Raw genomic sequence first — 44,397 nt, forward strand, 5'->3', positions numbered from 1 at the left:
CCAACGCCGGTCTTGATCGAATACCTGATTCCGTGATGATCATCCTCGGGAAGGTGCGCCCACTTTCACGCCACCTCGCCGAGCCTCATCCACAGGTATTGATCATTGCTCCTGACAGGGCGGGTTCTCATCATCCTCACACCAACGCGTAACAGCAATTGACGCAGCGGTAGATCGCCGACGGGGTCGGGTGCGTGATCCCGGAGGGGCGCTCTTCGCCCTCCGGTTGTCCCGGTTCACACTGTGTGTATGTCGAAGCGCGACCAGATCGCCGGCATCCTGCTGGCGGCCGGCGCGGGAACGCGGTACGGGATGCCGAAAGTTCTTGCTGCTCAGGGATTATGGCTGCATTCAGCGGTGGCGTCTTTGTCTGACGGTGGTTGTGGCGACGTGGTGGTGGTACTCGGCGCGGCGGTCGTCGACGTTCCCACGCCGGCCCGTGCGGTGATCGCCGAAGATTGGCGACAGGGGATGGGTGCCTCACTGCGGACCGGCTTGGCGGCAGCGGCCGGCGCGGACTACGCCGTAGTGCTCACCATCGACACCCCCGACATCGGCGCCGACGTGGTCGCTCGCGTGCTCCACGGGGCCCGCACATCGCAGTCCGGCGTCGCAAGGGCCACCTATGACGGCCGGCCCGGCCACCCCGTGGTCGTCGCCGGCCGGCACTGGCCGGCGTTGCTGGAAACCCTGCGCGGCGACGAGGGCGCCCGTCGCTTTCTGGCCGGCCGATCCGACGTTCTGGAGGTCGACTGCGCCGATCTGGCTACCGGCGTCGACGTCGATACGCCTACACCGTCAGATTGAGGGCCGCGGCGGCGAACCGGCGTACCGCGGTGGCGGCCATGGCTGCGGCCTCGTCGTGGCCGGGCCTGGCTCGCGTCGCCAGGGTCGCGCGGTCCGGGTCGACCGTGACCTCGGCCAGTAGTTCGCCGGTTGTGGGCTCGCAGACCGCCCAGGAATAGCCGGATTCGGCTGCCCACTGTGCCGTGCGCTTGGTCACGTAGTCCGGGTCGGTCTCGCCGAGCTCAGCCAGGGCGGGACGGTCGTCGATGCGGTCGTCGGCCCGTAATGCGCGCAGATACCAAGTGCCAGCGTTGATTTCGACGGGATCCATCTCAGCGACGGCCATAGAGCAGCATGCCGAGCACCGGCAGAGCCAGCCAGGCCAGCCAGCCGTGCGGCACCAGGATGGTGAACGCCAACGCCACCAGGGGGATGAGCGCCATCACGATGGCCCGCCAGTCGCGGGCGCGTTCGAACCCAGGGGCCGAGGCCCCGCCGGGTTTGGTCGGCAGGTCGGCGAAGACCGGCTCGAGGTCGGCGCGGGTCACCGCTGCGGCGATCGCGGCACTGCGCTCGGAGAATTCGTCGGGGGTCAGCCGGCCCTCGGAGAACTGCCGGCTGAGCAAGTCCATGGCCTGCTCGCGTTCGGCGGTGCCGATCCGAAAGAGCTCTGGGTTATCGCTCACCCATCCATCATGCTGGACGGTGTGCGCCTAGCAGTCTTCGGTGCCAGTGGGCAGATTGGTGCGCAGGTTGTGGACCTGCTGACCGCGGAGGGGCATGACGTGGTGGGTGCGTCGCGCCGAACCGGGGTGGATGTGCTGACCGGGGAGGGCGTGGCCGACGCGCTGTCGGATGCCCATGTGCTGGTCGACGTTCTCAACTCACCCTCCTACGAGGACGAACCGGTGCTGGAGTTCTTCGGCACCGCCACCCGCGTCCTCGTCACGGCCGCCCAGGCTGCCGGGGTGGCGCACTACGTCGCGCTGTCGATCGTCGGGGTGACCCGACTACGGATGAGCGGGTACATGCGCGCCAAGGTGGCGCAGGAAACGTTGATCGAGGCCTCCGGGCTGCCCTACACGATCGTGCGGGCCACCCAGTTCGACGAGTTCGCCGACATGATCGTGACCAGCCTGACCGATGGAGACGTGGTGCGGGTGCCTGACGCGCGGATCCAGCCGATCGCGGCTGCCGAAGTCGCCGCCCACGTGGCGCGGGCGGCCGTCGGATCACCCGCCGGTGTCGTCGAACTCGGCGGACCCGACAAGATCACCTTCGCCGAGCTGGCTCGAGTGGTGCTGGCTCGCCGAGGCGAGCACCGTACCGTCGTCGTCGACCCCGAGGCGACCTATTTCGGCGCCCGGGTGGATGCCGACAGTCTCGTCACCGGTACCGGTGCGGTGTTGGGCTCGAAGCCTTTCGCGCCTTGATCGCCGTTACTTGATCTCGGCCAGGACGGTGCCCTGGGTGATCGCGGCACCGGCCACCACGGCCAACCCGGTGATGACACCATCCTTGTGGGCGGTCACCGGGTTCTCCATCTTCATGGCCTCGAGGACCACTACGAGCTCGCCGACAGCCACCGTCTGCCCTTCTTCGACGGCGACCTTCACCACGGTGCCCTGCATCGGTGCGGTCACGGCGTCACCCGAAGCGGCCGCACCGGCGTGAGCGCCACGCTTGCGCGCCTTCGGCTTCTTGCGGATCGCTCCGGACTCGGCCGGGCCGGAGCCGTTACCCAGCGCCAGGTCACCGGGCAGCGATACCTCGACCCGACGGCCTCCGACCTCGACGACGACCTTCTGGCGCGGCTGGGCTTCTTCCTCGTCGACCGGGCCACCGCCGGTGAACGGCTCGATGGTGTTATTCCATTCGGTCTCGATCCAGCGGGTGTGCACCGTGAATCCGTCACCATCGCCGATGAAGGCCGGGTCGCTGACCACCGCGCGATGGAACGGGATGACGGTGGCCAGACCCTCGACGGTGAACTCATCAAGAGCCCTGCGGGCGCGCTCGAGGGCCTGCTGGCGATTGGCGCCGGTGACGATGAGCTTGGCCAGCATGGAGTCAAACTGGCCGCCGATCACCGAACCGCTCTCCACGCCGGAATCCAGGCGCACGCCCGGGCCGGTCGGCGGCTCGAACTTGTTGACCGGGCCGGGCGCGGGCAGGAAGCCGCGACCGGCGTCCTCGCCGTTGATGCGGAACTCGATCGAGTGACCACGCGGGGCGGGATCCTCGGTGATGTCCAACTTCTCACCGTTGGCGATGCGGAACTGCTCCAGGACCAGGTCGATGCCGGAGGTCTCTTCGGTGACCGGGTGCTCCACCTGCAGACGGGTGTTCACCTCGAGGAACGAGATCAAGCCGTCCTGGCCCACCAGATACTCGACGGTGCCCGCGCCGTGGTAGTGCGCCTCCTTGCAGATGCGCTTGGCCGACTCGTGGATCTCCTTGCGCTGCGCGTCGGTGAGGAACGGTGCCGGCGCCTCCTCGACGAGCTTCTGGAAGCGGCGCTGCAGGGAGCAGTCACGGGTGCCGGCCACCACCACGTTGCCGTGCTGGTCGGCGATCACCTGCGCCTCGACGTGCCGCGGCTTGTCCAGGTAGCGCTCGACGAAGCACTCGCCGCGTCCGAACGCGGCAACCGCCTCACGTGTCGCCGACTCGAACAGCTCAGGGATCTCCTCGATGGTGCGGGCCACCTTCATACCGCGGCCGCCGCCACCGAATGCCGCCTTGATCGCGACCGGCACTCCGTACTCCTTGGCGAACGCCACCACCTCGTCGGCGTCCTTGACCGGGTCGGGGGTGCCGGGGACGAGCGGTGCCTGCGCGCGGGCGGCGATGTGCCGGGCGGTGACCTTGTCACCCAGGTCGCGGATGGACTGCGGGCTCGGTCCGATCCAGATCAGGCCGGCGTCGAGGACGGCCTGGGCGAAGTCGGCGTTCTCCGACAGAAAGCCATAGCCGGGGTGGATGGCGTTGGCCCCGGACTTGGCCGCGGCATCCAGGATCTTGGTGAAGTCCAGGTACGACTCCGCGGACGTCTGCCCGCCCAGCGCGAACGCCTCGTCGGCGAGCCGAACGTGCGGCGCGTCGGCGTCGGGCTCGGCGTAGACCGCCACGCTGGCCAGTCCCGCATCCCGGGCCGCCCGGATCACCCGAACCGCGATTTCACCGCGGTTGGCGACGAGGACCTTGGAGATGGTCTGACTGGGCGTCTGAATGGGCACCGCGCCTCCTGCATAGCGTGACTCTAAGAACGATCTTTAAAAATAGGTTCGCACGGCAGTGTAGGCGGCGCTCGTTCGACACGAACCAGCTGGTGCCCCTACTAATGAGTAAGTTCAGGTTCCGTCGCGCAGGCGGCGCTTGATCCGGGCCAGCATCGCGGACATGCCGCGCAGCCGAAGTGGACTGATCAGCGCCGCCAAACCCAACTCGGAGTAGAAGTCGTCGGGCACGGCCAGGATCTGCGCTTTCGACTGGCCGTCCAACCCGGTCGCCAGGATCGACGCGAAGCCGCGGGTAGTCGGCGCCTCGGCGGGTGCGCTGAAGAACAGCCGGACGTGGTCGGAGTCGGCGGCATCCACATGTAGGAAGAGCGGCGACTGGCACTCCGGCACCGGTTCCATGGCCGCCTCCTCGAGGTCGGCGGGCAGCGCTGGTAGTTCGTCGGCGAACTCCAACAGCAGTTTGAGCTTGTCCTGGCCCTGCACCTCGCCGAAGTCGGAGACGACCTCGGCCAGTGGCGCCGGCATGCTCATACCGAACCTGGCACTGATCCCGGTTCGGCACCGGCGACGATCGGGACGCGGACGGTATTGCCCCACTCCGTCCACGAGCCGTCGTAATTACGTACGCCGGGGATACCCAGCAGATAGGTCAGGACGAACCAGGTGTGGCTGGACCGCTCGCCGATGCGGCAGTAGGCGATGATCGGAGTGTCCGGATCCGCCGTGACGAACGAGTAAACCTGCTCCAGTTCCGTGCGGTTTCGGAACCGGCCGCTGTCGTCGGCGGCCTTGGCCCATGGCACCGACACCGCGGTGGGGATGTGGCCGCCACGCAGCGCTCCCTCTTCGGGGTAGTCGGGCATATGGGTGCGCTCACCGGTGTACTCCTGCGGTGAGCGCACATCGATCAGTGTCGAATGGCCAAGGGAGGCAAGGACATCGTCCTTGTACGCCCGAATTGCGGTGTCGTTGCGCTCGACGACCGGATATCCGGACCCGGTCTTGGTCGGCACGTCGAGCGTGGTGTCGCGGCCGTCGGAGATCCACAGGTCTCGTCCGCCGTTGAGGAGTCGGACATCCTGGTGGCCGAAGAGGGTGAAGACCCACAGCGCGTAGGCGGCCCACCAGTTGCTCTTGTCGCCGTAGATGACGACGGTGTCGTCACGGGCGATACCTTTGCGGTTCATCAGCTCGGCGAACTGGGCGCCGCTGATGTAATCGCGCACGTGGGGATCGTTGAGGTCGGTGTGCCAGTCGATCTTGACCGCACCGGGGATGTGGCCGATGTCGTAGAGCAACACGTCTTCGTCGGACTCGACGATGGCGAGTCCGGGGGTGCCCAGATGCCCAGACAGCCAATCGGCGGTGACCAGGCGTTCCGGGTGGGCGTAGGCCTTCAGGGCGGGACTGGGATCTGCGGGAAGTGGCACGATGATGAGCCTACCGCCGATCAGCGGACCGGATTGGCCGCCCACAGGTCGCCGATCGCCAGCCCGACGTCGCCGAACAGTCGATGCGTGACGGATAGGCCCAGGCCGATCACATTGGACGGATCGCCGTCGATGCCGTCGACGAACCAGCCGCCGAGCCCGTCGAGGGTGAACGCGCCGGCGACCTGTAGCGGCTCGCCGCTGGCCAGATAGGCCGCCAGGTCGACGGGTGTCGGGGTGGAGAAGCGTACCCGGGTGACCGCTGCCGCGCTTGCGGTGTGCACCGCCGCGCCGTGCAGGACTCGGATCACGCAGTGCCCGGTGTGGAGCAGCCCGTCCCGTCCGGCCATCGAATGCCATTGCAGCGCAGCCTGTTCGGGAGTTCCCGGTTTGCCGCTGAGGCGTCCGTCGACGTACAGCATCGAATCACAGCCGATGACAACGCAATCCGCTGCGAGGTCACGGTCCAGGATCTGATGTACCGCGCCGGCCTTGGCCTGCGCCAAAGCGGTGACGACGTCACCGGGCTCGGCCTCCGTTCCCAGGTTCCGGAGGATCGCGTCCTCGTCGACACCCGAAACGACCACCAGGGGATCGATACCGGCGCTGCGCAGCACTCGCAGACGGCCCGACGAGGCCGAGCCCAACACGACCCGAGTCACGTCGTGGCCGTCAGCAACGCATGGTCTTCGCGCAAGCGGCTCATCAGTGGCCCATGGTCTTCGCGCAAGCGGCTCATCAGTGGCCTATGGTCTTCGCGCAAGCGGCTCATCACCGGCGCATGTGCATCCGTTCCAGCAGCGTCACCCGCTGCCAGCTGGAGATCGAGTAGCGCAGCTTGTCCACCGGGTGCCCCCACAGGTTGAGTTCCTGGGGCCCCGGGTGCGGGGCGCCACCGCCGGCCGCGGCCAGCACGGTCACCAGAGCGGCGATGTCGTCGTCGCTCGGGTTGCCCCTCTCGATGCGGATCTCGGGCGTCAGCGGTTCCGGGTTGTCCAGCGTGATATCCCGGGGGTCGCTGAGTTCGGTGATGTCCTCGTGCTTGGTCACAGAAGTCCAATCGTTGCACTCACAGCGGAATGTTCCCGTGCTTCTTCGGCGGCACCTGGGCGATCTTGCGTTCCAGCAACCGCAACGCCGTCGAGATGTAACCGCGGGTGTGCGACGGCGGGATCACCGCATCGACGTAACCGCGCTCGGCCGCGATGTACGGGTTGACCAGCGTGTCCTCGTAATCCTGCTGCAACTCCAGCCGCAGGGCGTCGACGTCCTTGCCGTCGGCGGCCGCCTGCTTGAGCTGTGAGCGGTAGACGAATCCGACCGCACCCGAGGCGCCCATGACCGCGATCTGGGCGGTCGGCCAGGCCACGTTGACGTCGCAGCCCATGTCCTTGGAACCCATGACGCAGTAGGCGCCGCCGTAAGCCTTGCGGGTGATGACGGTGATCTTGGCGACGGTGGCCTCACCGTAGGCGTACAGCAGCTTCGCGCCGCGCCGGATGATGCCGTTGTACTCCTGATCGGTGCCCGGCAGGAAGCCCGGCACGTCGACCAGCATCACGATCGGAATGTTGAAGCAATCGCACGTCCGGACGAACCGGGCGGCCTTCTCCGAGGCGTTGATGTCCAGGCAACCGGCAAACTGGGTGGGCTGATTGGCCACGATCCCGACTGGGCGGCCGTCGATGCGGCCGAAACCGACGACGATGTTTTGCGCGTATCCCGACTGGATTTCCAGAAATTCGTCGTCGTCGAGGATGCGGGTGATCACCTCGTGCATGTCATACGGCTGGTTCGGCGAATCCGGGATCAGGGTGTCGAGCTCGAGGTCTTCGTCGGTGAGGTTGTCCTCGATGGCGCCGGGGTGCGGCGGCGCGGGGTAGCGCGGCGGCTCGGCGTAGTTGTTCGGGGGCAGGTAGCTGAGCAGGTCGCGGACGTAGTCCAGGGCATCCTGTTCGCCGGATGCGACGTAGTGCACCGTGCCGGACTTGGCCATGTGCGTGTGGGCGCCGCCCAACTCCTCCATGGTGACGTCCTCGCCGGTCACCGTCTTGATGACATCGGGGCCGGTGATGAACATCTGGCTGGTCTGGTCGACCATGATGACGAAGTCGGTCAGCGCCGGGGAGTAGACGTGGCCGCCGGCCGCGGCGCCCATGATCAGCGAGATCTGCGGGATCACGCCGGAGGCCTTGATGTTGTTGTGGAAGATCCGGCTGTAGAGACCGAGCGAGACCACGCCCTCCTGGATCCGGGCGCCCGCACCGTCGTTGATGCCGATCAGCGGGCGGCCGGTCGTGATTGCCAGCTCTTGGACCTTGACGATCTTCTCGCCGTAGACCTCGCCGAGGCTGCCGCCGAACACCGTCGCGTCCTGGCTGAAGATGCAGACCTCGCGGCCGTCGATGGTGCCGTAGCCGGTCACCACGCCGTCGCCGACCGGGCGGTTCTCGGCCAGCCCGAAGTTGGTGCTGCGGTGCCGGGCCAGTGCGTCGAGTTCGACGAACGAGCCCTCGTCGAGCAGCGCCAGGATGCGTTCGCGAGCGGTCAGCTTGCCCTTCGCGTGCACCTTCTCGACAGCGGTCTCGCCGACCGGATGCAACGCCTCCTTGGCCCGCTGGCGCAGGTCGGCCAGCTTGCCTGCAGTGGTGTGAATGTCGATCGTGTGCTCGGCGGCCGGTTCCTTAACGCTCGTCATGGGTGACGATGGTATCGGCAACCTTAAGGAGGCGCTAAGGGCACCACGTGTCTTGCCTTCACGCGTTTTGTGCATTAGTAGATGACCATGGGTTATCCCGAGAACGTGCTTGCCGAGGGCGAGCAGGTCGTCCTGCACCGCCACCCGCACTGGAAGCGACTGGTCGGCCCGGTCCTGGTGCTGCTGGTGACGACCATCGTGGCGTCGTTCGTGGCCGCGCTCGTCAACAACACCAGCTGGGACCCCACCGCCAAGAGGGTCCTCTTCGGTGTCATCGCGGCGATCTGGCTGATCCTGGTCGGCTGGCTGACGTTGTGGCGTTTCTTCAATTGGCTCACAACGCATTTCGTGATCACCGATCGGCGGGTGATGTTCCGCCACGGGCTGCTGACCCGGTCAGGTATCGATATCCCGTTGGCGCGCGTCAACAGTGTGGAGTTCCGGCACGGCCTGCTCGATCGCATGCTGCGGACCGGCACACTGGTCATCGAGTCAGCGAGCCAGGATCCCCTTGAGTTCTACGACATTCCCGGCGTGGAGCGGGTGCATTCACTGCTGTATCACGAAGTTTTCGACACCCTGGGCTCCGAAGAGTCACCCAGCTGACGCGCTATCCGGCGACGGCGCAGTGGGGTGACCGTGCCGCCGGCCTCGTACTCGTCCTCCAGCGCCTCGACGAAGCCGCCGCCGGTGAGCGTGGATTCCAGCGCCTTGTCGTGGCTGGGCCCGAACTCGTCGGGGAACACCCACCGCCGGAACGCCCAGAACCGAAACGCCATCTGCAACAGGTTGCCCAGGATGTAGGCGGCGACGAAGTCGGCGATGTTCTCGATGGTCAGTGATACGTGCGGTACGCGCAGTTCCAGCACATAGCTGGAGAACCACAGCGGGGCCATGCTCAGCAACACACCGACGCCGCTGACCGCGAAGAACAGCAGCGCTTCGTGGTGACGTTCGCGGCCTCCGCGGTTGCGGAAGCTCCACTCCCGGTTCAGCACGTAGGACGCGATGACGGCGACGATGCCGGCGATCACCTTGGCGGTGACCGGCTTCGGCTCGAGGATCGTCAGCTTCAGCGTGTAGAAGATCGCAGAGTCGATGACGAACGTCGTCGCACCGACGATCGCGAACTTGATGAGTTCGTGATGCCGCTCGGCGAAGGGCCGGATCGGTCGGGGCAGCCGAGCGATCGTGGCATCTGCGAAAGACACAAGGAGAAAGTCTACGGAAGTCACCGCAGGTGTGCGTACTCGCGCAGGTCTGACACCATGATGGCCGTGTCGAAGCGCCCCACACCTCCCATCGTCGCCATGGTCGGCGGCGGGCAGCTGGCCAGGATGACCCATCAGGCGGCGATCGCGCTGGGGCAGAGCCTGCGGGTGCTGGCGGTCAGCCCCGACGATCCGGCCGCCCAGGTGTCTCCCGACGTGGTGATCGGCGCCCACACCGACCTCGAAGTGCTGCGAACGGCCGCCACCGGCGCCGCCGCGCTGACGTTCGATCACGAGCACGTGCCGACCGCGCTGCTCGACACCCTGGTCGGTGAAGGGGTGAAGGTGTACCCGCCGCCCGAGGCGCTGGTGCACGCCCAGGACAAGCTGGTGATGCGGCGCAAACTGGAGCAACTCGGCGCGCCGATCCCGCGGTTCACCACCGTGACCAGCGTCGACGATGTCGACGCCTTCGCCGCTGCCGTCAGCGGCCCGGTCGTGGTCAAGACCGTGCGGGGCGGCTATGACGGTCGCGGTGTGGTGCTCACCCGGGACCTGGCGCACGCCCGCGAGGTGGTCGCAAGCTATTTGGCCGACAACGTGGCGGTGCTGCTCGAGGAGCGGGTGTCGACGCGCCGCGAGCTCTCGGCGCTGGTCGCGCGTTCACCGTTCGGTCAGGGCGCGGCCTGGCCGATCGTGGAGACGGTGCAGCGCGACGGCATCTGCGTCACCGTCCTGGCACCCGCACCGGGGCTTTCCGAGGATCTGGCCGGTGCCGCCGAGCAGCTTGGCCTGCGGCTGGCCGCCGACCTCGGGGTGGTCGGCGTACTGGCCGTCGAGCTGTTCGAGACGACCGAGGGCGCGCTGCTGGTCAACGAGCTGGCCATGCGGCCGCACAATTCCGGGCACTGGACCATGGACGGCGCGGTGACCAGCCAGTTCGAACAACATCTGCGTGCCGTTCTGGACTACCCGCTGGGCGATACCCGGCCGATCGCGCCGGTGACGGTGATGGCCAATGTGCTGGGCGCGCCGCAGACCCCCGTGATGGGTCTGGACGAGCGGCTGCACCACCTTTTCGGCCGGATTCCGGAGGCGAAGGTCCACCTGTACGGCAAGGCCGAACGCCCGGGGCGCAAGGTGGGTCACGTCAATATCGTCGGCACCGCGGACTGCGACGTGAATCGTGTTCGTGAACGTGCCGAACGGGCGGCACACTGGTTGTCGCACGCAGAGTGGACCGACGGATGGGACGGGCACAGCGCCGATGACTGAAAACGGGCCGCGGGTCGGCTTGATCATGGGCTCCGACAGCGACTGGCCGGTGATGGAGGCTGCGGCCGAGGCGTTGGCCGAGTTCGAGGTGCCCTTCGAGGTCGGCGTCGTGTCCGCGCATCGCACACCCGGGCGCATGCTCGACTACGCGCGCGGCGCGGCCGCCCGTGGCATCCAGGTGATCATCGCCGGGGCGGGCGGCGCCGCCCACCTGCCCGGGATGGTGGCCTCGGCCACCCCGCTCCCGGTGATCGGAGTTCCGGTGCCGCTGGCCAAGCTGGACGGGCTGGACTCGCTGCTGTCGATCGTGCAGATGCCGGCCGGTGTGCCGGTGGCCACGGTCTCGATCGGCGGCGCCCGCAATGCCGGGTTGCTGGCCGTGCGCATCCTCGCGGCCTCCGACAAGGCGCTGCACAAGCGCATGGAGAGCTTTCAGAATGATCTGGAAGCCCAGGTGCTGGAGAAGGATCGGGCGCTGCGGGAGCGATTACTCGGTGAGTGAAGACCCGAGTAAGGTTCCCAACCAAGTAGTTAGGAGGCTGTGATGGCGGGAAATCCGGATTTCGATGTGTTCAAGTTGCCCGAGGAACACGACGAGCTGCGGGCGGCGATTCGGGCGTTGGCCGAAAAAGAGATCGCCCCATTTGCGGCCGACTGCGACGAGAACTCGCGTTTCCCGCAGGAAGCGCTGGATGCGCTGAATGCCTCGGGGTTCAACGCGGTCCACGTGCCCGAGGAGTACGGCGGGCAGGGCGCGGATTCGGTGGCCGCGTGCATCGTCATCGAGGAGGTCGCGCGGGTCGACGCGTCGGCATCCCTGATTCCCGCCGTGAACAAGCTCGGCACGATGGGCCTGATCCTGCGCGGGTCGGACGAGCTCAAGAAGAAGGTGCTGCCCTCGATCGCTTCCGGTGAGGCGATGGCGTCGTACGCGCTCTCCGAGCGGGAGGCCGGCAGCGACGCGGCGTCGATGCGGACCCGGGCCAAGGCCGACGGCGACGACTGGATCCTCAACGGCGCCAAGGCGTGGATCACCAACGGCGGCAAGTCGACCTGGTACACGGTGATGGCGGTGACCGATCCGGACAAGGGCGCCAACGGCATTTCGGCGTTCGTGGTGCACCTCGATGACGAGGGCTTCACGATCGGGCCGAAGGAACGCAAGCTCGGCATCAAGGGCTCGCCGACCACCGAGCTCTACTTCGAGAACTGCCGCATCCCGGGAGACCGGATGATCGGCGACCCGGGCACCGGGTTCAAGACGGCGCTGGCCACCCTGGATCACACCCGGCCGACCATCGGCGCGCAGGCCGTCGGTATCGCGCAGGGCGCACTGGACGCGGCGATCGCATACACCAAGGACCGCAAGCAGTTCGGCCGTCCGGTCGCCGACAACCAGGGTGTGCAGTTCATGCTCGCCGACATGGCGATGAAGGTCGAAGCGGCCCGCCTGATGGTGTACTCGGCGGCCGCTCGAGCCGAGCGCGGTGAACCCAACCTCGGGTTCATCTCGGCGGCCTCGAAGTGCTTTGCCTCCGATGTCGCCATGGAGGTGACCACCGACGCCGTGCAGTTGTTCGGTGGTGCGGGCTACACCGTGGACTTCCCGGTGGAGCGAATGATGCGCGACGCCAAGATCACTCAGATCTACGAAGGCACAAACCAGATCCAGCGGGTCGTGATGTCCCGCGCTCTGCTGAAGTGAGCTAGTCGGCCGGTCTCAGGTGGGTGATGTCACCCGCCGAGACCGTCTCGACCCCGCTGCCGGCGTCGATGGCAAGTCTTCCCATGTCATCGATATCGACTGCGACACCGATGATTTCACGATTGCCGGGCAGGACGGCCCGCACCCGGCTGCCCAGGGTGAGGCTGTGACGGCGGTAGTCGTCGATCAGCGTCGGGTCGGGTCCTTTCGCGGTCTGCCACCGTCCGATGCGGGCGGTCAGCTCGCGCAGGATCGTCCCGAGCAGGACATCGCGGTCCAGCATCGCCGCACCCAGCATCTGTAGCGAGGTGGCCCTGGGGTCCGGCGCCTCCTCGGCGGTCATGGTGACGTTGAGCCCGAGGCCCACCACGATGACCGGATCGGGCGCGGCGACCTCGGCCAGGATGCCGGCCAGCTTTCCGGTGCCCACCAGAATGTCGTTGGGCCACTTCACCCCGGCCTCGATGCCGGTGGTCTGCCGGACGGCGTCGACCAATGCCACACCGGTCAGCAGCGGCAGCCATCCCCACCCCTGCGATGGAACTCCGTCGGCGTCGACACCGATCGACAGGGCGATCTGCGAGCGTGGCGGCGCCGACCAGCTGCGCCCATTGCGGCCGCGACCCGCGTTCTGGTGTTCGGCGAGCAGTACGGCACCGCGGATGTCCTCGCCCGCGGCGTGCCGGGCCAGCAGGTCGGCATTGGTCGAGCCAGTCGTCTCGACCACGTCGAGGCGCCGCACCGGAAGATCGGGCAACGACGTGGGGTTCAACGGGACGCGGCTCATCCTGGGAAGCCTAGTGATCGACTGGCCGCATTCCGCTCCGCCACAGCTTCACCGCCCTCTAGCGTCAGGCGATGACAACAGCTGAGCAATCCACACCGATGCCACGGAGCAGCAAGATCCTCTGCGGGGTCTATGGTGCCATCGCCGTCGCCGCACTCATTGCGACGTGGAGCCAGAACCTGGCCTATCTCGACAGCCCGGCCCGATTCCTGCTCGACTTTCTGAACGACTCCAAAGTCACCCCGGCATCGCGATCGCTGACAGTCGACATTCTGTTGTTCCTGTTGTCTGCCGTGATCCTGATGGTGATCGAGGCGCGCAAGCATGACGTCAGATTTGTCTGGCTCTATGTCCTGGGTGGATTCGCCATCGCGATCAGCGTCACGTTCCCCCTGTTTCTCATCGCCCGCGAATTGCGCATCGGGGCATCCGATGAGCCCCGCCTTCATGCGACGGACACCATCCTGTTGGCCGTCGTCGCCGTGGTCGTCGCGGCGGCGACCATCTGGGTGGAGATGGGGTGATCGGCACGCAGTCGCCGACGGTCGGCACCGCTCAGGCCAGATCTCGGGTGACCTTCTCTGCCGTCCGGCGTCGATCCAGAAGATCCGGATCGGGATTGGATACCTGAACCAATGAGGCGCCGGCGGCGAACACCGCCAGCAGGTTGGCGATGATTCCGCCCGGGGTCGACCACGACAACGACGACATCACCCGGTCACCGGCGTTCAGTCCGAGGTCGGCGACCGATGCCGCGGTAGCGGCCAGCACGTCATCGACCGACCGGCCGTCGAGTGCCGGTCCCGGTCGTGGCTCGGCGGTGTACTGGTCGCCGTGCACCCGCACCGCGGTCGCGTAGTCGGTGACGCCGATGGGCAGATCGGGTGCGGGTTTGCCGAACGGATCCAGTGACAGCACGGCGACCTCGCCGCCGGCCACCATCTCGTCGGCCTCGTCCAGCCGCTCCGATGTGCAGAGCGCGATGTCGGCCGACCCGGAGAGCGTCACCTCGGCGCCGATCCACCACACCCCGAGCAGTACCGCCGCCGTCTGCCAGTGCGCGGGCAACAGCACCGCCACCCGGGTGCCCGGCCCGGCGCCGAGTTCGTCGCGTAACAGATTGGCGGTCTTGGCCGCCCAGTTGACCAGTGTCACCGTCGACACCTCGATGCGCTCACCCGTCGCGTCGTCGTAGTAGGTGATCCGCGGGCCCATCGGGTCGGCCTTCAGCAGCGGATCCAGCACCGCCGCAGTCAAATTGGTCATCAGTTGACGCATTTGGGGTCGTCAGACCCCGCGGTGATGATGGGCGACGGCGGGGGAGGTACGCCGTCCCCGGCCTGACCGGCCGCCTGGCTGACCGTCGCCGACGTCGGTAGCGACCCGTCCAAGCCCGACCCCGGTCCGGTGTAATCGCTGGACAGCACCACCCGCACGGTCCCCGCCGGAATCGAGCCGTCGGCCACCACCGGGAGTCCGCCGAGTTCCTTGGCGACGGCCTGGGCGCCGAGATCGTCCTCGGTAGCGGCCTGCACCTGGCTGCGGATCACATGATCCTTGTCGTTGTTGCCGATATCGCCGGCGGTAAAGCCCTTGGTGCTCAGTACTTCTGAGACCGAGGCGGCCAGACCGTTGATGTCGGTGTCGTTGACCACGTCGGTCTTGGTCTGTTCCGGCGAGTAGGCGATCTTCTCGGTTTTGCCCTCGGCCTGATCATGCAGCAGGCTGGCCACCCATTCCTGTACCTGAGTGGGATCCACGCGGACCACCGACTGCATGCCGTCGTCGCTCCAACCCGCCTCGTCGAGCACCGGGATGGTCGCGAATGCGACGTTCCCGCCGGCGAGGTGTTCGAGCTGCTTGATGAAATCCATGATGTCCCAGCCCGAGGAGATCACCACCGATCGCTGAATCGCGTCCTGCAGCCGGTTCATCGTGGAGGGGCTGGTGAGGGTTTTGCCCGAAAGCACTTGGTGGGCCAGTGAAGCCATCACCACCTGCTGGCGGACAACCCGGTCGAGGTCGCCACGCGGCAGGTCATGGCGTTGGCGGACAAAGCTCAGCGCCTGCGGGCCGTTCAGCTTCTGCCAGCCGGCCGGGAAATCGGCACCGGAAAGAGGTTCGTAGACGGCATCTTTGAGGCAGACGTCGACACCGCCGAGCGCATCGGTGATCAGCGAGAAGCCGAGCAGGCCGATCTCGGCGTAGTGGTCCACCGTGACCCCGGTCAGGTCGGCGACGGTCTCGATGAGCGCCTCCCTACCGGCCTCGGTGGCTTTGGGTTCGGCCTCGGCGGGATCCATGCCCTGCTGCTCGACCAGCTGCTTCATCTTCTCCAGCTTCACCTGGCCGTAGACGCCGTTGATCTTCGTCTTGTCCAGACCGGGTGCCTTGACGTAGGAGTCGCGGGGGATCGAAATCGCTGTCGCCGACTTCCCGTTGTTGGGGATGCGGATCAGGATGATCGTGTCGGTGTTCGTCGACACGTCGTCGCCGGCGTGTAGTTCCGCGAGCTCCTCTTCGGACAGCGGGTTGCCGTGCGCATCGGTACGGCTGTCCATGCCGACCAACAGGATGTCGATCGCGCCGTCCTGCCCGCCGCCGCCGAGCGCCGCGGTGCTCATGTGGAAGATGCCGTCCTCGAACGAGCGGATCTTGCCCCACGCGACACCGGTGCCGACCATCACCACCACGGCGATCAACGCGAGCACCGTACGGGCCACCCGCTGGGCGCCCGTCAGTGCTTCGGTCTCAGCAGGCATCAGCCCAGGCTACTGGCGAGATGGGCGCAATCCGGGTAGCCCAAACCGGCGTGCCAGACTCGTTATCGTGGCGGCGAGGATCGTGATTACGGGTGCCGGTGGCCAGGTTGGACGGTTTCTCGCAGGTGAGGCGGTCCGCCGGGCCCGGGAGTTCAGCGCGCTGACACATCAGCAGTGGGACATCGCCGACCCGGCCGCGGCCGGGCGGTTCGTCGCTGAAGGAGACCTGGTGGTCAATTGCGCGGCGATCGCCAACGTCGACGCCGCCGAGGCCGACCCCGATACCGCCTACGCCGTCAACGCCACCGGGGCCGAGAACGTCGCGCACGCGTGCGCCCGGGTCGGTGCGGAGCTGGTGCACATCTCCACCGACTACGTCTTCGATGGTGCGCAACGGCACCCGTACGAGGTTGGGGACGAGGCGGCTCCGCTGGGGGTCTACGGGCGAAGCAAGCTCGCCGGTGAGCTCGCGGTGCTGGCCGCGATGCCCGACGCTCACATCGTGCGCACCTCCTGGGTGTACACCGGAGCAGCCGGCAACGACGTCGTGGCCGTGCTGCGCCGACTCGCCGACACTGACCGCACCGTCGATGCCGTCGATGATCAGACCGGGTCGCCGACATACGTCAAAGACCTGGTTGACGCGCTGCTCGAGATCGGCGACGGGCGCATCCGGGGACCGGTCCTGCATGTCGTCAACGAGGGTGCGTGCACCCGCTACGAGCAGGCGCGGGCGGTGTTCGAGCTGCTCGGCGCCGACCCGCAACGGATCCGGCCGGTCAGTGCCGCGCGGTCGTCCCGCCGAGCACCGCGCCCGGCGTATTCGGCGCTGTCCATGGTGATGTCGGTGCGGGCCGGCGTCCGCCCGTTGCGGCCCTGGCGCGCGGCGTTGGCCGAGGCGCTTGCTCAACCCGTCGACGACCGACAGTTACCCTCTACGCCGTGACGTCGAGCCGCCCCCTGACCGTGGTCACGGTGACGTACTCGCCGGGTTCTCACCTGGACCGCTTCCTGTCGTCGTTGACGGTGGCGACCGACCGCCCGCTGACCGTGGTGCTGGCCGACAACGGTTCCACCGACGGATCGCCCGAAGCGGCAGTGGAACGTTATCCCGGCACCCGGCTGGTGCGAACCGGTGGAAATCTCGGCTACGGCAGTGCGGTGAACCGCGGCGTCGCCACCGCACCGGACGACGACGAGTTCGTGATCGTGGCCAACCCCGACGTGGTGTGGGGTCCGAACAGCATTGACGAGTTGCTCGAGGCCGCCGGGCGCTGGCCCCACGCCGGGACGCTGGGGCCGCTGATCCGCGACCCCGACGGTTCGGTCTACCCGTCGGCGCGTCATCTGCCCAGCCTGGTCCGCGGCGGTATGCACGCCGTGGTCGGCTTCGTCTGGAAAAACAACCCGTGGACACGCGCCTACCGGCAGGAGTACCTGGAACCCACCGAGCGGCCGGTGGGCTGGTTGTCGGGATCCTGCCTGCTGGTCCGCCGCGCGGCATTCGGCGCGGTCGGCGGGTTCGACGAGCGCTACTTCATGTATATGGAAGACGTCGACCTGGGCGACCGGCTGGGCGCAGCGGGCTGGCTCAACGTGTATGTGCCGTCTGCGGAGATTCTGCACGACAAGGGCCACTCGACCGGCCGCGATCCGGCGACCAACCTGCGCGCACATCACGAAAGCACCTACATTTATCTATCTGATCGCCATTTTGGCTGGTGGCGGGCGCCACTGCGATGGACGATGAGGAGCGCGCTGAAGGTTCGATCGCGCGCGGCGGTACGTAAGTCCCGGCGGGAGCTGGCGAGAAAATTGGGGGCCCAGTGAGCGAAGTTGATCCCTCGAAGGTCGACGCGGTGGTGCTTGTCGGCGGGAAGGGCACCCGGCTGAGGCCGTTGACGTTGTCGGCCGCCAAGCCGATGCTGCCCACCGCTGGCCTGCCGTTCCTGACCCATCTGTTGTCCCGCATCGCGGCGGCCGGAATCGAGCACGTGATCCTCGGCACCTCGTACCAGGCGGCCACCTTCGAGTCCGAGTTCGGCGACGGGTCCAAGCTCGGCCTGCAGATCGAATACGTCACTGAGGAACACCCGTTGGGCACCGGCGGCGGGATCGCCAACGTGGTGCCCAAGCTGCGCAACGACACCGTCATGGTGTTCAACGGTGACGTGCTGTCCGGGATGGACCTGAGACAGATGCTGGCCAGCCACTACGCGTCGCAGGCTGATCTGACTCTGCATCTGGTCCGGGTCAGCGACCCGCGGGCGTTCGGCTGCGTGCCCACCGACGCCGACGGCAACGTGCTGGCGTTCCTGGAAAAGACCGAGGACCCGCCGTCCGACCAGATCAACGCCGGTACTTACATCTTCAAGCGCGAGATCGTCGACCACATCCCCCGTGGGCGCGAGGTGTCGGTCGAGCGGGAGGTCTTCCCCGCGCTGTTGGCGGACGGAGTCAAGGTGTGCGGCTACGTCGACTCCAGCTATTGGCGCGACATGGGCACGCCGGAGGACTTCGTCCGGGGGTCGGCCGACTTGGTCCGCGGCTTGGCTCCCTCGCCGGCGCTCGGCGGGCGGCGCGGGGAGAGCCTCGTGCATGACGGGGCGTCGGTGTCGCCGGGGGCGGTGCTGATCGGCGGGACGGTGGTGGGCCGCGGTGCCGAGATCGGGCCGGGGGTGCGCCTGGACGGCGCGGTCATCTTCGACGGGGCACGTATCGAGGCGGGTTCGGTGGTGGAGCGATCGATCATCGGCTTCGGCGCCCGGATCGGGCCGCGCGCGCTGGTCCGTGACGGCATCATCGGCGACGGCGCCGACGTCGGGGCGCGTTGCGAACTGTTGCGGGGTGCGCGGGTGTGGCCGGGAGTCATGATCCCCGACTGCGGCATCCGCTACTCGTCCGATATCTAGCAGTGCCCCGAGTGGCCACCTATGACACGGCTTTCGCTCTCGAACGTGTCATAACCAGCCACTCGGCGCGTGGTCAGGAGCGCGAGCGGCCGACCGCCACCAAGTGTGCCACTGCGGCGTCGATGCCCTGGGGCAGCTCGTCGACCGGCCACCATCGCAGATCCAGTGATTCGTCACTGATCGCGATGACGGCATCCGCCGGCGCCCGCGCGATGAACTGCAGATCCAGATGCCGGGTCGGCACCCCCAGCGAGCAGGTGAGGGCGTGGACGTGGATGGCGCCCAACTCCGCATCGACGCGCAGGCCGTCGATCCCGGATTCCTCGGTGGCCTCGCGCATCGCCGCGGCGACGATGTCGGTATCGGTGGGCTCGCAGTGTCCACCGAGCTGCACCCAGCGCCCCAACCGCGGGTGAAGGGTGAGCAACACGTCGTCGCCGGACTCGGCAACCACCAAGGCGGAGGCGGTGATGTGGCCGGGGACGCAGGCACGCTCGCAGGCGTCGGTGCGCGCGTACAGAAACGCCAGAACAGCCTGTCGCAACGCGTCCTGGCCGGCGTCGGGCGCATCCCACCCGGCCAACAGCTCGATCGCCGAATCGCGGACAGTCGATGGTGTCATTTGCGCACCAGCAGATCGCCGACCGGTACTGGGTCGCGGGGTTGTGGCGGCTCGACCGGATAGCCGATCGCGATAGCGCCCAGCGGCTCCCAATCCGTTGGTAGGTGGAGGGTTTCGCGGACCAGCCCGGCCGCGAAGATGGTCGAGCCGATCCAGCAGCTGCCCACACCGCGGACCGCGAGCGCGACCAGCAGTGCCTGCACCGCCGCGCCGGCCGCGACGGTGAACATGGTGTGCTCGGCCGCGGTGCGGGCGGGGTCGGGGTAATCGTGGGCTCCGTCGGGTACCAGGAACGGGATCACGACCTCCGGTGCTTCATAGAGGATCTGTCCGCGGCTGAGGCGTCGCTCGACTGCATCGGCCGACTTGCCGTCGGCGGTCAGGTCGGCACGCCACGCGTCCTTCATCCGGTCGAGCAGGACGGCGCGAAGGTCGTGATCGGCCAGCCAGACGAACCGTACCGGCCGAGTGTGGTGCGGAGCCGGGGCGGTGAGTGCCTCGGCGACCGCGTCCTCGATGAGTCCGGCGTCGACGGGCCCGGCCGCGAAGTGGCGTACCGAGCGCCGCATCAGCTGGGCCTGGCGGCGGCCGAGGTCGATCGACTCGGCGGTGCCCAGCCAGAACAGGTCGTCTTCGCCGCCGCGTAAGAGTCGCGCGGCAGTGGAGCCGTCATCGTCCAGTTCGAGGCCGCGCACGACCGCAACGGGCACCGCGGTCAGCTTGCCCTTGACAAGGTCGGCCGCGGCCGCGATTTCGTCGGCCACGGCCACCTCGGTGACCACCAGCTCGTTGCCGTGCGGATCGACCGCACCGGCGTAGCCGAACAGCACCGGTAACCCGGATGAGCCGATCGCGGCGTCGGTCTGTCCGTTGCGCCAGGCGCGGCCCATCGTGTCGGTGACGAGCACCGCGACATCGACTCCCAGCCGCTCACGCAGAGAAGTACGTAGGGTGGCGGCGCTGGCGTCGGGATCGACGGGCAGCAGCGCTAATTCGGTTGCTCCGACATTGGAGCCGTCGACGCCGGCTGCGGCCTGCACGATCCCGTTGCGGTTCTCGGTGATGAGCGTGCGGCCCTTGCGTGCCAGCACCCGCACCGCTTCGGTATCGATAAGTCTGCGGCGCAGTGCATCTCGCTCTTCGGGATCGGATGGGGCCGGGACGATGCGACCTTCGCATTTGGAGAGCACCTTGCTGGTGACCACGACGACATCACCGTCGCGCAACCAGGGAGCGGCCGTGGCAACGGCTTCGGCCAGATCATCACCAGGATGGAATTCCGGAAGCCCGGCGACGGGCAGGATTTCGATGCGAGCCGCGCTTCCATGCTCTGGGGTCATAGCGTCACGCCTGCCAGTTCCAGCCCGGCGCGCACCATCTCGGCGGTGGTCGACGGGTCGGACATCAGCAGCGGTATGGGTTCTACCGTCACGCCCGGTATTTCGGCGTGATCGCCCTCGGAGATCAACCAGTAGTCCAAGATTCCGGTCGCCGATCGCGCGCCGTAGTGACGGGCAACGGCGTGGGAGGAGGATTCGACACCGATCACCGACAGGCATTCGTCAGCCATGCCGCGCAACGGCTTTCCACTGATGATGGGGGAGTAGCCGATCACCGGTGCGGGCGTGGATCGCAGCGCAGCGCGGACGCCGGGAATCGCAAGGATCGCGCCGATGCTGACCACCGGGTTCGACGGGGCCAACATCACGACATCGGCGTCGGTGATCGCGTCGACGACACCGGGTCCGGCGGTGGCGGTTTCGGATCCCACGAAGGCGAAGCTGTGGGTGGTCACCCGGGCTCGGTAGCGGACCCACCACTCCTGGAAATGAATGGCCTTGCGGTCGCCGGTGTCAGGATCATCGATCACGACGTGGGTTTCACACCGGTCGTCACTGGCGGGCAGCAGGGTGGCGCCGGGCGTCCAGCGGTGGCACAGCGCCTCGGTCACCGCGGACAGCGGATATCCTGCGCGCAGCATTTGGCTTCTCACCAAATGCGTGGCCAAGTCTCGGTCACCCAAACCGAACCAATCGGGCTGCACCCCGTAGGCGGCCAATTCCTCTTTTGCATTCCACGTCTCGTTGCGATGTCCCCAGCCGCGCTCGGGATCGATGCCACCGCCCAAGGTGTACATGCAGGTGTCGAGGTCCGGGCAGATCCGCACGCCGTGCATCCAGGCGTCGTCGCCGATGTTGACCACGGCCGTCAGCACGTGATCAAGATCGCCTGCGGCCGCTGATATCTGGTCAGTGAACTGGCCGAGTCCGAGCAGCCGCTGCACGCCCAGTAGGAAGCGGGCACCTCCGACGCCGCCCACCAGAACGGTGATCTTCACACCGACCGAGACTAGGCGGTCGGCCCTTTCGACGACGAACGCGGTCACAATCGCGTCACTCCGAAGACACGCCGGAGCATCGACTCGCCGAATTATCCAAGGAAAATGGTATTAATTTCGGTTCTATCGCTTGACCGGGCAGGCGTGGACGTGTCTAATCACATCAGTGTCATTTCCCGGTCGGACCAGCCGGTTTCGGTGTCCCAGACCGCGATTCGACCAAGTGTTCGAATTTAGTTGGGCACACTTCAATAGTGGGCGACACGCGAAAGATCTACGAAACCAGGTGAAGGAGGCGGAAATGTCCTATGAGCATGTAATCGGCGCGATGAGGGCGCCGCAGTCCATTCCCGGCTCGCAGAACATGGGGGTAATGGCACGCGCTCACTTGAGTTTGGTGCCGGAACCGATCATCGAAGCGACACCGGAGATCCCCGAAGAAGACCAGTGGCAGGAGCGCGCACTGTGCGCGCAGACCGACCCTGAAGCGTTTTTCCCTGAAAAGGGTGGTTCCACCCGCGAAGCCAAGCGCATCTGCTTGGGCTGCGAGGTGCGCGATGCGTGCCTTGACTACGCCCTGGCTCACGATGAGCGCTTCGGCATCTGGGGCGGCCTCTCCGAACGGGAGCGTCGCCGCCTCAAGCGTGGCATCATCTAGTTCGATCGATCCGATTCAATCCTCTTCGATGCTGGGGTCGATGACCGACGGTTCGACCCCGAGGTAGGTGGCGACCTGCGCCACCAAGATGTCGTGTAAAAGGTCCGTCAGGTCGACCGAGTCTTTGGCCCGCCGCTCGATCGGCTTGCGAAACAGCACTATTCGGGCTCGCGTGGAGTTACCGCGAGTATCGACCCCGGCCGGGATCAAGCGGGCCAGGGCGATCGGCCCGTCGGCCACCACTTCGGCCGGCCATTGAACACTGTCGGGATCCTTAGGCGCGATGCGCGGAATCTCGTCGACGGCGATGTCCAGACCGGTGAGCCGTTGCTGCCAGCGCCGCTCGATCGGTTCATAGGACTCCAGCACCGCCATGTCGAACCGCTCTGCGCGGCTGCGCCAGCCCGGCACCGTCGGCGGCAGCAATGGCCCCCGCATCTCGCGTCCCCGGCGTGATCCCGGGCCGCCACCGGACCGACCACCTCGCCGGGAGCTGCGGGAATCGGCCACGACAGTGATCGTAACGGTTGGGAATCGGCGGCCTGGTGGCTGCGCGTGTCCGGCGCTCACCTGTGAATGAACCGCGATAGCCTCACGAGCGTGAATGTTCCCCGTCGCTGCTGCCGGCCCGGGTGCCCCCATTATGCGGTGGCGACGCTGACGTTCGTCTACTCCGACTCCACTGCCGTCGTCGGCCCGCTGGCGACCTCTCGTGAACCGCATTCATGGGACCTGTGCGTCGGCCACGCCAACCGCATCACCGCGCCACTCGGCTGGGATCTGGTTCGCCACGCCGGCCCGCTGCCGGAGTACCCGGACGACGACGATCTGATCGCTCTCGCCGACGCGGTCCGGGAGGGCCGCGACGGGCTGTCCGCCCGCTCGCCGGTCGCCGGCTTCTCCGATCCCGGCGGCGCGGCACACGCGCCCGCGACGGGTAGCCCGATGATGCCGTCGGCCGCGAGCCGCCCCGCCACCGCCGGCCGTCGGCGTGGGCACCTGCGGGTACTGCCGGACCCGACGGACTGACGCCGATAGCCGCCCGTACGGGAGCACCGAAACAGATAGGCTGGCGGCCAAGAGTCCCTTTCGGTCAGGAGATCCGCCATGTCCAGGCCCGCTGACGCGGTCCGCCGCGTGATCAAGGCGTACGACGTGCGCGGCCTGGTCGGAAAGGAAATCGACGAGGACTTCGTCTCCGAGGTCGCCGCCGCGTTCGCCCGCCTGATTCGCGCGGAGGGCGGGCAGCGGGTCTCGATCGGTTACGACATGCGCGAGAGTTCGCCCGTGCTGGCCAAAGCGTTCGCCGAGGGGGTGACCGCCCAGGGGCTCGACGTGGTGCGGATCGGCCTGGCCTCGACCGACCAGCTGTACTTCGCATCCGGGTTTCTCGGCTGCGCCGGAGCGATGTTCACCGCCAGCCACAATCCTGCCGCCTACAACGGCATCAAACTGTGTCGCGCCGGGGCGAAACCCGTCGGCGAGGACACCGGGCTGGCGGTGATCCGGGACGAGGTGATCGCCGGCGTCCCCATCTACGACGGCACCCGTGGGCAGATCCACGATCAGGACGTGCTCGCCGACTACGGCGATTTCCTGCGGTCGCTGGTCGACATGGCGGATTTGCGCCCGTTGCGGGTGGCCGTCGACGCGGGCAACGGTATGGCCGGGCACACCACGCCCGCGGTCCTGGGGCCGATCTCGTCGCTGACGGTATTGCCACTGTATTTCGAGCTCGACGGTTCGTTCCCCAACCACGAAGCCAATCCGCTCGAACCGTCCAACCTGGTCGACCTGCAGAAGTTCGTGGTGGACACCGGTGCCGATATCGGCCTGGCATTCGACGGCGATGCCGACCGCTGTTTCGTGGTCGACGAGCGGGGCGAGCCGGTGTCGCCGTCGGCCGTCACCGCACTGGTCGCGGGCCGCGAACTCACCCGGGAGATCGGCGCGACGGTGATCCACAACCTGATCACGTCGCGTGCGGTGCCTGAGCTGGTGATCGAGCGCGGCGGCACACCGGTGCGCTCGCGGGTGGGGCACTCCTACATCAAGGCGTTGATGGCCGACACCGGAGCGATCTTCGGGGGCGAGCATTCCGCGCACTACTATTTCCGGGACTTCTGGGGTGCGGACTCCGGCATGCTGGCCGCCTTGCACGTGCTGGCCGCGCTCGGCGAACAAGACCGGCCGCTGTCAGAACTGATGGCCAGCTACCAGCGCTACGAGGCCTCCGGCGAGATCAACTTCCGGGTGGCCGATGCACCCGCATGTGTGGAATCTGTACTCAAATCCTTTGGCAGTCAAGTTGCTTCGCTGGACCACCTCGACGGCGTCACCGTCGACCTCGGCGAAGGTGCCTGGTTCAACCTGCGAACCTCCAATACCGAGCCGCTGCTGCGTCTCAATGTCGAAGCACGCAGTGCCGACGAGGTCGACGAGATCGTGCGGCGGGTTTCCGAGGACATCGCGGCGCAACCGAACGGCGCGCCGTGAACGCCGCGCACGCCACCATCGACCTCGATGACACCGAGGGTCTGCTGGAGGCCGACCGCGGCGGCTTGTTGCGGTCGGCGGCAATGGCCGGGGCCCAGGTGCGTGCCACCGCTGCCGCGGTCGATGAAGGTGAGCTGGGGCCGGTGGCCGACGGCCACCGGCCGCGGACGGTCATCTGGGTTGCCGGCCGCGGAGCGGCCGAGAGTGCGGGCGCGATGCTGGCGGCCACGCTCAGTGGGGCGGCAGGCCAGCCGATAGTCGTGGCTTCGGAGGTTCCGCCGTGGATCGGACCGCTCGACGTTCTCGTGGTGGCCGGGGACGACGCCGGTGATCCGGCGCTCGTGACCGCGGCGGCCACGGCGGTGCGGCGAGGCGCGCGGGTTGTCGTCGCGGCACCCTATGAGGGACCGCTGCGCGACGCCACCGCCGGGCGCGCGGCGGTGCTGGAACCGCGGTTGTGGGCGCCGGACGAATTCGGACTCAGCCGCTACCTGGCGGCCGGGTTGGCGGTCCTGCAGACCGTCGATTCGGCCTTGCAGACCGATCTTTCGGCCCTCGCCGACGAACTCGACGCCGAGGCGCTGCGCAACAGCGCCAGTCGCGAAGTGTTCACCAACCCGGCGAAGGCGTTGGCCGAGCGGATGTCCGGCCGGGATGTGGTGCTCGCCGGTGACTGTGCGGCCACCCTCGCGCTGGCGCGGCATGCCGCGACGGTCTTGCTGCGGCTGGCCGGCAAGGCCGTGGCCGCGGCCGGGCTGTCCGACGTCCTGGTCGCCTTACGTACCGGGGTGGCAACCCAATTCGGCGATCCGGTAGACACGCTGTTTCATGACGACGAGTTGGATGGTCCGCTGTCCAGAGGCCCGAGAGTGCTGGCGCTGACCCTGGAGGATGAACGCCAGGTCCTGACCGCGCGGATAGGTGGACTGGACGACGTCGATCTGGTCGGGGCCGAGGACATCGGGGAGGCGGGAGCGGCCCCCGCCCCGAGCGGGCGAGCCGAACAACAGCTCGCGACGCTGGCCGTGCGACTGCAGATGGCCGCGGTTTATCTCAGATTGGTGGGGGGATAGCTTCCCAGTGGAATTGCTACGAGGGGCGACACGCACCTACGCGTGGGGATCTCGAACGGCCATAGCCGAATTCACCGGCCGGCCTTCGCCGGCACCGCATCCGGAGGCTGAACTGTGGTTCGGAGCTCATCCGGGGGATCCGGCATGGCTGGAAACGCCGGACGGGGAAGCCTCATTGCTCGATGCCGTGCGGTCCGATCCCGACGGTCAGCTGGGGCCGGCCGTGCGGGGGCGATTCGGTGATGTCCTGCCGTTCATGGTGAAGGTGCTCGCTGCCGAGGAACCATTGTCGTTGCAGGCCCACCCCAGTGCCGAACAGGCTGTCGAGGGTTACGTGCGCGAGGATCGCCTCGACGTTCCGCTGAATTCGCCGATCCGTAACTACCGCGACCGTAACCACAAACCTGAATTGATGGTGGCGCTCAGCGAATTCGACGCACTCGGCGGGTTTCGGCCCGCGGCCCGATCAGTTGAGCTGATGCGCGCGCTGGCGGTATCGGACCTCGATCCGTTCATCGCGCTGCTGTCCGGTCAGCCCGACGCCGACGGCCTGCGGGCCCTGTTCACCACCTGGATCACCGCACCCCAGCCCGACCTGGACGTGTTGATCCCCGCGGTACTCGATGGTGCGGTGGCCTATGTCCGTTCCGGTGCAACGGAATTCGCCGACGAGGCCAAGACGCTGCTCGAGTTGGGAGAGCGTTACCCCGGTGATGCCGGTGTGCTGGCAGCGATGCTGCTCAACCGGATCACCCTCGCCCCGGGTGAGGCGCTCTTCATGCCGGCAGGCAACCTGCACAGCTATATCCACGGCGTGGGCATGGAGATAATGGCCAACTCCGACAACGTGCTTCGCGGTGGATTGACCCCCAAGCACGTCGACGTCCCCGAGCTGCTGCGGGTATTGGATTTCACTCCAGCCGAGGAGGCAGCGCTGCGTGCACCCACTCACCGTGACGGGATCGAGCTGGTCTACGACACCCCGGCGGTGGAGTTCGCCACGTGCGTTCTCATGCTCGACGGGGAGAACCTGGGCCACGAGATCGATGCGCCGTCCCGCCACGAAGGTCCGCAGATCTTGGTCTGCACCGAGGGTTCGGTGGTGGTACGCGCCAAGTCCGATGTGGTGACGCTGGATCGTGGGTCCGCGGCCTGGGTGGCCGCCGACGACGGTCCGATTCGGCTGGAGGCAACCACGCCCTCCAAGCTGTTTCGGGCTACCGTTGGCCTCTGATCATCTGGGTGTATTCGGGCCAAGGAGAACAACGGGATGTCGACCGAGGGCAGCACCAAGGCGATCTTGGCGGCGCTGGCAGCCAACGCGGGGATTGCCGTCGCGAAGTTCGCCGGGTTCCTCGTCACCGGCAGCTCGTCGATGCTGGCCGAGTCGGTGCACTCGGTGGCCGACACGTCCAATCAGGGACTGCTGCTGTTCGGTCAGCGCGAGGCCCGCAGGGAAGCCGACAGCCTGCACCAATTCGGGTACGGCCGTAGCCGCTACTTCTACTCGTTTGTCGTCGCCTTGGTGCTGTTCACGCTCGGCTCGATCTTCGCCATCTACGAGGGCTATCACAAGATCAGTCACCCAGAGCCGCTCACGTCTCCGATTGTGGCGATCGTGATCCTGATGGTGGCAATCGGTTTGGAGTCGTTCAGCTTTCGCACGGCGATGGTGGAATCGCGGCCGTTGAAGGGCGCCAGCAGCTGGTGGCAGTTCATCCGCCGATCGCGGAACCCCGAGCTTCCGGTGGTGCTGCTCGAAGACACCGGCGCACTGATCGGTCTGGCCCTTGCGCTGGCCGGTGTGGGGCTGACGATCCTGACCGGTAACCCGGTGTGGGATGGGGTCGGAACGATTCTGATCGGTGTGCTGCTCGGCATCATCGCGGTGATCCTGATGGTGGAGATGCACAGCCTGCTCATCGGCGAGGGGGCGACCGCTGACGAGTGTCGGGCGATTCGGACCGCGTTGGAGCAGACCGCGAACATCGACCGGGTCATTCATCTACGTACCCAGTACCTCGGTCCGGAAGAGATGCTCGTCGGGGCGAAGATCGCGTTGGGCGCCGAGACCGACCTCGCGACGGTGGCAGCCACGATCGACGCGGCCGAGGCCGCCGTACGTGCGGTCGTGCCCGCGGCCAAGGTCATCTATCTGGAGCCGGATCTGGATCGCGCGCTGGCCCGCTAGCCCGGCGAACCTGTCCCCGTTCATCCCGCCGTCCGAAGGCGGCGAGGGGGCGTCGGGCACCGGGGCGAATCAGTCGGTTTTCTCGATGCTGACCGGTGCGGAGAGCAGTCATTATGGCTGGTACGGCGTGCTGGCCGGCGCGTCCATCGTGGTCTTCGCGTTCATCCTGGTCTCCGCCGGCGTGATCGTTCTGCGCCGCACCCGCCCTGACCTGGAGCGCGGGTTCCGCGCCGCTGGTTCTGCTGCTGCCCGTCCTCTCGATCGCGGCCTGCGGCTGGCTGATGCTCAACCTCACCGGCCTGACCTGGATCAGGTTCATCGTCTCGATGGCCATCGAGGTGGCGTTCTACCTGCTCTACGGCCGTCGCCACTCCGTTCTCGGACAGCGGGAGGCCGCAGCCGCGCCGTGTGATTTACAAATCGATACTGTTTGTCTAGACACCAGACAAATTCATCTCTATAGTCAAGTCATCAATCGACTTGGAGGTAACTGTCGTGACGTCTCACTTGGACACCCCCGCCGCGACCGCGCCGGCCCAATGGCGCGACAAGAAGCGCTACCTGTGGCTGATGGGCCTGATCGCGCCGAGCGCGCTCTTCGTGGTGCTGCCGATCGTCTGGGGTCTCAACCAGCTCGGCTGGACCGCGGCATCGCAGGTGTTCTTCTGGATCGGGCCGATGCTGATCTATGTGCTGCTGCCGTCGCTGGACCTGAAGTTCGGCCGTGACGGGCAGAACCCGCCCGAAGAGGTGATGGAATACCTGGAGAACGACAAGTACTACCGGTATTGCACCTACCTGTTCATCCCGTTCCAGTTCGCCAGCCTGATCTTCGGCGCCTATATGTTCACCGCGTCGGACCTGAGCTGGCTCGGCTATGACGGCTCACTGAGCTGGTTCGCCAAGATCGGGCTGGCGCTGTCGGTGGGCGTGCTCGGCGGTACCGGCATCAACACCGCCCACGAGCTCGGGCACAAGAAGGACTCGCTCGAACGCTGGCTGTCCAAGATCACCCTGGCCCAGACCTTCTACGGCCACTTCTATATCGAGCACAACCGCGGCCACCACGTTCGCGTCGCCACCCCGGAGGATCCGGCGTCGGCACGGTTCGGCGAAACCTTCTGGGAGTTCTTGCCGCGCAGCGTGTTCGGCAGCGCGCGATCGGCGCTGAAGCTCGAAGCCGCGCGTATCCGCCGGCTCGGCAAGAGCCCATGGGACCCCCGTACCTGGCTGGGCAACGACGTCCTCAACGCCTGGCTGATGTCGGTGGTGCTGTTCGGCGTGCTCATCGCGGTGTTCGGCCCCGCGCTGATCCCGTTCGTGATCATCCAGGCGGTGTTCGGTTTCTCTATGCTGGAATCGGTCAACTACCTCGAGCACTACGGCCTGCTGCGCCAGAAGAACGCCAACGGTCGTTACGAGCGCTGCTCGCCGCAACACAGCTGGAACTCCGATCACCTGGTGACCAACCTGTTCCTGTACCACCTGCAGCGGCACAGTGACCATCACGCCAACCCGACCCGGCGGTACCAGACACTGCGCAGCATGGACGAAGCACCCGAATTGCCCAGTGGCTACGCCACATTGATCGGCGTGACGTACCTGCCGTGGGTGTGGCGCCGGATGATGGACCACCGGGTGCTCGAGCACTACAACGGTGACATCACCCGAGTCAACATCGATCCGCGCCGGCGCGCGAAGATCCTGGCCCGGTATGGAGCCTCCGCATGAGCGCCTACAAATGCCCGGTGTGTGACTACGTGTACGACGAGGCCGAAGGTGCTGTCCGGGAAGGGTTTCCGGCCGGCACCGCCTGGTCCGAGGTGCCCGATGACTGGTGCTGCCCGGATTGCGGGGTGCGGGAGAAGGTCGACTTCGAAGAGACAGGTATCAAGGCATGAATGACTACAAGCTCTATCTGTGTGTGCAGTGCGGGTTCGAGTACGACGAGGCCAAGGGCTGGCCGGAGGACGGTATCGCGCCGGGCACCCGGTGGGATGACATCCCCGAGGACTGGAGCTGCCCGGACTGCGGCGCGGCGAAGTCGGACTTTGAGATGGTGGAGGTCGCCCGGCCGTGACCTTCGCCGAGTCGACGATGACGACGCGCCGAGCGTCGGAGGACAAGCGAGGCAATTCGGTTAGTCTCGCGCATGTGAACAGGCCTCGGGTTCCCTATCCGGAGGCCTCCCGCGCGCTGTTGCGGGACTCGGTGCTCGACGCGATGCGTGAAGAGCTGCTGACCAAGGACTGGTCGGCGATCACGCTGGCCGACGTCGCGCGCACCGCCGGAATCAGCCGGCAGACCATCTATAACGAATTCGGCTCGCGGCAGGGCCTGGCGCAGGGCTACGCCCTTCGGCTGGCCGATCGCCTGGTCGACGCGATCGGCGACGCGATCGCCGCCAACGTCGGCAACGTCCTCGCCGCGTTCACCGAGGGATTCCGGCTGTTCTTCACCGAATCGGCCGCCGACCCGCTGGTCATCTCGCTGCTGACTGGTGTCGCCAAACCCGACCTGCTGCAGATGATCACCACCGACAGCGCGCCGATCATCACCCGCGCCTCGACACGGCTCACCGAGTCCTTCATGAACAGCTGGGTCGCTGCCAGCGAAGAGGATGCGGGTGTCCTGGCCCGCGCGATCGTGCGGCTGGCCCTGAGTTATGTCTCGATGCCACCTGAGGCCGACCACGATGTAGCCCTAGACCTGGCCCGATTGATGACGCCGTTCGCCGAACGCTACGGTGTTATCGATATTCCTTAGCTGTCAGAGCGCACCAGGCGCCTGTCCCGCGAGCCCGCAGGCTGAGGGTGTCGCCAACGCGCGTCTGCGCGTCTAAAAGGCAATCGCGAACGAATAGGGGCTCTACATGTCCGAACTGACCGTCGATGTGCGCAACGGCATCGACTTCAAGGTCGCCGATCTGAGTTTGGCCGAGTTCGGCCGCAAGGAGATCCGGCTGGCCGAGCACGAGATGCCCGGATTAATGGCGCTGCGCCGCGAGTACGCCGATGTGCTGCCGCTCAAGGGTGCGCGGATCTCCGGCTCGCTGCACATGACGGTGCAGACCGCGGTTCTCATCGAGACGTTGGTCGCGCTGGGCGCGCAGGTCCGGTGGGCATCGTGCAACATCTTCTCCACCCAGGACCACGCCGCGGCCGCCGTCGTCGTCGGTTCGCACGGCACGCCCGAGGAGCCGACCGGCACCCCGGTGTTCGCCTGGAAGGGCGAGACGCTGGAGGAGTACTGGTGGGCCGCCGAGCAGATGCTGACCTGGGACGGTGAGCCGGCGAACATGATCCTCGACGACGGCGGCGATGCCACGATGCTGGTGCTGCGCGGCGCCCAGTACGAGAAGGCCGGCGTGGTTCCCCCCGCCGAAGAGGGCGACTCGGCCGAGTGGAAGGTCTTCCTGGAGCTGTGCCGCAAGAGCTTCGAGAAGGACAACACCAAGTGGACCAAGATCGCCGAGTCGGTCAAGGGTGTCACCGAGGAGACCACCACGGGTGTGCTGCGCCTGTATCAGTTCGCCGCCGCCGGTGAGCTGGCCTTCCCGGCCATCAACGTCAACGACTCGGTCACCAAGAGCAAGTTCGACAACAAGTACGGCACCCGGCACTCGCTCATCGACGGCATCAACCGTGGCACCGACGTGCTGATCGGCGGCAAGAAGGTGCTGATCTGCGGTTATGGCGACGTGGGCAAGGGCTGCGCGGAGTCGCTGGCCGGGCAGGGCGCCCGCGTGCAGGTCACCGAGATCGACCCGATCAACGCGCTGCAGGCGCTGATGGACGGGTTCGACGTGGTGACCGTGGAGCAGGCCATCGGCGACGCCGACATCGTCGTCACCTCGACCGGCAACAAGGACATCATCACCCTCGAGCACATGAAGGCGATGAAGGACAAGGCCATCCTGGGCAACATCGGCCACTTCGACAACGAGATCGACATGGCGGCCCTGGAGCGCTCGGGCGCCACGCGGCTCAACATCAAACCGCAGGTCGACGAGTGGGTGTTCGGTGAGGACGGCAAGTCGATCATCGTGCTGTCCGAGGGCCGGCTGCTCAATCTCGGCAACGCGACGGGTCACCCGTCGTTCGTGATGAGCAACAGCTTCTCCAACCAGGTGATCGCCCAGATCGAGCTGTGGACCAAGAACGACGAGTACGACAACGAGGTCTACCGGCTGGCCAAGCACCTCGACGAGAAGGTGGCCCGCATCCACGTCGAGGCCCTCGGCGGGACGCTGACCAAGCTCACCAAGGACCAGGCGGAATACATCGGGGTCGACGTCGAGGGTCCGTACAAGCCCGAGCACTACCGCTACTGACACCGCCCGAGTCTGTGCGCAGATCGCGATTTCGCATGAGATCGTGGTCTGTGCGCAGAGTCGGTGGGGCCGTGGCATTGTGTGTGCTGCTTCTGGCGGGTTGTGGCGGTAAGCCCGCCGAATCGGCGTCGAGTCCGTCACCGGCGGCCCCGGCTCAGATGACGCCGTTGATCGGTTCGGTGCCGTTCGCGCCGGTCCCGTTCAAGGGATCCGACGGGCTCGTCCACCTCGTCTACGAATTGTGGGTCACCAACTTCACCAGCGGTGAACTGACGATCCGCGATGTCGCGGTGCTCGACGCCGCCAGCGGCGGCCAGATCGGGGACCGCGATGCCGCGTCGCTGCAGCACCGGGTGTATCCCGCAGGTGCCCGGCAGGCGACCAATGTGCTGCAACCCGGGCAGGCGGCAACGGTTTTCATGCACGTACCGCTCGCCGGCGAAGAGAATGTGCCACAACAGCTCACTCATCGGGTCGAGGTGACCGCGGCCGCACTGCCGCCGACCAGCCGGCAGCAGACCGAAGAGCTCGCGCCCACGAAGGTCGATCGGCGCACGTTGCCGGTGCTGTCGGCGCCGCTGCTGGGGGAGCGCTACGTCGGTGCCGACGGCTGCTGTGACGCCCCTCGGCACACCCGTGCGGTGCTGCCGATCAACGGTCAGCTGTATCTCGCCCAGCGGTATGCCGTCGACTTCGAGCAGGCCGACGAGCGGAACCGCATTTTCATCGGCGACCCGAAGAATCCCGAGAGTTACCGGATCTTCGGCCAGCAGGTCCACGCCGTCGCCGACGGCACCGTCGTCGGCACCCGCAATGATCTGCCCGAGCAGACCCCGGGGACCTACCCGGCGAACATCCCGATCGACGAGGCCGACGGTAACTTCGTCGTCCTCGACATCGGCAACGGCTTCTTTGTCAACTATGCCCACATGCAGCCCGGCAGTGTGCGCCCCAAGCTGGGGGACAAGGTCAACCGGGGCGACGTGATCGGTTTGGTCGGAAACTCCGGAAACTCGGTGGCTCCGCATCTGCATCTGCACGTCATGGACGGGCCGTCTCCGCTTGCAGCACAAGGACTTCCGTACTTGTACGACAAATTCACCACCACCGGCCAGGTCGCCAGCACCGGGGCTTTCGACGAGTCGGAAGCCACCGGAGTGCCCCTGGTCTTGGTGCCTGACGCCGCGCGCGCCGACCACACCGACGAGATGGTGCTCGACCAGAACCTGGTCACCTTCACCCGCTGACCGGCGGTTAGGCTGCCCGCGTGCTCATCGTCATCGAAGGACTGGACGGGGCCGGCAAGCGGACGCTGACGGTCGGCCTGCAGCGCGCGTTCGAGGCCGACGGCCGGTCGGTGGCCACCCTGGCCTTCCCGCGCTACGGCCAGTCGATCACCGCCGACCTGGCCAGTGAGGCGCTGCACGGCGGGCACGGCGACCTGGCGTCGTCGGTCTACGCGATGGCGACCCTGTTCGCCCTGGACCGGGCCGGGGCCATCGACCAGATCGCCGCGCTGCGCCGCGAGCACGATGTCGTCATCCTGGATCGCTACGTCGCCAGCAACGCCGCCTACAGTGCGGCCCGCCTGCACCAGGACGCCGCCGGCGAGGTGGTGTCGTGGGTCGGGGAACTCGAATACGGACGGTTCGGCCTGCCGCGTCCGGATCGGCAAATCCTGCTCGATGCCTCGGTCGAATTGGCGGCCCGGCGCGCCAGGCAGCGTGCCGAGCAGGAGGCCGACCGCGCCCGCGACGCCTACGAGCGGGACGACGGACTGCAGCGCCGGACCGGCGCGGTGTACGCCGAACTGGGGGCCGCCAACTGGGGCGGACCGTGGTCGATCGTCGCTCCGGACGTCGATCCGGCCGATTTGGCCGATTCGGTCACCGGCTAGCGGCCTCGCCGGTCCGGCACGGCGAGGCGCACGCAGCGGAAATGTCGCAACTCGCCCGTGTGGTAGCCGGGGTTTGTCCCAATTCGGTGACACCATGGACAACATGAGGCAAAGGATTCTCGTAGTCGACGACGACCCATCGCTGGCCGAGATGCTCACCATCGTGTTGCGTGGCGAGGGTTTCGACACCGCGGTCATCGGCGACGGTTCGCAAGCGCTGACGGCGGTGCGTGAGCTGCGTCCCGATCTGGTGCTGCTGGACCTCATGCTGCCCGGCATGAACGGCATCGACGTGTGCCGAGTGCTGCGCGCGGACTCCGGCGTGCCGATCGTCATGCTGACCGCCAAGACCGACACGGTGGACGTGGTGCTGGGCCTGGAGTCCGGTGCCGACGACTACGTGATGAAACCGTTCAAACCCAAGGAACTGGTGGCACGCGTCCGCGCCAGGCTGCGGCGCAACGAGGACGAGCCGGCCGAGATGCTGTCGATCGCCGACATCGACATCGACGTTCCGGCCCACAAGGTCACCCGCGAGGGTGAGCAGATTTCGCTGACGCCGCTGGAGTTCGACCTGTTGGTGGCGCTGGCACGTAAACCGCGGCAGGTGTTTACTCGTGATGTGCTGCTCGAACAGGTGTGGGGATATCGACACCCCGCGGACACCCGTTTGGTGAACGTGCATGTCCAGCGGTTGCGGGCGAAGGTCGAGAAGGACCCGGAGAACCCGCAGGTGGTACTGACCGTTCGAGGAGTGGGTTACAAGGCCGGACCGCCGTGATCCGGGCGCGCGTTCGTGGCCCGTGGGGACGCTCTGGTCCCCTGGTGCGGGGCACGAGCGCGCTGAGTCGAGCGCTGGGGCTGATCTGGCGCCGCTCTCTGCAATTGCGGGTGGTTGTGCTGACGCTGGGCTTGTCGGCGGCGGTCATTCTCGTGCTCGGCTTCGTGCTCACCAGCCAGATCACCAACCGGGTGCTCGACGTCAAGGTCCACGCGGCGACCGAGGAGTTGGACCGGGCCCGCAACACCGTCAGCGGCACCGTCAGCGGTGAAGAGGCCCGCTCACTGGACAGCAGCCTGCAGTTGGCCCGCAACACGTTGATCTCCAAAACCGGTCAGTCCTCGGGTGCGGCGCTGGCCGGCACGTTCGACGCGGTGCTGGTGGTCCCCGGCGACGGCCCGCGGGCGGCGACGGCGGCCGGGCCGGTGGACCAGATTCCCAAATCGCTGCGTGACTTCGTCAAGGCGGGCCAGGTCAGCTATCAGTATTCGACCGTGCACACCGACAGCTTCGCCGGTCCGGCGTTGCTGATCGGCACGCCGACTCCGTCGCGGGTGCCCAACCTCGAGCTGTACCTGATCTTCCCCCTCAACAGCGAGGAGAACACGATCACCACGGTGCGCGGCACCATGGCCACCGGCGGGCTGGTGCTGCTGGTCCTGCTGGCCGGGATCGCGCTGCTGGTCTCACGGCAGGTGGTCCTGCCGGTGCGCTCGGCATCGCGCATCGCCGAACGCTTTGCCGAGGGCTATCTCTCGGAGCGGATGCCGGTGCGCGGTGAGGACGACATGGCCCGGCTGGCGGTGTCGTTCAACGACATGGCCGAAAGCCTGCAGCGCCAGATCACCCAGCTCGAGGAATTCGGCAACCTTCAGCGCAGGTTCACCTCCGACGTCAGCCACGAGCTGCGCACCCCGCTGACCACGGTGCGCATGGCGGCTGACCTCATCCACGACCATTCCGAGGAGCTGGATCCGGCGCTGCGTCGCTCGACCGAACTGATGGTCAACGAACTCGACCGATTCGAGACGCTGCTCAACGATCTGCTCGAGATTTCCCGCCACGACGCCGGTGTCGCCGAGCTGTCGGTTGAGGCGGTCGACCTGCGCTCGACGGTCAACAGCGCGTTGGGCAATGTCGGCCATCTGGCCGACGAGGCCGGCATCGAGTTGATGGTCAATCTGCCCGATCACGAGGTGATCGCCGAGGTCGACGCCCGCCGGGTGGAGCGCATCCTGCGCAACCTGATCGCCAACGCGATCGACCACGCCGAGCACAAGCCGGTGCGGATCCGGATGGCGGCCGACGAGGACACCGTCGCCGTCACCGTCCGTGATTACGGTGTGGGACTGCGGCCAGGTGAGGAGAAGCTGGTGTTCAGCCGGTTCTGGCGCTCGGATCCCTCCCGCGTGCGCCGCTCCGGGGGCACCGGGCTCGGCCTGGCGATCAGCATCGAGGACGCCCGGCTGCACCAGGGCCGTCTGGAAGCCTGGGGCGAACCCGGCAAGGGGGCCTGCTTCCGGTTGACGTTGCCGTTGGTGCGCGGCCACAAGGTGACCACGAGCCCGTTGCCGCTGAAACCGGATGCGGCCGAACGCCATGATGGCCGCAAGGAACAACGCCAGGTGCGGCAGCGTGAGCCGGCCGGGGAGAGCGTGTGAGACGCCGGCTGCTGGTCCTTCTGATTGCCGGGCTGGTCGCGATGCTGACGGGCGGATGCGCCGGAGTGCCGAATTCCTCGGCACCGCAGGCCATCGGAACGGTCGAGCGGCAGCAGCCGAAGGCCCTACCCAAGCCGACTCCCGGCATGGATCCCGACCAGTTGCTGCGCGAATTCCTCAAGGCCACCGCTGATCCGGCGAACCGGCATCTGGCGGCCCGTCAGTTCCTCACCGGCTCGGCGTCCGACAGCTGGGACGACCAGGGCAGTGCGCTGCTGATCGACAACGTCGTGTTCGTCGAAACCCGAACTCCGGACCGGGTTTCGGTCAGTATGAAGGCGGATATCCTCGGCTCGCTTTCCGATATCGGTGTCTTCGAGACCGCCGAAGGACGGCTGCCCGACCCCGGCGAGATCGAGTTGGTGCGGACCCCGGACGGATGGCGTATCAACAAGCTGCCCAACGGGGTATTCCTGGACTGGCAACAGTTCCAGGCCACCTACAAACGGAACACGTTGTACTTCGTCGACCCGACGGGAAAGACCGTCGTTCCGGATCCGCGCTATGTGGCGGTGTCGGACCCCGACCAGCTGGCCACCGAATTGGTCTCCAAGCTGATCGCCGGCCCTCGGCCGGAGATGACTCGGACCGTGCGAAACCTGCTGGAGCAGGTGAAAATGATCGGCCCGGTGACGCGCGCCGACGGCGGTAAGACGGGTATCGGACGCGGCTACGGAGGAGCGCGGATCGACCTGGAGAATCTCACCACCACAGACCCGCACAGTCGGCAACTACTTGCTGCCCAACTCATCTGGACGTTGGCGCGCGCCGACATCAAGGGTCCCTATGTGATCAACGCCGATGGCGCCGCTCTCGACGATCGATTCGCCGATGGCTGGAACACCACCGATGTCGCGGCCACCGACCCGGGTGCGGTCGACGGCGCCTCGGCCGGCGTTCATGCGCTGATCGGCGGGACGATGGTGTCGCTGGATGGACAGCGGGCCGCCCCGGTACCCGGATCGTTCGGCCAGATGCCGGCACAGGTGTCCGCTGCGCTGTCGCGGACCGGCCAGGACATCGCGTCGGTGACCGTGCAACGACCCGGCGCACCGGACATGGTGTCCTCGCTGTGGATCGGCCCGAGCGGCGGGGCGGCGGCGAAGGCCACCGACGCACGATCCCTGACCCGGCCCTCGTGGGCGTTGGACGACGCGGTGTGGGTCGTGGTGGACGGCAACAGCGTGGTGCGGGTGATCCAGGAGGAAGCCTCCGGCCAGCCCGCGCGAATCCCGGTGAACGCCGCCGCGGTGACGTCCCGATTCCCCGGCGCGATAACCGAATTGCAGCTGTCCAGGGACAGCACTCGGGCGGTGATGGTGATCAACGGCCAGGTAGTGCTGGCCGGTGTGGAGCAGACGCCGGCCGGCGAGTTCTCGCTGACCTACCCCCGTCGGCTCGGTTTCGGGCTGGGCTCCTCGGTGGTGTCGCTGTCGTGGCGTACCGGCGACGACATCGTCGTGACCCGCACCGACGCGGCTCATCCGGTGTCGTATGTGAATCTTGACGGCGTGAACTCCGACGGGCCCAACAGCAATATCGTGATGCCGGTTTCGGTGGTGGCGGCCAACCCGGCCGCGGTCTACGTGTCGGACGCACGCGGGGTGCTGCAACTGTCGGGCACCAACGCCGAGAACAGTAAATCCTGGTCGGATGTGCGACCTTTCCTGACGCCCGGCGCTGTGCCGGTGCTCCCCGGCTGAGAGGAAACCTGGTGTCTGGACCTGTGCTGCCCGGCGTGATTCGTCAAATCGGTTACATCGTGCAGGATTTCGACAAGGCACTGGCCGACTGGCTGGAACTGGGTGTCGGCCCGTGGTTCGTGCTCCGCGGCATCACGCAGACTGGTGTGTATCGCGGTGAACCGTGCACGGTGACGCTGACACTCGGGCTGGCCAACAGCGGCGACCTGCAGATCGAGGTCATTCACCAGGACAATGACGCGCCGTCGATCTACTCCGAATTCACCTCGGCCGGCGGTGACGGATTTCATCAGCTGGCCTATTGGGCTGAAGATTTCGACGCCGCGCTGGCGGCCGGCCAGGCCGCGGGATGGCCGGTGGTGTGGTCGGGCGGGGAGCCGGGCACCGCTCGCTACGCCTACTTCGAACCGCCTGCAGGGACAGCGGCGACCATCATCGAGCTGATGGAGCTTACGCCGGCGACGATCGGGATGGGTGAACTGGTGCGCTCGGCCGCAGTGGACTGGGACGGGAGCGAGCCCATTCGGACGTTGTTCGGGTGAATTGTCGGATTTTCGTCAAGTCAGTAGCGTTTGCTCTGTGAGTGGAATTGGCGACGGCGGTGTCTTGAATGTGGACCCTGCAGTCCTGCGGGCCGCTTGTGAGGCGTTGACCGCTGGCGCTCAGCATCTGCAAGCGGGCTTGCGCGATCTCGACACTGAAGCCCAGCAGGTGCTGGGCACGTGGGAGGGGGCGGCCGGTGGTTCGTTCTCGGCGGCGTGGCGGCAGTGGCATGGCGGTTCGCTGAGGGTCCAGCAGGCGTTGGCTGCGATCGCCGAACGGCTTGGTCAGGCGGGGCAGACGTTTGCTGCCAACGAGCAAGCCTCGGCGACGGAGCTGGGGGGTATTCACCGTGGCTGACGCATTCGCTGTCGACTTGGACCGGCTCGCCGACATCGTTGATCGGATGGCCGCATACCAGGCGGTGGTCGACGCCATGTTGGAGGAGTGTGACGCCGTAGTCGCGAATCTTCATGCGCAGTGGGAAGGCGTGGCCAGTGAGGCCCACGATGCCGTCCACAAGCAGTGGAAGGAGGGCGCCGACATGATGCGGAACGCGTTGGCGCAGCTGCGCTCGGCGGGTGCGCATGCCCATACCGCCTATGGCGGCGCGATCGAGGCGAATCTGAAAATCTGGGGCTGACAGTCATGGGTGAGCCGCTGCGTGTGGATCCCGCGGGACTGTCGGGCGCAGACGCTGCGGTCGCCGGAGTCAGTGAGGGGCTGACCGCAGCGGTCGGTGCGCTGACCGGGTCATACAATGCCAATACTGGCCAAGATGCGGCGGGAACCGCCTTCGGATTCGCCTATCAGGACTCGGCGAGCGCGCTGGCCGACGGTGTCGCCAAGGGAGCCAACGCATTACGCCACATCGGTTTCCTGATCCAGGGGTCGGCAACCAACTACTCTCGCGCCGAGGCCGCCGCCGACATTGGGGGTGGTTCCTCGCCACTACCGGCGCCGGTCGATCCGGCGAAGTACTCAACGCCGGGCGGTGATCCCGATGTCAACGGGCCCGGTCAGACTCCGCCCGTGCTGTGGTATCTGGTCGAGTTCCTCGTCGGCGATTGGTGGCCCAACGGCGAGCCGAGCGAGCTGCGTGCGGCAGCCGCCGCGTGGAATGCTTTGGCCGCGCAGCTTTACCGTGTGACCGGGGAGAACGCCGGGCCTTACGCGGTGATCGATGCCCAGCAGATGCCCGACAAGGAGCCGATGAAGACGGCGGTGCGTGATGTCGGCACCGCGATGTCGTCGCTGGCCGGCGAGGCGCAACGGCTTGGCGCCGAGCTGAGCAGCTTTGCCACCGACGTCGAAACCACGCAGAACGCGATCCGTGACCTTCTGCACAAGCTCAGTTCGGTGGTGGGGTCAGTCGCCGACCGCGGCATCTTGGGCACCGTATTCGAGTTGATCACCGGCGACGCCGAGGAGAAGATCCAAGAGGTTGCCAACGACATCAAAGCTGTCATGGCCAACCACAGGCGCCAGTCGGCCGCACGCAAGGAACTTCTGGCGCAGCTGGCTAGTAGCATCAAGAATTACACGCGCGCAATAGAAATCATCACACGGGTGGAGCTCGTCAACTACCTCGGCGAGGATGCCGGGCGGATCGTGGCCAACGTCGGTGACGCACTCACCGATACGAGTGTTGGTCTCGCTGTCGGCGGGATCAACACGGTGGGGATCGTGACGGGATTCGATCCCGTCGGCGACCCGCAGGGTACGTGGGCCATGATCGAAGGCTTGAACAAGATGGCCGAGACCTTCAATCCGATGACTGCTCCCACTGCGTTCGCGATGGATCCGAAAGGTTCCGTCGACATGCTCAAGAATGTCACGCATTTCGACGACATCTTCACCAGCAACCGGCCGTTCATCGGGGTTGGCGAGTTGGGCTTCGACATCGGCACGGCCGTCATTCCAGGTGGGGCAGGTGTCAAGGCTGCCGGTGGCGCGCGGGCGGCCGAGGGGGCCGCCGCACGCGCGGAGATCACGTCGACCGAACGGGCTGCTGGTGAGGCTGCTGAGATTGCTTCGGCGACTACGGGATTGCGCGGCGTCTCGCGTGACGTGGAGAGCGTCACTTCCAAGCTCGACGACCTGAACAAGACGGGCCTTGACGGCGGGAAGCCGCCGTCCGGAAGCCCCGGCCTGTTGCCGAAGGCGTTCGAGCCGCCGACGCCGCCGGTCACCCGCCACCCTGGTCCTTCGGATGCGCCGGGTGCACCCACGTCAGCGCCGGCGCCAAAGGCTGAAGTCCCCTCTGCGCCCGCGGGTTCCGAGGTAGCTGCGCCGAGCGGTGGCAGATCTGGTCCGAGCGCTCCGTCGGACCCGCCGTCGACGGCGCCTGGGACGGGTACGTCCGGCGTGAACCATCCCGGCGCGATGCCGCATGACAGCGGCGGTGGTCCACACGACGCCGGAATCCCTCACGATGGTGGTGGTGTGCATGGCGGCGGCGCCAAGGTCGAAGACGGGAGCGGCGCTCCTCACGACGGTGGAACTGGTGTGCATGACGGCGGTGTTAGTGACAGCCCCAACCCAGGGCCGCACCCGCTGCCGCCGGACTCGCCATTGTTCGACGGCTACGTCCCTCACGATCCTGGTCCTGAGTTCACCGATGCCGATGGGAACCTCATCTATCCGGACGATACCGATCCGGCGAAACCCTATGCCGCGCCCGGTAGCGTTGTGTCGCACGTCGATTTAGCACGAGGAACTCTCATGGATCGCTTCGGTTTCCCAGGTGGTGCCTGGCTATCGCCAGACGGCACCCTGTTTTCATTTCGGGGCTTGCCTCACGAGAGCGCACTGAAGCCGTACTTTCAGTATGTGGTCGACGACCCAACGAAACTGCCGCCCGGCTGGTCTATTGAACAATCAACGGTGGCGCCGTGGTTCCATCAGCCCGGTGGTGGCGTGCAGTACCGCATCATTGCTCCCGAGGGCGAGCGCCCCTCGGTCCAGACCCTGCTGGACTGGGGTTACCTAAAAGAGGTGCATACATGACGACCGACTTCTCAGATCTCGCGGCATCTTGGCAGTTATGGGCCGGCCGAGCGGGAATGACGGATGCAACTGTGGAGGGCGGCGAAGGTGGAGAGAGCATCCTCTTCAAGTCAGATGACGAAGCCTATGAGCTTCGCCACGACGATGGTTGGTGGGTGATAGACGAAATCGATGATCGGGGAAGGCGGTACACCGATACGGCTCGCTTCTCGACCATTACTTTGGCCCACAAGTTCCTCGTATGGCGGTGGGCATCGACAACTCGTACGGCACTTGGTGCCAAGCAGCTAGGTCCGTACTTTCACTCATTGGGGATGAATCAGGACGTCGATCCGGTCCCCGCCGCTCGCACGAATTTCGTTGAGTTGCATCTTGCCGATGGCGTGGCCGTTCTACCGACATCCAACGCTGCTATGTTCAGCCACATTCTGGAGTTGCCCATGAGTGGGATTGCCGAGATCGTCGGTGAAGGCCTTCGATATTGATCGGGCAACACCCAACCCGACGCGTGGTATTTCCCCTATGAATCAGCATGGTCAAGCCTTTCGGCGGGTGTGCTCGAACTTGCCAAGTCTCAGCAAACGGCGTGGCTATATTGACCCAGCGGGCCTCACTTGCGTGGTGTCCGCAGCCAAAACCGACTTCGCATTGCGCAATCCAAACGACGAGGACTGAAGGGTGCGACGGTCGACCTGGCATTCGGCAGGTGTCGACCGACGTGCTGTGCTCGACTTGCTACCGCAGGATGGCCCACTGCTGCTCGGCGTGGACGAGACGTCATAGCGCGGGGGGAGGGGTTTCCCTATGCTCCAATAGATTCCGCAGCGGTGCCGTGAAGCTCCCGCCGCCACACAACCTAATTCTTCGTTGGTGGTGGTTGTGGTTCGTAGGGGTGGTACCACTTCCATTGGGCGCGTTCGCCGGTCGGCCCGGGACACGGTGGAACCTTCGGTGGTGGATGATTCGGTGGGCGTGCGAGTGATCCTGCGGTGAGGGGCTGGCCGTCACGGTCGATGACAGTCAGGTGATCGGCGGGGCCGGTGATGGTGATCTCGCCGCGGTGGTGTTCTCGGTGGTGATACGGGCAGAGCAGCACGAGGTTGGATAGTTCGGTGGGTCCGCCGTCTTCCCAATGCGCGATGTGGTGGGCGTGCAATCCCCGAGTGGCGTTGCAGCCCGGCACGGCGCAGGTGAGGTCGCGGTGTTCCAATGCGCGACGCAGCCGTCGGCTGATGGTGCGGATGGTGCGGCCGGCACCGATGGGTTGGCCGTCGCGTTCGAACCAGACTTCACAGGTGGCATCACAGGTCAGGTATTGGCGGTCGCCGTCGCTGAGCAGCGGGCCCAGATGCAGGGCGGCAACCCGGTCTTTGATGTCGAGGTGCACGACGACGGTGGTGCGTTGCCCGTGCGGGCGGCGCGCGACGTCGGAATCCCAGCCGGCCTCGACTAGCCTCATGAACGCATCAGTGGTGTTCGGCAACGGCGGCGCATTATCGGAGCCACCGGTGTCGTGGTCGGTCTTCCACTCGGCGATCAGCGCATCGCGATGTGACTGCAAGGCGGCCTCGACGGTAGCGGCTTCCTGGTGGGGCAGGGTGATCTTCCAACTGGTCGTCTCGGCGTCGGAGGTTTTGGTCACCGAGCGTTTCGGCTCCAGCCAGGGCTCGGGTGTGGGTCGCGGCGCCAACTTGATGGCCTTGCGTAACTGACTGACCGTGGCGACCGAGGCCAATTGTGCGTAGTGCTCATCAGAACCGTCGGCAGCCCGTTCGGCGATCACCCCGACCTGATCCACCGACAACCGGCCCTCCTGCAAAGCCTCGACGCAGCGGGGAAATTCCTCCATGCGGTGCGCGACCGCCGAAATCGCTTCAGCATTGTTCTGGGAGATCCCCAACTTCCAGGCCACCAACGCCGGAATCGAGCGTGCGCCGGTAGCACCCCAGATCCCGTCGTGATCGATCTCGGCGACAATCTCTACGATCCGGCCATCGATCGCATTACGCTGACCCGCCAATTCCGCCAATTCCTCGAACAACTCCGCAAGACGCTCCTTCGGGCTGATCGCCACCGGAAGCTCCGCCGTCGAGGACATAACCCCATCAAAGCACCAGGGTCCGACATTTAGATTTTGTGTGAGTCCACGGGCAGGTCCGAGGGTCCGACTGGGACACGTGGTGATTCCTGGAATCTGAGCGGCCTCCCGTGGACTTCGGTGTCTGGT

48 protein-coding genes and 1 pseudogene are annotated in these 44,397 nt (G+C 66.5%); 32 read left to right on the forward strand and 17 right to left on the reverse strand.

Features of this window, described 5'->3' with window-relative positions; translation table 11 throughout:
* The first annotated feature begins 249 nt into the window (after positions 1 to 249).
* Entirely contained in the window at positions 250 to 807 is a 558-nt protein-coding gene (locus ORI27_RS28420; protein ID WP_266000485.1) for a nucleotidyltransferase family protein, read from the forward strand.
* Here ORI27_RS28420 and ORI27_RS28425 read toward each other — a convergent pair.
* Positions 791 to 1,117 carry a hypothetical protein gene (locus tag ORI27_RS28425; protein WP_266000526.1) on the reverse strand — a complete coding sequence of 109 codons (327 nt, stop codon included), beginning with the start codon at positions 1,115 to 1,117 and terminating at the stop codon, positions 791 to 793. The genes ORI27_RS28420 and ORI27_RS28425 overlap by 17 nt on opposite strands.
* Before the next feature lies 1 nt (position 1,118).
* Positions 1,119 to 1,472, reverse strand: coding sequence for a DUF1707 SHOCT-like domain-containing protein (locus ORI27_RS28430; protein WP_266000486.1), 354 nt, complete (start codon positions 1,470 to 1,472; stop codon positions 1,119 to 1,121).
* Positions 1,473 to 1,493: 21 nt separating this feature from the next.
* On the opposite strand from ORI27_RS28430, the gene ORI27_RS28435 reads away from it, so the two are divergent.
* The gene (locus ORI27_RS28435) at positions 1,494 to 2,219 is read left to right on the forward strand and encodes an SDR family oxidoreductase (RefSeq protein WP_266000487.1); all 726 of its coding nucleotides are present in this window, start codon (positions 1,494 to 1,496) and stop codon (positions 2,217 to 2,219) included.
* A gap of 6 nt (positions 2,220 to 2,225) precedes the next feature.
* On the opposite strand, the gene ORI27_RS28440 is transcribed toward ORI27_RS28435, so the two are convergent.
* From ORI27_RS28440 to ORI27_RS28465, 6 genes are all read right to left on the reverse strand, one after another.
* The gene (locus tag ORI27_RS28440) at positions 2,226 to 4,025 is read right to left on the reverse strand and encodes an acetyl/propionyl/methylcrotonyl-CoA carboxylase subunit alpha (RefSeq protein WP_266000489.1); all 1,800 of its coding nucleotides are present in this window, start codon (positions 4,023 to 4,025) and stop codon (positions 2,226 to 2,228) included.
* Between the two features lie 114 nt (positions 4,026 to 4,139).
* Positions 4,140 to 4,559 carry a SufE family protein gene (locus ORI27_RS28445; protein WP_266000490.1) on the reverse strand — a complete coding sequence of 140 codons (420 nt, stop codon included), beginning with the start codon at positions 4,557 to 4,559 and terminating at the stop codon, positions 4,140 to 4,142.
* A complete protein-coding gene (locus ORI27_RS28450; RefSeq protein WP_266000491.1) occupies positions 4,556 to 5,458 on the reverse strand; it encodes a sulfurtransferase in 903 nt (300 codons plus the stop codon). The genes ORI27_RS28445 and ORI27_RS28450 overlap by 4 nt, the downstream gene beginning before the upstream one ends.
* Before the next feature lie 20 nt (positions 5,459 to 5,478).
* Complete coding sequence (locus ORI27_RS28455; protein WP_266000492.1) at positions 5,479 to 6,120, reverse strand: Maf family protein; 642 nt, start codon at positions 6,118 to 6,120, stop codon at positions 5,479 to 5,481.
* A 109-nt stretch (positions 6,121 to 6,229) separates the two neighbouring features.
* On the reverse strand, positions 6,230 to 6,508 hold the full coding sequence (locus ORI27_RS28460; RefSeq protein ID WP_266000493.1) for an acyl-CoA carboxylase epsilon subunit: 279 nt from the start codon (positions 6,506 to 6,508) through the stop codon (positions 6,230 to 6,232).
* Positions 6,509 to 6,527: 19 nt separating this feature from the next.
* Entirely contained in the window at positions 6,528 to 8,156 is a 1,629-nt protein-coding gene (locus ORI27_RS28465; protein WP_266000494.1) for an acyl-CoA carboxylase subunit beta, read from the reverse strand.
* An 87-nt stretch (positions 8,157 to 8,243) separates the two neighbouring features.
* Between ORI27_RS28465 and ORI27_RS28470 the strand changes: the two genes are divergently transcribed.
* Entirely contained in the window at positions 8,244 to 8,762 is a 519-nt protein-coding gene (locus ORI27_RS28470) for a PH domain-containing protein (protein ID WP_266000527.1), read from the forward strand.
* On the opposite strand, the gene ORI27_RS28475 is transcribed toward ORI27_RS28470, so the two are convergent.
* Complete coding sequence (locus tag ORI27_RS28475; protein WP_266000495.1) at positions 8,717 to 9,367, reverse strand: GtrA family protein; 651 nt, start codon at positions 9,365 to 9,367, stop codon at positions 8,717 to 8,719. The two genes, ORI27_RS28470 and ORI27_RS28475, sit on opposite strands and share 46 nt — an antisense overlap.
* Before the next feature lie 57 nt (positions 9,368 to 9,424).
* On the opposite strand from ORI27_RS28475, the gene ORI27_RS28480 reads away from it, so the two are divergent.
* Genes ORI27_RS28480 through ORI27_RS28490 form a run of 3 tightly spaced genes read left to right on the forward strand, consistent with a single transcriptional unit; the run spans position 9,425 to position 12,347 of the window.
* Positions 9,425 to 10,642, forward strand: a complete 1,218-nt coding sequence (locus ORI27_RS28480) for a 5-(carboxyamino)imidazole ribonucleotide synthase (protein ID WP_266000496.1) — start codon at positions 9,425 to 9,427, stop codon at positions 10,640 to 10,642.
* Positions 10,635 to 11,144: a 5-(carboxyamino)imidazole ribonucleotide mutase gene (gene purE / locus ORI27_RS28485; protein ID WP_266000497.1), complete on the forward strand. Its 510-nt coding sequence runs from the start codon at positions 10,635 to 10,637 to the stop codon at positions 11,142 to 11,144. Before ORI27_RS28480 ends, purE begins: the two co-directional genes overlap by 8 nt.
* Before the next feature lie 42 nt (positions 11,145 to 11,186).
* The gene (locus tag ORI27_RS28490; RefSeq protein ID WP_266000498.1) at positions 11,187 to 12,347 is read left to right on the forward strand and encodes an acyl-CoA dehydrogenase; all 1,161 of its coding nucleotides are present in this window, start codon (positions 11,187 to 11,189) and stop codon (positions 12,345 to 12,347) included.
* A gap of 1 nt (position 12,348) precedes the next feature.
* Here the strand turns inward: ORI27_RS28490 and ORI27_RS28495 are convergent, their stop codons facing one another.
* Complete coding sequence (locus ORI27_RS28495) at positions 12,349 to 13,134, reverse strand: biotin--[acetyl-CoA-carboxylase] ligase (protein ID WP_266000499.1); 786 nt, start codon at positions 13,132 to 13,134, stop codon at positions 12,349 to 12,351.
* Between the two features lie 71 nt (positions 13,135 to 13,205).
* Here ORI27_RS28495 and ORI27_RS28500 point away from each other — a divergent pair, with 71 nt between their 5' ends.
* Entirely contained in the window at positions 13,206 to 13,658 is a 453-nt protein-coding gene (locus ORI27_RS28500) for a DUF2834 domain-containing protein (RefSeq protein ID WP_266000500.1), read from the forward strand.
* A gap of 31 nt (positions 13,659 to 13,689) precedes the next feature.
* On the opposite strand, the gene ORI27_RS28505 is transcribed toward ORI27_RS28500, so the two are convergent.
* Both ORI27_RS28505 and ORI27_RS28510 read right to left on the reverse strand, forming a co-directional pair.
* Positions 13,690 to 14,400 (reverse strand): TIGR03089 family protein, encoded by a 711-nt coding sequence (locus ORI27_RS28505; RefSeq protein WP_266000501.1) that lies wholly within the window; start codon positions 14,398 to 14,400, stop codon positions 13,690 to 13,692.
* Positions 14,400 to 15,818: an LCP family protein gene (locus ORI27_RS28510; protein ID WP_266000528.1), complete on the reverse strand. Its 1,419-nt coding sequence runs from the start codon at positions 15,816 to 15,818 to the stop codon at positions 14,400 to 14,402. The genes ORI27_RS28505 and ORI27_RS28510 overlap by 1 nt, the downstream gene beginning before the upstream one ends.
* A 145-nt stretch (positions 15,819 to 15,963) precedes the next feature.
* On the opposite strand from ORI27_RS28510, the gene rfbD reads away from it, so the two are divergent.
* From rfbD to manB, 3 genes are read left to right on the forward strand one after another with little or no spacing between them, the layout of a single operon-like run.
* Positions 15,964 to 16,842 (forward strand): dTDP-4-dehydrorhamnose reductase, encoded by an 879-nt coding sequence (rfbD, locus tag ORI27_RS28515; protein WP_266000502.1) that lies wholly within the window; start codon positions 15,964 to 15,966, stop codon positions 16,840 to 16,842.
* Between the two features lie 20 nt (positions 16,843 to 16,862).
* Positions 16,863 to 17,726 (forward strand): glycosyltransferase family 2 protein, encoded by an 864-nt coding sequence (locus ORI27_RS28520; RefSeq protein WP_407666457.1) that lies wholly within the window; start codon positions 16,863 to 16,865, stop codon positions 17,724 to 17,726.
* On the forward strand, positions 17,723 to 18,808 hold the full coding sequence (gene manB / locus ORI27_RS28525; RefSeq protein ID WP_266000504.1) for a mannose-1-phosphate guanylyltransferase: 1,086 nt from the start codon (positions 17,723 to 17,725) through the stop codon (positions 18,806 to 18,808). The genes ORI27_RS28520 and manB overlap by 4 nt, the downstream gene beginning before the upstream one ends.
* 73 nt (positions 18,809 to 18,881) lie before the next feature.
* Here the strand turns inward: manB and ORI27_RS28530 are convergent, their stop codons facing one another.
* From ORI27_RS28530 to cofD, 3 genes are read right to left on the reverse strand one after another with little or no spacing between them, the layout of a single operon-like run.
* The gene (locus tag ORI27_RS28530; protein WP_266000505.1) at positions 18,882 to 19,430 is read right to left on the reverse strand and encodes an NUDIX hydrolase; all 549 of its coding nucleotides are present in this window, start codon (positions 19,428 to 19,430) and stop codon (positions 18,882 to 18,884) included.
* Positions 19,427 to 20,770, reverse strand: a complete 1,344-nt coding sequence (locus tag ORI27_RS28535; RefSeq protein WP_266000506.1) for a coenzyme F420-0:L-glutamate ligase — start codon at positions 20,768 to 20,770, stop codon at positions 19,427 to 19,429. Before ORI27_RS28535 ends, ORI27_RS28530 begins: the two co-directional genes overlap by 4 nt.
* Positions 20,767 to 21,768, reverse strand: coding sequence for a 2-phospho-L-lactate transferase (cofD, locus tag ORI27_RS28540; RefSeq protein ID WP_266000507.1), 1,002 nt, complete (start codon positions 21,766 to 21,768; stop codon positions 20,767 to 20,769). The genes ORI27_RS28535 and cofD overlap by 4 nt, the downstream gene beginning before the upstream one ends.
* Before the next feature lie 301 nt (positions 21,769 to 22,069).
* Between cofD and ORI27_RS28545 the strand changes: the two genes are divergently transcribed.
* Positions 22,070 to 22,426, forward strand: a complete 357-nt coding sequence (locus ORI27_RS28545) for a WhiB family transcriptional regulator (RefSeq protein ID WP_407666456.1) — start codon at positions 22,070 to 22,072, stop codon at positions 22,424 to 22,426.
* A 15-nt stretch (positions 22,427 to 22,441) separates the two neighbouring features.
* Here the strand turns inward: ORI27_RS28545 and ORI27_RS28550 are convergent, their stop codons facing one another.
* A complete protein-coding gene (locus ORI27_RS28550) occupies positions 22,442 to 22,864 on the reverse strand; it encodes a metallopeptidase family protein (protein WP_266000530.1) in 423 nt (140 codons plus the stop codon).
* A gap of 162 nt (positions 22,865 to 23,026) precedes the next feature.
* On the opposite strand from ORI27_RS28550, the gene ORI27_RS28555 reads away from it, so the two are divergent.
* From ORI27_RS28555 to ORI27_RS28655, 21 genes and pseudogenes are all read left to right on the forward strand, one after another.
* Positions 23,027 to 23,455, forward strand: a complete 429-nt coding sequence (locus ORI27_RS28555) for a DUF3499 domain-containing protein (RefSeq protein ID WP_266000508.1) — start codon at positions 23,027 to 23,029, stop codon at positions 23,453 to 23,455.
* 78 nt (positions 23,456 to 23,533) lie between these two features.
* Entirely contained in the window at positions 23,534 to 24,922 is a 1,389-nt protein-coding gene (locus ORI27_RS28560) for a phosphomannomutase/phosphoglucomutase (protein WP_266000509.1), read from the forward strand.
* Entirely contained in the window at positions 24,919 to 25,995 is a 1,077-nt protein-coding gene (locus ORI27_RS28565; RefSeq protein ID WP_266000510.1) for a TobH protein, read from the forward strand. Before ORI27_RS28560 ends, ORI27_RS28565 begins: the two co-directional genes overlap by 4 nt.
* Positions 25,996 to 26,002: 7 nt before the next feature.
* Positions 26,003 to 27,229 carry a mannose-6-phosphate isomerase, class I gene (gene manA, locus ORI27_RS28570; RefSeq protein WP_266000511.1) on the forward strand — a complete coding sequence of 409 codons (1,227 nt, stop codon included), beginning with the start codon at positions 26,003 to 26,005 and terminating at the stop codon, positions 27,227 to 27,229.
* A gap of 36 nt (positions 27,230 to 27,265) precedes the next feature.
* On the forward strand, positions 27,266 to 28,186 hold the full coding sequence (locus ORI27_RS28575; protein WP_266000512.1) for a cation diffusion facilitator family transporter: 921 nt from the start codon (positions 27,266 to 27,268) through the stop codon (positions 28,184 to 28,186).
* Between the two features lie 151 nt (positions 28,187 to 28,337).
* Positions 28,338 to 28,590, forward strand: a pseudogene (locus ORI27_RS33305) (amino acid permease C-terminal domain-containing protein); the annotation flags it as partial.
* A 166-nt stretch (positions 28,591 to 28,756) separates the two neighbouring features.
* Complete coding sequence (locus ORI27_RS28585) at positions 28,757 to 29,917, forward strand: alkane 1-monooxygenase (protein WP_266000531.1); 1,161 nt, start codon at positions 28,757 to 28,759, stop codon at positions 29,915 to 29,917.
* Positions 29,914 to 30,087, forward strand: coding sequence for a rubredoxin (locus ORI27_RS28590; RefSeq protein ID WP_266000513.1), 174 nt, complete (start codon positions 29,914 to 29,916; stop codon positions 30,085 to 30,087). Before ORI27_RS28585 ends, ORI27_RS28590 begins: the two co-directional genes overlap by 4 nt.
* Positions 30,084 to 30,266 (forward strand): rubredoxin, encoded by a 183-nt coding sequence (locus ORI27_RS28595; protein ID WP_266000514.1) that lies wholly within the window; start codon positions 30,084 to 30,086, stop codon positions 30,264 to 30,266. The genes ORI27_RS28590 and ORI27_RS28595 overlap by 4 nt, the downstream gene beginning before the upstream one ends.
* 143 nt (positions 30,267 to 30,409) lie before the next feature.
* Complete coding sequence (locus ORI27_RS28600; RefSeq protein WP_407666459.1) at positions 30,410 to 30,952, forward strand: TetR family transcriptional regulator; 543 nt, start codon at positions 30,410 to 30,412, stop codon at positions 30,950 to 30,952.
* Between the two features lie 106 nt (positions 30,953 to 31,058).
* Complete coding sequence (gene ahcY / locus ORI27_RS28605) at positions 31,059 to 32,519, forward strand: adenosylhomocysteinase (protein WP_266000515.1); 1,461 nt, start codon at positions 31,059 to 31,061, stop codon at positions 32,517 to 32,519.
* 35 nt (positions 32,520 to 32,554) lie between these two features.
* A complete protein-coding gene (locus ORI27_RS28610; protein ID WP_266000516.1) occupies positions 32,555 to 33,766 on the forward strand; it encodes a M23 family metallopeptidase in 1,212 nt (403 codons plus the stop codon).
* 20 nt (positions 33,767 to 33,786) lie between these two features.
* Positions 33,787 to 34,416, forward strand: a complete 630-nt coding sequence (locus ORI27_RS28615; RefSeq protein WP_266000517.1) for a dTMP kinase — start codon at positions 33,787 to 33,789, stop codon at positions 34,414 to 34,416.
* A gap of 94 nt (positions 34,417 to 34,510) precedes the next feature.
* Positions 34,511 to 35,197, forward strand: coding sequence for a two-component system response regulator MtrA (gene mtrA / locus ORI27_RS28620; RefSeq protein WP_005140464.1), 687 nt, complete (start codon positions 34,511 to 34,513; stop codon positions 35,195 to 35,197).
* On the forward strand, positions 35,194 to 36,858 hold the full coding sequence (gene mtrB / locus ORI27_RS28625; RefSeq protein WP_266000518.1) for an MtrAB system histidine kinase MtrB: 1,665 nt from the start codon (positions 35,194 to 35,196) through the stop codon (positions 36,856 to 36,858). Before mtrA ends, mtrB begins: the two co-directional genes overlap by 4 nt.
* The gene (gene lpqB / locus ORI27_RS28630) at positions 36,855 to 38,621 is read left to right on the forward strand and encodes an MtrAB system accessory lipoprotein LpqB (protein WP_266000519.1); all 1,767 of its coding nucleotides are present in this window, start codon (positions 36,855 to 36,857) and stop codon (positions 38,619 to 38,621) included. The genes mtrB and lpqB overlap by 4 nt, the downstream gene beginning before the upstream one ends.
* An 11-nt stretch (positions 38,622 to 38,632) precedes the next feature.
* A complete protein-coding gene (locus ORI27_RS28635) occupies positions 38,633 to 39,163 on the forward strand; it encodes a VOC family protein (protein ID WP_266000520.1) in 531 nt (176 codons plus the stop codon).
* A 37-nt stretch (positions 39,164 to 39,200) separates the two neighbouring features.
* On the forward strand, positions 39,201 to 39,521 hold the full coding sequence (locus tag ORI27_RS28640; protein ID WP_266000521.1) for a WXG100 family type VII secretion target: 321 nt from the start codon (positions 39,201 to 39,203) through the stop codon (positions 39,519 to 39,521).
* Positions 39,514 to 39,804, forward strand: a complete 291-nt coding sequence (locus ORI27_RS28645; protein ID WP_266000522.1) for a WXG100 family type VII secretion target — start codon at positions 39,514 to 39,516, stop codon at positions 39,802 to 39,804. The genes ORI27_RS28640 and ORI27_RS28645 overlap by 8 nt, the downstream gene beginning before the upstream one ends.
* A gap of 389 nt (positions 39,805 to 40,193) precedes the next feature.
* Positions 40,194 to 42,170: a glycohydrolase toxin TNT-related protein gene (locus ORI27_RS28650; protein ID WP_266000523.1), complete on the forward strand. Its 1,977-nt coding sequence runs from the start codon at positions 40,194 to 40,196 to the stop codon at positions 42,168 to 42,170.
* The gene (locus ORI27_RS28655) at positions 42,167 to 42,655 is read left to right on the forward strand and encodes a hypothetical protein (RefSeq protein WP_266000524.1); all 489 of its coding nucleotides are present in this window, start codon (positions 42,167 to 42,169) and stop codon (positions 42,653 to 42,655) included. Before ORI27_RS28650 ends, ORI27_RS28655 begins: the two co-directional genes overlap by 4 nt.
* 371 nt (positions 42,656 to 43,026) lie before the next feature.
* On the opposite strand, the gene ORI27_RS28660 is transcribed toward ORI27_RS28655, so the two are convergent.
* Positions 43,027 to 44,268, reverse strand: coding sequence for an HNH endonuclease signature motif containing protein (locus ORI27_RS28660; protein WP_266074031.1), 1,242 nt, complete (start codon positions 44,266 to 44,268; stop codon positions 43,027 to 43,029).
* Between the last annotated feature and the right edge of the window lie 129 nt (positions 44,269 to 44,397).

Source organism: Mycobacterium pinniadriaticum, assembly GCF_026242045.1.
GTDB classification, from domain to species: Bacteria; Actinomycetota; Actinomycetes; order Mycobacteriales; family Mycobacteriaceae; genus Mycobacterium; species Mycobacterium pinniadriaticum.

Bases quoted from the DNA above. Each gene is read 5' to 3' on its own strand.
- ORI27_RS28490 (WP_266000498.1), top strand. From the start codon at position 11,187: ATGGCGGGAAATCCGGATTTCGATGTGTTCAAGTTGCCCGAGGAACAC.
- ORI27_RS28425 (WP_266000526.1), bottom strand. From the start codon at position 1,117: ATGGATCCCGTCGAAATCAACGCTGGCACTTGGTATCTGCGCGCATTA.
- ORI27_RS28600 (WP_407666459.1), top strand. From the start codon at position 30,410: ATGCGTGAAGAGCTGCTGACCAAGGACTGGTCGGCGATCACGCTGGCC.
- ORI27_RS28660 (WP_266074031.1), bottom strand. From the start codon at position 44,268: ATGTCCTCGACGGCGGAGCTTCCGGTGGCGATCAGCCCGAAGGAGCGT.
- ORI27_RS28495 (WP_266000499.1), bottom strand. From the start codon at position 13,134: ATGAGCCGCGTCCCGTTGAACCCCACGTCGTTGCCCGATCTTCCGGTG.
- ORI27_RS28655 (WP_266000524.1), top strand. From the start codon at position 42,167: ATGACGACCGACTTCTCAGATCTCGCGGCATCTTGGCAGTTATGGGCC.
- ORI27_RS28545 (WP_407666456.1), top strand. From the start codon at position 22,070: ATGTCCTATGAGCATGTAATCGGCGCGATGAGGGCGCCGCAGTCCATT.
- purE (WP_266000497.1), top strand. From the start codon at position 10,635: ATGACTGAAAACGGGCCGCGGGTCGGCTTGATCATGGGCTCCGACAGC.
- ORI27_RS28465 (WP_266000494.1), bottom strand. From the start codon at position 8,156: ATGACGAGCGTTAAGGAACCGGCCGCCGAGCACACGATCGACATTCAC.
- ORI27_RS28585 (WP_266000531.1), top strand. From the start codon at position 28,757: ATGGGCCTGATCGCGCCGAGCGCGCTCTTCGTGGTGCTGCCGATCGTC.
- ORI27_RS28470 (WP_266000527.1), top strand. From the start codon at position 8,244: ATGGGTTATCCCGAGAACGTGCTTGCCGAGGGCGAGCAGGTCGTCCTG.
- ORI27_RS28550 (WP_266000530.1), bottom strand. From the start codon at position 22,864: ATGCGGGGGCCATTGCTGCCGCCGACGGTGCCGGGCTGGCGCAGCCGC.
- ORI27_RS28530 (WP_266000505.1), bottom strand. From the start codon at position 19,430: ATGACACCATCGACTGTCCGCGATTCGGCGATCGAGCTGTTGGCCGGG.
- ORI27_RS28590 (WP_266000513.1), top strand. From the start codon at position 29,914: ATGAGCGCCTACAAATGCCCGGTGTGTGACTACGTGTACGACGAGGCC.
- ORI27_RS28510 (WP_266000528.1), bottom strand. From the start codon at position 15,818: ATGGTCGGCACCGGTGTCGCGTGGGGCAAGATCCGCTCGTTCGAGGAC.
- ORI27_RS28500 (WP_266000500.1), top strand. From the start codon at position 13,206: ATGACAACAGCTGAGCAATCCACACCGATGCCACGGAGCAGCAAGATC.
- ORI27_RS28420 (WP_266000485.1), top strand. From the start codon at position 250: ATGTCGAAGCGCGACCAGATCGCCGGCATCCTGCTGGCGGCCGGCGCG.
- ORI27_RS28575 (WP_266000512.1), top strand. From the start codon at position 27,266: ATGTCGACCGAGGGCAGCACCAAGGCGATCTTGGCGGCGCTGGCAGCC.
- ORI27_RS28535 (WP_266000506.1), bottom strand. From the start codon at position 20,770: ATGACCCCAGAGCATGGAAGCGCGGCTCGCATCGAAATCCTGCCCGTC.
- ORI27_RS28480 (WP_266000496.1), top strand. From the start codon at position 9,425: ATGATGGCCGTGTCGAAGCGCCCCACACCTCCCATCGTCGCCATGGTC.
- ahcY (WP_266000515.1), top strand. From the start codon at position 31,059: ATGTCCGAACTGACCGTCGATGTGCGCAACGGCATCGACTTCAAGGTC.
- mtrA (WP_005140464.1), top strand. From the start codon at position 34,511: ATGGACAACATGAGGCAAAGGATTCTCGTAGTCGACGACGACCCATCG.
- ORI27_RS28445 (WP_266000490.1), bottom strand. From the start codon at position 4,559: ATGAGCATGCCGGCGCCACTGGCCGAGGTCGTCTCCGACTTCGGCGAG.
- ORI27_RS28610 (WP_266000516.1), top strand. From the start codon at position 32,555: ATGAGATCGTGGTCTGTGCGCAGAGTCGGTGGGGCCGTGGCATTGTGT.
- ORI27_RS28560 (WP_266000509.1), top strand. From the start codon at position 23,534: ATGTCCAGGCCCGCTGACGCGGTCCGCCGCGTGATCAAGGCGTACGAC.
- ORI27_RS28505 (WP_266000501.1), bottom strand. From the start codon at position 14,400: ATGACCAATTTGACTGCGGCGGTGCTGGATCCGCTGCTGAAGGCCGAC.
- ORI27_RS28595 (WP_266000514.1), top strand. From the start codon at position 30,084: ATGAATGACTACAAGCTCTATCTGTGTGTGCAGTGCGGGTTCGAGTAC.